The following is a 55,883-nucleotide window of genomic DNA, read 5'->3' on the forward strand; positions in this document are numbered from 1 at the left end:
CTCTTCCGGCCTGTAGCTGCGCAGCCACTCTTCCAGGAGCTTGAGGTGCTCCGGGTTCTTGGCCAGATCCGCCAGCGGTACCTGGTGGGAGCGCCAGAAATCCTCTACTTTTTTGCCGTCCACCTCTTTGGGGCCTGTCCAACCTTTGGGGGTGCGCAGGATGATCATCGGCCACTGCGGACGGGTAGGATCCCCTTTGCTGCGGGCGTGGTGCTGGATTTCCTGGATCTCGTGGATGACGGTGTCCAAAGTGGCGGCCATCAACTGGTGCATCTGGGCTGGCTCAGAGCCCTCGACAAAGTAGGGTTTGTAGCCGTAGCCCACAAACAGGCTTTGCAGCTCTTCACGGCTAAGGCGGCCCAGAATGGTGGGGTTGGCAATCTTGTAGCCGTTGAGGTGGAGAATGGGCAGCACCGCCCCATCGTGGATGGGGTTGAGAAACTTGTTGGAGTGCCAGGAAGCAGCTAGGGGGCCAGTTTCTGCTTCTCCATCCCCCACTACGCAGGCCACCAGCAAGTCGGGATTGTCGAAGGCTGCCCCAAAGGCATGGGCCAGGGCATAGCCCAGCTCCCCTCCCTCGTGAATGGAGCCAGGGGTTTCCGGAGCTGCATGGCTGGGTACGCCGCCGGGGAAGGAGAACTGCTTGAAGAGCTTGCGCAGGCCTTCAGCGTCCTGGGTGATGTTGGGGTAGAGCTCGCTATAGGTGCCTTCCAAGTAGGTGTTGGCCACCAGGGCAGGGCCGCCGTGGCCGGGGCCAGTGATGTAGAGGATGTTGAGGTTTTCCCGCTTGATGATGCGGTTGAGGTGGACGTAGATAAAGTTCAGCCCTGGCGTAGTCCCCCAGTGCCCCAAGAGGCGCGGCTTTATGTGTTCTGGCTTCAAGGGCTCCCGCAGCAGCGGATTGTCCATCAAGTAGATCTGCCCCACTGACAAGTAGTTGGCAGCCCGCCAGTAGGCGTCGATTTTGCGCAGTTCGTCGTCAGTGAGCGGTTTTGTCGAGAGCTGTTCTGCCAAAACCATAGGTGCACCCCGTAGGTATCTCTACTCCCATGGTGAGCCAGGTTGGGGCGTAGGCTTGGGGATCTTGGGATTCCTTTGGATTTGGGAGATGGGGTGAGGGTTGACAAGGGCGGGCCTAGGTAGAGCTGCAGCATTTTGCCCATGACCATTAGATACTCTCCCTGAGGGGCACCCCTCACCCCCAACCCCTCTCCCTGAGGGAGAGGGGAGTTAGGGATCGATGTGACAAACCTATTGTTGAATAAGCCCAGGGAGATTACCCAGCAGCGAGGAAGCGTTGAGCAAAAGTTGGCATCATCCGGCGTTGGGTTAGTCTTGCTCAAGCGGCAGGTATCTTGTTACCACCACCAGGGCTTGAGGGGGGTGCCATCGGGGAAGATCAGGCCAGCAATGCGAGCCCCGCTGTGCTTGAGGCCCTCGATCTTAGCGCCTTCCAGGTTAGCTAGCTCCAAATTGGCACCGCTAAGGTTGGCGCGGCGCAAGTTTGCCCCCTGCAACTGGGCCCGCTGCAGCTCGGCGCCGCTGAGATCCGCCCCTTCCAGGTCGGCATTGTGCAGCTTGGCTCCCCGCAGATCCGCCCGCTGCAGGTTGGCTCCTCGCAAGTCCGCCTCCTCCAAGTTAGATCCGCGCAGGTCCACACGCTTGAGGTCGGCCCCCCGCAGCCGGATCTGGCGCAGCACCAGCCCCCTCAAGTCGGCTTTGCTGAGATCCTGGCCGCCGAGATCCTGTCCCTCTCCTCCCCAGTTTTGCAACTGCCAAATGTGGCGCAGCCGCGCCTCCATTCGGGTCTCTTCGGAAAGCTGGGATCCCCGTAGGCTGGTGCCGCTAACTTTTACCCCCCTCAGATCGGCTCCGCGCAGATCTGCCCCTTCAAGGACAGCGCCGCTTAGCTTGGCTCCCTGCAAATTGGCCTGGCGCAGATCCGCCTGGCCCAGGTGGGCGCCGTTGAAGTTGCAAAAGCGCAGGTTGGCCTTTCTCAAGTTAGCTTCGTAGAAGTTGGCACCTCCCAGCCGTGCCTCCTGCAGATCCACTCCTTCCAAGTCGGCGTAGGCAAAGTCCCGCTCCCCCCGCCGATAGGCCACGATGACTCCCTGAGCACCTCCCACCGGGCGAAAGGGGCTGTAGGCCCGACAGGCCTCCTCTGCCTCCGGCTGCTCCAGCTGGGAAAGAAGCCGCCACGCTGCCAGGCGCACCGCCCAGGAGCTGTTGCTGGCCAGGGCTGCTATTAGCTCCGCTAGACCTGCCGGCCCGTACTGGAGTAATTGGGGCAAGGTAGCTAGACGCACCGCCTCGTTGCCCTGGGTAAGCCGCCGCCGCGCCCCCTCAAGACCCCCCAAAACCAAGGCGTGAACTGGGGCACTGCTGGCTACGGCTCGTCCTCCCAACACCAGATCCCAAGGGCGAGGGCTAGATCCCACCGCTGGCTGAGGGTTGCCGCTCATGGGCGGAGAGGGGCTCAGTTACACCCAGCGCCCCACCACCACGCGGATAGTGCCATCCTCCAGGCGCTCCTCCGCCTCGATGGCATAGCCCTGTTGCTGCACAGAGCGCAGCAGGCTTTTGTAGGCGTAGCGCTGCAAGATTGGCCCCAGGAAGGTTTGGGGATCGATGCGCGCCCCCCAGAGATCAGCCACCAGCTCATAGTGATCCCCGTTGCGGCGAAAGCCAATGTCAAAGCCGTTCTTCTGCCGGATCACCAAGTCGGCGCGGGTGCGGTTCCAGAGGTAGCCCCGCAGGCTGGCGTTCCGCTCCACGCTGTAGCCCAATTCCTTGAGGGTCTCTTCCAGCAGCTCGGCATCTTTAATTTGCACTTGCAGGGTGGTGAAGTGGGACATGGCGCTTCCCATCCCAACACGGCGAGGGGGATCCCCACTATAGAAGCGCTTTTGCAGCTCTGGGACAAATGTTAAGGAGCTTGACGTTTGGCTTGTCTTTAAACCTCTCGGCGCGATGGGGGCAGCAGCCCGGGATCTGCCCTCTCGGGGTTGCCCTTGGAAGTTGGGATCCCATCGTTTCCCAGCTCGGACAGGAGTAAGGGGCGGGCCCGGGATCCCTGCCAGGGATCCAGCACATCCCGAATCAGCACCTCCTGGATCCACACCTGTAGGATGGCTGCCAAGGGCACGGCCAAGAACAGGCCCAGTACCCCAAAGAAAAAGGCTGAGGTAATTTGGGCTACCAAAGTTAGAGCGGGCAAAAGCGACACTTGTCGCGACATGACCAGAGGGGTGAAGACGCTGCTTTCAAGCTGCTGGATGAAAATGTACAGCCCCAGCACTGCCAGTGACTTCCAGGGGGCATCGGTAAGGGCCACTAGCATAGGGGCAACCACGCTTAGGGTGGGGCCGATGTTGGGAATGAAATTAAACAGACCCGCCAGCACGGCATTGGCCAGGATTAGGGGCACGCCCAAAATCCACAGGCCAATACCGCTCAGCACCATCACCAAAGTACTGGTAAACAAGACCCCCACCAGCCAGCCCCGCAGCACCAGCTCGCAGCGCTTGAGGATGTAGCGAACGCGAGGGCGGTAGAAGGCGGGGAAAACCGAGACAAAGGCCCGGCTGTAGGCCTGGGGATCCGCCACCAACAGGATGGTGAGGATGATGACAAACAGCAAGTTGAGCAGGGTGGCAAAGAAGGCAGTGAAGGACTGGGAGAAAAAGTCGCGTACCTGGCGCACCAACTCGGTGGCCTGGGGCACAAGACTATTGGCCAACTCCCGCAGCGTCGGCAGCTCAATATCGGTCGGCAAGGAGAGGATCAGGTTCTCGAAGAGCCGCTGGGCCTGCACGATCCCAGCGGGCACCACGTCAGTAAACAGCCGGCGCAACTGCTCTGCTAGGGGTGGCACCACAATGAGCCCCACCAAGACTGCGCCCACCACCACCGTCAAGCCAGTGAGGAGAAGGGAGGGGCCGCGGCGAAAGCCATAGCGCTGGGGGATCTGGGCTAGGGTATCCAAGGCTACTGCCAGGACAATAGCGGCAAACACCAGCAGCAGGATCTGTCGAATCTGCCAGAGCAGCACCAGCAGGCCTAGCAGCGCCCCCAGCCCCAACCAATGGGCAAAAGTCACCGCAGCCCACCTCCTCCCTTGCTTCGTCGTCGCCTATTCTAGATGGGATCCCAGGCGTTCCCAGCAGTCTTCGGGCGCTGCCTATGCCGAATCCAGATTCGGATAACCCCGCTGACCTGGAGGAGGCGATGGAGTCGCCGCTTGCCGAGGAAGTCCCCCTCCTCTCAGTGGGAGGAGTGTCCCGTTATCTAAAATTGCTGCTGAGCGGGGATCCTTACTTAAGCAGGCTGTGGGTGGTTGGAGAAGTCTCCAGTTGCCAGCGCAACCGCAACGGCCACCTGTTCCTGACCTTGGTGGATCCAGAAAGCGGCGATGTCCTCAAGGGAGTGATCTGGCAAAGCCAGACTGCTCGGCTCAGCGTCTGGCCAGAAGTGGGGCAACAGGTGCTTGCGCTGGGTCAAATTGGCATCTACAGCGGCGGCAGCTACTACCGCCTTGTTATTTGGCAGTTGCTGCCAGCAGGCAAAGGGCTACTGGCGTGGCGTTTGCAGCAGCTCAAGGCCCGCCTGGCTGCCGAGGGCTTGTTCGACAAGCAGCGGCCTTTACCTACCCACCCCCAGTGTATTGCCGTTGTCAGCTCTCCCGACGCCGCCGGCTGGGGCGATATCCGCCGCACCCTCAACCAGCGCTACCCGGGGCTGCGGGTGCTGTTTTCGCCGGCTCAGGTGCAGGGGGAGGCGGCCCCCGAGTCAATTGTACGGGCCATTCGCCGGGTGGAACGGGATGGGCGGGCGGAAGTGCTGCTAATTGCTCGGGGGGGCGGATCTGGCGAAGACTTGGCCTGCTTTAACGACGAACGGGTGGTGCGGGCCATTGCCGAATGCCGCATTCCGGTGGTGACTGGGATCGGCCACCAGCGGGATGAGACCCTAGCTGACTACGCGGCTGACTATGCGGCCCACACCCCCACAGCGGCCGCCGAACGGATCGTGCCCGATCTGCGGGAATTGCAGCAGCAGGGATCCCAACTACGGCAGCGGCTAGTTACCTGCACCCTGCAGGTTTTGGAGAAGGCTCAGCAGCGCCTGCACCACGCCCACTGCCGTCTGCTCCAAACTCATCCCGAGCAGCTGCTGCAACGGGCTCAGAAGCACCTAGCCCAACAGCAACAGCGCCTTGTCCAGGCCGTGCGCCATCGCCTTCAGCAGCAGCAACAGCGCCACCAAGCTCTCCAGCAACACCTCCAAGCCCTCGATCCCGCTGCCGTCCTCAAACGGGGCTATGCCCTGGTGCGCGACGAACGGGGAGCTCTGGTCCGCAACCCCTGCCTACCGCCCCAAACCCGCCTGCGGATAGAGCTGGCTGGGGGAAGCTTCTGGGTTCGAGTGGAGGAGAGCCATGAGGAGCCGCAAGCGTGAGGAGCCCTGGCGCTACGAAGCAGCCATTGCCGAAGTGGAAAGTTTGATTGCCCAGATTGAATCGGGGGAGCTGGATCTAGAGGAGGTGGTGGAGCGCTTCCAGCAGGCCGCCCAAACCCTGAAGCGCTGCGCCGAGTTTTTGGAGCAAAAGCGGCAGCAGGTGGAGATCATCATTGAGGAGCTGGGGTCTGAGGAAGAGGAGTTGCGCGAGTAGCCTGAGTGCCCCCGCTTCTCGACAGCGGCAAGGCTTGACGAAGGGAGCTGCACCCCTGAAGATAGTCAAGTTGTCAAGACCTCAGGGGGCACCCTCCATGGCCGCCAAGATCTTGGATGGCAAAGCCCTGGCTGCTCACCTGCAAGCGGAGATGGCCGCCCAAGTGCAAGCTTGGCTGCCGCGGGTGGGGCGCCCACCAGGGTTGGCGGTGCTGCGGGTTGGGGAGGATCCCGCCAGTGCGGCTTACGTGCGTGGCAAAGAGCGGGCCTGTGAGCGGGTGGGCATTGCCTCCTTTGGTCGCCATTTTTCCGCCCAGGACTCCCCCACCCATCTTCTTGAAGTCATCAGCCAGCTCAACCAGGACGAGCGGGTGGACGGGATCCTGGTACAGCTACCCTTGCCCCCTGGCTGGGATCCCATCCCGCTCCTTTTGGCCATCGACCCCGCCAAAGATGTGGACGGGCTACACCCCCTCAACCTGGGCCGGCTAGTGCGGGGCGAGCCGGGCCTACGCAGTTGTACCCCCCTGGGCGTGATGCGCCTGCTGGAGGCAGAAGGGATCCCGCTTGCTGGGCAAAAAGCCGCAGTGGTTGGCCGCAGCCTCCTGGTGGGCAAGCCCCTGAGCTTGATGTTGTTGGCTGCCGATGCCACGGTTACCGTGGCCCACTCCCGTACACCGGACTTGGCTGAAGTAACCCGCAGTGCCGACATTGTGGTCATGGCCGTGGGGTGTCCCCGCCTGCTCAAGGCAGAGATGGTGAAGCCGGGAGCTGTGGTTGTTGATGTAGGCATCAACCGTATCCAAGGCCCTGACGGCTCCGAGCAGTTGGTGGGAGATGTGGACTACGAAGCCGTCAAAGAGCGGGCTGCTGCTATCACCCCCGTGCCAGGGGGCGTAGGGCCGATGACAGTGACAATGCTGCTGGCCAACACCCTGGAAAGCTACAAACTACGCAGCTGCCTCTAGGCCAAAACGCGCTAGGCAAGCGCCTCTGCCCCCCTTGCGCCTCCAGCTCTGCGCTCTCACCGGCTAGGCCAAACAACCACTGCTGCCGGCCCCAGCAGCCAATGAGAAGCCCCTACCCCCGCCAGGCTAGCTTCTCACCTGCGCCAAGAGATTCCGCTAGCTAGACTACTCCGCGAATTTCTCGATATCTTCTGGCGCGTTCTTCGGCGGGATCAGGGGCTTGCGCCTTGGCAGCGGCCTCCTGCAGTTGTGCCATCACTGCTTCCGGGGGGTCGGCAGAGCGGACGACGTAAAACATCAAGTTAATGGCTTCGGCGGCCGTCAGCTTGAGGTTCTCTTTTCCTTTTGGCACCAGCGCGATTTTGCCGTCTGTTGTCGGAATCGCCGTATGGGATCCCTTGGCCAGAAGCTCCCCTGCTTTCTCCAGAGTGACCAGCATATCCGTACCTCCTGCCGCAGGATAGCTAGATCCTAGTGAACATCTTGCCGGAACGAGGCCAAAAGGGTCTAAGCCATTTGGCGGATTAGTTGGGTTCCAGGCAAGATCCGTGTTCTTCTAGCCAAGTGTACAGGTAGGGAAATAGCTTTTGGTTGGCTGCTGGAAAAGGAAATTGCGACAGCTCTGCTGGTTTGACCCAGCGCACTTCGCTGCATTGCAGGGCTTGGGCTTCTCCACCCAGATAGCGACAGATAAAAGCCATGAGAGTGATGGTGAAATGGGTATAGGCATGTTCAATGGTGGCTAGCGGCGCCACCACCTGAATATCGATGCCAATTTCTTCTTTCACCTCCCGCACCACACACTCCGCAGGGGTTTCTCCCGGCTCGATTTTGCCGCCAGGAAACTCCCACAGGCCGCTGAGCATCGAGCTTTCGGGGCGCCGGTCGATGAGGATCTCGTTCCCCCGCAAAACGATGGCCACCGCAATCTGTTTGTGAGGGCGCAAGGGACGGGGCTCAGACATAGGCAGGTGTTGCTGTTGACCTTGATTGTAGGCAGCGCAATCGGCCTGCCAGGGACATTGGCTACAGCGAGGTTGCCGCGGCCGGCAGACAGTAGCGCCCAAGTCCATCAGCGCCTGGTTAAAGGTGCGCGGCTGCTCGGGATCCAGCAATTGCTCTGAAAGCTGCCACAACAGGGGCAAACAGCGCTCCGGCGGCTGGGGCAAAGCCACTAGGCGGGCCAACACCCGTTTGACATTGCCCTCCAAAATCGGCAGGGGCAGGTCAAAGGCGGCGCTGAGAATGCCGCCAGCTGTGGTGCGCCCGATCCCCGGCAGGGCCAGCACCTGCTCCAGCTTCCTGGGAAACTGGCCTCCGTGTTCCTGCACCAAGATCTGGGCCGCCTTGTGCAGGTTCAGCGCCCGCCGGTAGTAGCCCAGGCCCTCCCACAATTTCAGCACTTGTTGCTGCGGGGCTGCCGCCAACTCTGGGATCCCCGGCAAAGCCTGCATCCAGCGCTGAAAGTAGGGGATCACGGTTGCCACCTGGGTCTGCTGCAGCATCACCTCCGCCACCCAAATGGCGTAGGGATCTCGCGTACGCCGCCAGGGGAGATCCCGCCCGTGCTTGCGGTACCAGCGCTGCAAGGACTGCCGCAGGCGCTGCCGGACTGCCTCTTCCCAAAGCAGCGGTTGCTGGCCTGCCACCCCTGCTGGCAAAAAAGACGGGGATCTCAAGCGGCGTAAGCAAAGTGGAGGGCCCACCAGATCAGGGCCGAGACGACCCCTGCCACAACGCTGGCTGAGATCAGCACCACAATGGGACTATCCGCCCCCTTGAACTGCATAATGCCGCGGTTGTAGTTAGCCATCGTCGCCTCCCCCAGCTCCAGCGTTGGGGTTCAAGGTAGCCCTTGGGGTTGGGGAACCGAGCGCAGGAGCTGGAAAATGCTTCACAAAAGCCTACCTTCAGGATAGCCAACCCGCTCCCGATCCGGCAGCAAAGGGATTTCCCCTCGGCAGGGTAGGTTGGCGTTCTCTTCCCGGCTAGAGCGCGGGTGCTTTGCCGGCAGCCAAATTGCTGTCATGATTGGTCAAAGGAGTTGCGTTGAGGTAGGCATGGCTAGGGCAAGGGAGGGAAGAGGCCGCAGCTCAGCTCAAGAAAGATCCCGGGAGGCGGCGCGCCATCCGTCCCGTTTTCCTCAGGCCGTCCCTGTTTCTGAGCGTCTGCTACCTATGGCTTCCCGCCCCCAGCCGCTGCGCCTTTCTCGCCAAAAGGCCATTGCCCGAATGCGCCAACGGGCAACTCGTCCCCCTCAGCGGCGGCGCTCTGCTGCTTTTAAGGAGGTGCTGCTCCGGGGCCTAGGCCTAAGCCTAACTTTGGGCCTGACGATGGCTGGCCTGTCGCACCTGTTACAGTCCACCACCCCTGCTCAGACAGAGCAGGCTGCACCAGGATCTGGGGATCTCCCCCCCACCTTGCCCACCGACTTGCTCAAAGGCCAGGAGATCCCCGCGTTGCGGGAGCGCTTGGCTGCCTTGGCCAACCAGCCGGGCCTAACGGTGGGAGCCTTGTTTTGGGAGGTGGAAAGCGGTGCCTTTGCTGGGGTGAGTCCGGATCAGGCTTTTCCTGCCGCTAGCGTCATCAAGATCCCAATTCTCCTCGCCTTTTTGCAAGCAGTGGAAACTGGGCAGCTGCGGCTAGATGAAAAGCTGACGCTACAAGAAGAGCTCAAAGGGGGGGGAGCCGGCCTTTTGCAAACCCGTCCCCTGGGCTCTCAGGTCTCTGCGCTGGAGGCAGCCACCCTCATGAGCACCCTCAGCGACAACTTTGCCACCAACTTGATCATCCATCGCCTCGGCGGTCGGGAAGCCCTCAACCAAAAGTTTCGCCAGTGGGGGCTGCAACACACGCAGATTTCCCAATGGCTGCCGGATCTGGAGGGTGCCAACACCAGTAGCCCGCGCGATATGGTCTGGCTGCTTAGCCAGGTGGAGCAGGGGCGCATGCTCAGCCGCCGCAGCCGCGACCGCTTTTTGGACATCCTCTGGCGCACCCAACGGCCCTCCTACTTCCGCCCTGGCCTGAACCCAGAAGTGCGCATTGCCCACAAAACGGGAACCCTCAGCTCGGTGGTGGGAGACGCCGGGATCCTCGATCTACCCAACGGGCGGCGTTACATAGCGGCGGTGTGGGTGAAGCGGGAAACGCCCAACGATCCCAAAGCGGAGGAGCTGATTGCCAAACTCTCCCAAGCTGCCTACGAGTTTTGGTCTGCCGAAGGCGAGCCGACTGCTGCGGCTGCTGCCGATGGCCCCCAGCTCTAGGGGATCCCTGGCCCCGCCCCCCATTCCAGCAAAGCAGCAGAGCAATGGAACCAGCCGACACCCCAGCCAAAGCGGTGAGATCATGGCCAAGACCCTCCCCCCTTCTCAAGCTCCTCCGCCAAGGGATCCCTACATCAAGCTGGATCAATTTCTCAAGCTGACGGGCGTTGTGGCCACCGGTGGGCAGGCCAAGCAGCTTATCCAGGCGGGGCAGGTGCGCGTCAACGGCGAGGTGGAAACCCGGCGGGGACGCAAGCTGCGCCCAGGGGATGCAGTGGCGGTGGCAGGGCAAGTTTGGCAGGTGCGCTGGGAGGGGGCCAGAGCTTGCGCCTGGAACAAGGCCGCAACCGCTCAAGATTCCCCTCAGCCCACTTAGCAAGTGCTGGCCTAAGCTGGGAACAGTGGTCTTTTCCGTGCTGGGCCGCCTGTGCAGGATGATTTCCCCCCCCTACCCCCCTCTCCACCCCCTTCTCCTGCCTTAAGGGTGGTGGAAACGGCTTTTTTAGCCAGCACTGCCGCTTTGATCTGGATCTTGAGCTACACACCGCTGGCCCCGTTTATGCGCTTGTTTTTCCCTATCCCCGTGGCGCTGGCCGTGATGCGCTGGGATCCCCGCACTGGAGCGATGGCGCTGGTGGTTTCCGCCCTGTTGCTGACAGTATTGATGGGGCCTACCCGCAGCATCCTCTATGTCATTCCCTATGGTCTTCTGGGTTATTGCTGTGCCTGCCTGTGGCGGCAACGCCTCTCCTGGTACCTCTCGCTGGTCAGCGGTGCTGCCCTCAGCACCTTTGGTCTAGTTTTCCAACTGCTGCTCTCCTCGCTGCTGCTGGGAGAAAACCTCTGGACCTACCTCACCATCCAACTTACTGGCCTGACCAACTGGCTGTTGGACATGTCTCTGGGCAGATTTGGCCTGTATTGGGTGGCAGAACCCTGGATGGTTCAGGGGGTAGTGCTAGGGTTTATTGCCTTTAACTCCCTGGTCTATGCCTTTACCGTGCATTTGGTGGCAGCTCTGGTCATGGAGCATTTCCGCTGTCCGCTGCCGCCGCCGCCAAAGTGGGTGCAGTTTTTGCTGGATTAGGGGGTCCTCGCCATAAGATAAACTTTAGAGGCCCTGCCTTTGGTGCTACCAGTTTTGTCCCTAAGCCCCATGAACCCTATTCCGCCGCCTGCCCACCCCTACCAGTTTCGCGCTCTGGGCCTGATTAAGGGATCCCTGAAGCCGATCCCGAAGACCTATGCCCAGGCAACCTTGGTTGCCACCGATGGTGTAGAATACCCAGCCACCCCTGGCCGTGCCGGGCTACTGCGCTCTTTCACCCACTGCATTGAGAGCGGCCACACCTACTGGTACTACGTGCAGCCGCAGCCACGGTCGGGAGGTACCTTGGGCCTGAGCGTTATCCGCATCCTGGCCCTGCCCGAGGAAGAGCAGGACCCAGGGGCAGAGGAGGAGCCCTTTTTGCCCGCCCCTGAAGATGCCGAGGAGGGCTTTAACATTCGCGGCATCGTCGAGCCTCACGAGGGCTACATCTGGACAACAGTGCGGCGCAAGCCCCAGGGCAACAAACAATTTCCACCTCTGCGGCTACGCCTGGAAGGGTTTTTGCCAGGGGCTACTGCCGGGGAGTTTTGGGATCTGCTGGCGGAGCGGGAAGGTCACCAGCTGCTGCTCGTGGATGGCAGCCGCCTCTTGCCAGCCGTAGCCTAGGTGCTGAGAACTCGCCTAACCGTACAATCCCCAACTGATGGTGTCTGCTGCTGGCTTGTCTCAACGGGTTGCCCGCCTTTCTCCTTCGGCAACGCTGTCGATCTCGGCGCTGGCCAAAGCCATGCAGGCAGAGGGTCTGGATGTCTGTATCCTAAGCGCCGGTGAGCCGGACTTTGACACCCCTGAACATATTCGGGCAGCTGCCATTCGTGCCTTGCAGGAAGGGAAAACCCGCTACGGACCCACTGCTGGGATCCCCGCCCTGCGCCAGGCGGTGGCAGACAAGCTGCGCCGAGAAAACGGCCTGGACTATAGCCCCGAGCAGATCTTGATTAGCAACGGTGGCAAGCAGACCCTCTTTAACCTGGCCATGGTGCTGCTGGATCCAGGAGATGAGGTGATCCTGCCCGTCCCCTACTGGGTCAGTTATCCCGAAATGGTGGCCCTGGCCGGAGCGCAGGTGGTGCGGGTTCAAACCCAAGAGGCGCAGGGGTTCAAACTCACCGCCGCTCAACTGCGCCAGGCCCTCACCCCCCGCAGCAAGCTGCTCATTCTCAACTCGCCCGCCAACCCCACCGGTGCGGTCTATCACCAGGACGAGCTGGAGGCGCTGGCGGAGGTGATCCTCTCGGCTCCCCATCTCTACGTGGTCTGCGACGAGATCTACGAGAAGCTGGTCTACGGCCAAGCCCGCCACCTCAGCTTGGGAGCCCTTTGCCCTGATTTAATGCCGCGCCTGATCCTCAGCAACGGCTTTGCCAAAGCCTACGCCATGACCGGCTGGCGCATCGGCTACCTGGCCGGACCCCAGCCCATTATCGATGCAGCCATCAACCTGCAAAGCCACAGCACCTCGAACGTCTGCACCTTTGCGCAGTACGGCGCTTTGGAAGCCCTGACCAGTCCCCTTTCGGCGCCAGCAATAGAAAAGATGCGCCAAGAGTTCTGGCGGCGGCGGGATCTGATGCTGGAGGGGATCCGCACCCTGCCAGGGGTGAGCTGCCCAGAGCCCGAGGGGGCCTTTTACGTCTTCCTCAACATCAGCCAAGCAGGGCTAAGTTCGGTGGAGTTTTGCCAACGGCTGCTCAAAGAGCACCATGTGGCCGCCGTACCAGGTGTGGCCTTTGGAGCCGATCACTGTATTCGCCTCTCCTATGCCGCTGACCGCGCCACCCTGGAAAAAGGTCTGGAACGGCTGCACCGCTTTCTCTCCTCCCTCTGAACGAGAGGGACTCAATGCCGCCAGCGCCCAGTGAGACCAGCGGGATTGGAGTAGAGGAGCCTCTTGACGATGAAAGAAGTAGACTTAGCCAAAGCCATCCAGCAGCGGCGCACTTTTGCCATCATTTCCCACCCCGATGCCGGGAAGACCACCCTTACGGAAAAGCTTTTGCTCTACGGGGGAGCCATTCAGGAGGCTGGGGCCGTGAAGGCCCGCCGCGCTCAAAAGCGGGTTACCTCCGACTGGATGGAACTGGAAAGACAGCGGGGCATTTCCATTACCTCCACCGTTTTGCAGTTTGATTACCGCAATATTCGCCTCAACCTCCTCGATACTCCCGGCCACCAAGACTTCAGCGAAGACACCTACCGCACCCTGGCAGCAGTTGACAACGCCGTGATGCTGGAGGATGCCGGCAAAGGGCTAGAACCCCAAACTCGCAAGCTGTTTGAAGTTTGTCAACTGCGGAAATTGCCAATTTTTACCTTTATCAACAAGATGGATCGCCCCAGCCGGGATCCCCTTGAGCTTATGGACGAAATTGAGACCGAGCTGGGTCTTAAGCCCTATCCTGTGACCTGGCCTATTGGCTCGGGGGAGCGCTTTACAGCTTTGTTTGACCGCCGCACGCAGGAGTTTCACTTCTTTGAGCGCGTCTCTGGGGGAAGACTGCGGGTCAAGGATACAGTTATGAAACTTGGGGATCCGCAAGTTGAAGAGCTGATTGAAAAAGATCTGTACTACCGATTTAAGGAAGAATTGGAGATCTTGGACGGCCTCATGCCCAGTTTGGATCTCAAGCAGGTTCATGCTGGCAAGCAAACCCCCGTCTTCTTCGGCAGCGCCATGACCAATTTTGGGGTAGAGCTGTTTCTCAATGCGTTTTTGGAGTACTCTCTGCCGCCAATGCCTCACGAAAGTACGGCAGGGCTGATCCCCCCGGACTACCCTGAGTTTACCGGCTTTGTCTTTAAGCTGCAGGCCAATATGGATCCCCGCCACCGGGATCGCATTGCTTTTGTACGCATCTGCTCCGGCAAGTTCGAGAAAGACATGGTGGTCAACCATGCCCGCCTCAACCGCCCCATCCGCCTCTCTTACCCCCAGAAACTGTTTGCTCAAGAGCGCATCTCTATTGACGAAGCTTACCCCGGGGATGTCATTGGCTTGAACAATCCTGGCATCTTTACAATTGGAGATACCCTTTACACTGGCCCAAAGCTGCGCTATGCCGGGATCCCTAGCTTTTCTCCGGAGCTTTTTGCCTATCTCAAAAATCCCAACCCCTCCAAGTTTAAGCAGTTCCAGAAGGGCGTTGCAGAGCTGCGGGAAGAGGGGGCCGTGCAGATTATGTATTCTCTTGATGAATCCAAACGGGATCCCATTGTGGCAGCAGTGGGCCAGTTGCAGTTTGAGGTGCTGCAGTACCGCCTGGAGCATGAGTACAATGTTGAAACCCGCTTGGAGATGCTGCCCTACACTCTAGCCCGCTGGGTAGAAAATGGCTGGGAGGCCCTTCGGGATATCCCCAGTCTGTTCAATACTCTAATTGTCAAAGATATTCAAGGTAGGCCGGTTCTGCTCTTTAAAAACGAATGGACTCTGCAGCAATTTGTAAGCAGTAATCCCAAGGTTAAGCTAAGCAAAATTGCGCCTGTGGCTGAGCTTAGCCCAGAATCCAATGGCCGTTTGTAAAGCCCCTTAGGGCAATCTTCTCGGGGAGCCTGCCAGCTTTGCTATCTGGCTAAGGAAGCTGGGCCTAGTCGCCCCCGCTTTCGGTACAGGGTAGGGGTGGCCAGAAAAGCTGCACCCGGTTACGCCCTGCCTGTTTGGCTTGGTAGAGGGCCTTATCCGCTTGTTGCAGGGCAACCTCCGGCGCCAGGGGATAATCTTCGCTAATCACGATCCCACCGATGCTTAGGGTTACGGGCAGGCTGCGCTTAGGCGAAACCTCCACTGGACGGCTGGCAACAGCCTGGCGCAGTGACTCAGCATACTGTTGACAGCGGGAGGGGCTCAGCCCAGGGGTAACGCAGACAAATTCCTCCCCGCCGTAGCGGTAGAGCAGGCTGGAGGGGCGGAGGCGATTGTGCAGCCGTCCCACAATGGCCTGCAGAACGCAGTCGCCCACGAAGTGGCCGTAGGTGTCGTTGATTTGCTTAAAGTGATCCACGTCCAGCATTAACAAGCAGAGGTAGCGGTAGCGGGCTTTCCCCCGCGGCCCCACCTGCTGCAGCAAATGGGGCAGTCCCTGGTCAAGGGCGCGGCGATTCAAGGCACCAGTCAAGGGATCCGTCAAGGACAAAGACTCCAACAGCTCGTTGCGGGCTCGCAGCTGTCGGTTGGCCTGAGCCAAGGCTTGGGCAAGCTGCTGGAGGCGCAGCCCTGCCCGCACGCGTGCCCGCAGCTCTTCAGGAGCCACCGGCTTAGCGATAAACTCATCTGCTCCCCCCTCCAACCCCTGGATGCAATCCTCAAGTTGAGAGCGGGCCGTGAGAAAGATGAAGTAGACAAACTGGCCGGCAGCAGATCCCTTGAGACGGCAGCAGAACTCCGGACCCGAGAGCTTGGGCATCACCCAATCGCAGATCACCACCTGCGGCCACTGGCTCTCGTCGAGCGCCTGGAGCCGCTCCCAGGCTACCTGGCCATCTTCCCAGGTTTCCACCTGGTAGTTACAGGCTTTGAGAACCTCGCCAATGAAGAGACGGATCGTCGGATCGTCATCGATGACCCAAATCCGGGGAACCTGATCTACAACTTGGCTCCCTACCCTCTCCTCTAGGAACTCAGCGGCTAGACCAGTATTGGGATCCCCGCTCTTGCAGCTGGCTGACCACATCAGGAGCCCCCCAAGTCTAACTACAGCCAGAAGTGGGAGTGGCGAGGTAGGTAGGGCTAGCGGAACCCCCTCCTATCCCCTGCTGCAGCGCCTCCACAAATTCCCGCACCCGAATCGGGTCAATGAGGGGGAAGAGCTCTGCATAACCTGCACGAGCCGGCCGCTTTAGGGAACTGGCTACGATTACTCCATCAGCGTGCTGGATGAGAGTGCCGATGTTCTCAGCGGTGGCCCCTGAGCCAATGAGAAGGGGTACCTGAGGAGCCACTTGGCGGGCTAGCTTCAGATCCTCCAACCGAGGCGGCTTGCCAGTCGCCTCACCAGAGAGAATGATGGCATCGGCCAGACCTCGCTCTAGGGTATCCAGGATAGCTGTCTCGAGGCTAATGGGGCTAAGGGGCTGCGCATGCTTCACCAGCACATCGGCAAAGATTTTAATATTTTCAGCCCCTAGCTCGCGGCGGTAGCGCAGTAGGCGGTGGGCATTCCCTTCTATGATGCCCTGATCAGTTACCATTGCTCCGCAGAGGACATTGACCCGAATAAACTGCGCCCCCACACAGGCGGCAATGGCTAGAGCGCTATAGCCATCGTTGCGCAGGACGTTGATCCCAATGGGCAGGGAGACCAGCATCTTAATCCGCTGGACAACTGCCGTCATGGCACTCACCACCGCCGCGTCCACCTGATCCTTGGCAAAGGGGGCATCGTAGAAGTTCTCGACCAGGATCCCGTTGACGCCCCCTGCAGCCAAGGCTGTAGCGGCCTGTTCCGCCTGGGCAATCACCTGCTCTAAGTCGCCGCCCCAACGGGGGGAGGTGGGTAGCGGCAACAGATGCACCACTCCAATAACCGGATGGGAGGTGTTGAAAAGGCACTGCAGCAGGCTCACCGGCAGCCTCCCTCAAGGATCCCTAACAATCTTACGTCTGGATGGAATCCCTGGGGGTATTCTCCTGGAACGGGGAGGGGGCGGAACCCTGCCAGCTGGCAGCAAGGCCGCGCAGTAAGCGAGGAACTAGGCCTGGCCCTTCATAGACCCAACCGGTATAGACCTGGAGCAAGCTGGCGCCGGCAGCGAGTTTCTCCAGGGCATCGTCTAGGGTAAAAATGCCCCCCACGCCGATAATTGGCAGCTGTCCCTGGGTAGCCCGGTGGATGTAGCGGATGATCTGGGTGGAGCGCTCTCGCAGCGGGGCGCCGCTGATGCCACCGGCTGCTGTAGCCAGAGGCCCTAGGCCAGGGAGGGAACGGGTTTTCAGATGGTCACGGCGCAGAGTGGTGTTGGTGGCTATGATCCCGGCCAGGCCATAGGCCTGGGCCAGCTCCAGAATGGCGTCAATCTCTGGCCAGTCCAGGTCGGGGGCAATCTTGACCAAAAGAGGTTTCTTGCCTTGATTTTCCGCCTGCAGAGCAGCCAGGATGGGTGCGAGGTGCTCAGCAGCCTGCAGGGATCGCAAGCCTGGCGTGTTGGGGGAGCTGACGTTAACCACAAAATAGTCCCCTAGCTCCCGCAGCAGCCGAAAGCTGGCCAGGTAGTCCGTGGCGGCAGCTTCCAGCGGCGTAGCTTTGCCTTTGCCCAGGTTGACGCCAATGGGGATGGGACGTTGGGGGAGGCGGCGGAGCCGCTCGGCCAAAGCGGCTGCCCCCTGGTTATTAAAGCCCATGCAATTGAGGGCAGCCCGATCCTGGGGCAGCCGAAATAGGCGCGGCTTGGGGTTGCCCGGCTGAGGCTGGGGGGTGACGGTGCCCACCTCCACAAAGCCAAAGCCCAAGCGGGGCCAGACCCCCAAAGCTATGCCGTCCTTATCAAAACCTGCAGCTAGACCCAGGGGATTGGGAAAGGTCAGCCCCCATAGCCGCACCTCCAGCCGGGGATCCCGATAGCAGAAGAGGCGCTCCAAAAGACTCAAGATCCCAGTGGCCTGGGTAACGTCTAGCCACTCCAAGGTACGTAGGAAGGCCACCTTGAGCGTCTCCGGGTCAGCCCCTAGCCCGGAAAACAGTAGCGGCTGCAGCAGATCCCGATACAGATTCACTAGCAAGGACTTCGCTGGAAGCCATGCTACCACTCCCCACCCCTCGCTGGAGTGGCCGAGAGGGGGTGTTAGTTTTAGCTTGGGGTGCTCTGCCCTGCTGATTACCGCAAGCCTTTTGTTGGGAGTGGCGCGATTTTCTTTCCAAAATGTTTGTGTGTACCGCTTGCTCTTCAAGGAGTGAAAACTTTGTCTATATCACTTGAAACGGTTACCGAGAGTAACACGCCCTATAAATGGATATGTTTTTTTGTTATCGCCAAAGCGCCCTATCAAGACAATAGATTGAGACCAGGAGATGAAGGAGAACTGCTGCGTTGAGCTAAGTACATTACGCCTTCCAATCCCGACACCCTAGTAATTGGCTTTCAGAGAGCTCTTATTTTCCATTGACGGGTCTCTAGTTAACTGCACCACCAGTTGCGAGGTATCAAAAAGAGTGAAAATCACCGAGCTTCTCACGAGCTTACCCAAGCAACTGTTTCCCTGCCTCATGTTTCAAGAACAGCACCCAACACCTGCTTCCTTCCTAGGCAGCTTTGTTGTTCTCTCTGGTGCGGGATCATTGCTAGATTGAGATTACAGTGACGAACCCTGACTCCCCTCCCCCTGTAGGAAGAAGGGTTGGGAGGAGGGCGATGTTAGGAACCAGGATCCCTGACGCTAGCTATAGCCCTATGACTGTCCCTCTCATTCAAAACCCAGAGCTGCTGGAGAGTCGACTCAAGGAGATCCCTGCTGAGCCTGGTGTCTACCTAATGCGGGATGCCAGGGATCAAATCCTCTATGTAGGCAAATCTAAGAAGCTACGTTCCAGGGTGCGATCCTATTTTCGCTGCCTCGAGGATCTCTCCCCTCGCATTCAGCGTATGGTGGTCCAGGTATGTGAGATCGAGTTTATCGTAACCGATAACGAAAGCGAAGCCCTAGCCCTGGAAGACAATCTCATTAAAACCTATCAGCCGCCCTACAATGTTCTCCTCAAAGAAGACAAAAAATATCCCTACTTGTGCATTACCTGGTCAGAGCCTTACCCTCAGATTTACATTACCCGCCACCGCCGTCTCAACCAAAATCAAGATAAGTACTACGGGCCCTATACCGATGTGGGTCTGCTGCGTTACACCCTCGGCCTGGTGAAGCGCATTTTTCCCTTGCGCCAGCGCCCCAAGCCCCTTTACAAAGATCGCCCCTGTTTGAACTATGACATCGGGCGTTGCCCTGGTGTCTGCCAGGGCTTGATCAGCCCGGAGGAGTATCGCAAGACCGTTGCTCAAGTGGCGATGATCTTCCAGGGGCAGACAGACGAGCTCATCCGGGAGTTGAAGGAGAAAATGGCCCAGGCAGCCGAGCAAGAAAATTACGAGGCGGCAGCGCGGTACCGGGATCAAATTCGCGGCCTAGAACAACTGGGCGAATCCCAGAAGGTGTCTTTGCCCAACTCTACCGTCAGCCGCGATGCCCTGGCCTTGGCTATGGATGACTTGCGAGCTTGCATCCAGTTGTTTCAGGTGCGGGCGGGCAAGTTGGTGGGGCGGCTGGGGTTTATTGCTGAAAACCGTGGCGACGACCCAGCCCTGATTTTGCAGCGAGTTTTGCAAGAGCATTACCAGTACTGCGACCCGGTGGAAATTCCCTCGGAAATCTTGACCCAGTACGAGCTGCCGGATCGCGATTTTCTTGAGTCTTGGCTAAGCCAAAAAAAGGGGCGCAAGGTCAGCCTCCTTGCCCCCCAGCGGCAGAGCAAAGCGGAGCTAATTGAACTGGTGGAGCGAAACGCCCGGCTGGAGCTAGCCCGCAGCCAGCGCTTAGCAAGCCGGGAGGCAGAAGCGCTGGAACGCTTGGCAGAAGTTTTGGATTTGCCGGCAGCCCCCCGCCGCTTGGAAGCCTACGACATTTCCCACCTCCAGGGATCCGATGCCGTGGGCAGCCAGGTGGTGTTTATTGATGGCTTGCCAGCCAAGCAGCACTACCGCCGCTACCGGATCCGCAACCCCGAGGTGCGGCCCGGCCACTCCGACGATTTTGCCAGCCATGCCGAAGTGGCGCGGCGTCGCTTCAGCAAAATGACCCCTGAGGATCAGCCGGACTTGGTGCTCATTGATGGCGGCAAGGGGCAATTGGCGGCAGTCATGGCGGTCTTGGCAGAGCTGGGCCTGGATCACCTGCCGGTGATTGCCCTGGCCAAGCGGGAGGAAGAGATCTTTCGGCCCGGGGATCCCCTGCCGCTGCGGCTGCCGCCCCAGGATCCGGCCCGCCTGCTGTTGCAGCGCCTCCGCGATGAGGCCCACCGCTTTGCCCTGGCCTACCATCGCCAGCAGCGGCAGCTACGCCAACAGGCTTCTGTGCTGGAGGAGATCCCTGGCCTGGGCAAGCAGCGCCAAAAGCTGCTAATGGAGGCGTTTCGCTCCCTTGCCCGCATTCAAATGGCCACAGAAGAGCAGTTGGCCCAGGTGCCAGGTATTGGCCCCAAGCTGGCCCGCCAGATTTACCGCTACTTCCATCCAGAAGCCGAAACAGAGTCGCCAGCAACAGCAGAAGGGGGGTAAAGGGCCAAACTTAAAATTTGCTCCAGCAAGGGCAGAGGTACCTCCTGCAAGAGCAAATCGCCCAAATGAACCAGCACAAACTCTTGCCTGAGGCTTAGCCTGCACCCTTGCTGGGAAACAATCATCTCGGCGCAGACTCTCTGAGCCTCGCCTTGGATCTATGGAAGTGCTAGTTTTGGGTTGGCGCTCTTCTGGTAAATTTCAGGACTTGACAAAAGTCTCCGTTAAGCTTCCAGAAAAGAAGCTGGCAATTGTAACCAGAATAGTGTTGGTAATCACGGCTGCCAGGCCCAAGGGGGCAATGAGCAGAATGACTAGTGTAATCAAGCCATTAATTGTAGCTGTAACAAGGTTTCTGAGAACTTTGGCTTTGGTCTTCTTTCTAGGAATGGTTTTCCCGAAAACTCTCCAAGATTTTTCCTATCTCAAGGGCCAGATTACTCCAAAGCTATCGGCACTTCTCTTGAGCTCGTCAAGATACCTTTTCCTAGGATCCGCCGTTGCTCCAAAAACGGTAACCACTTGGTAATCACCCAAATCGGCAATCCAAACTGGAGAGGGCAGAGCACCTCCCTGTACACCCCCACACAAGAATTTGTCGTACCGGCCTTCGCCCTGCCGGCCAAGACGATGCAAAGTGGCCAGGGCATAGGGTTTGTTAAAGTCTTCCTCGCCGCTGCAGACGACAATCTGGCAGTTGGCATCCACCGCTTGCAGCCATTTATCCCTGTCAACTCGGCCAACACTTCTTGGGCTATTGGGGTTAATAGCCTGCTTGGTCAGAGTCTTGAGAGCAGCAAAAAAGTTTTCCAGACGCTTTTGGAAAAGCTTCTGAAACTCAGCCACCGATTCCGGCAGCTCCCAAAAGGCATCCTTTGACGTGGGAATTAGGGTGGAGCCGCGCCACCAGGGAGCCCGCTCGCGGTTTTGGCGGGAGTAGCAGGGTCTTCTGGCCCCTTGGCCCACCCCTCCCAGATGGAACATCATCCAGGTGAGGTTGGCAAAGAGCTTTTTCACGGCCTCCTGCTCTGCTTGGGAGGCGTAATTTTGGCACTCCCCCGAAAGACTCAAGACGAGGATCCCTTCTTGTCGTCCGGCAGGTTTATTTCTTCCTTGCTGATTGGGCTCTGGCTCCGGCTGAGAGACTTTGCCATCTAGGAGATCTACATGGATCCAGCCGTGTTTTTGCTTAGGGGTGATGGCGCCAAAAAGTTGCCCTTCCCACTCCTGCACCTGATCGACCGGCAAAACTCCCAGGGCAAGGGTGCGGAACCAATAGCGCAGCATATTCTTAAAGGCCACGGGCCGCACTTCGGCGATGGATCGGTTGTCGTAGCGATTCCTATCAGGCCTCCAGTTGACTACCTGGCGCCCGTGAATGAGTTGGCCTTCTAGCTCAAAGGGCAGCCGCAAGAATTCTCCCTGGTACTTGTCGGGGGATCTTCCTGAGGAAACCAGCCGGCCGTAGCCAGTATTTACTTGGGATCCCACCCCTTGCTCCAAACCCCGGAGGAGCCATTGCTTAACTTGATCCAGCATCTCATCGGTGCAGCCGCTGCCTTTGCGCAGGCCAATCAAAAAAGTGGCTTGCTTGAGAGAGAAGAACAAGTTGGGGTTGGGCGAGTATTCAAGATTTTTTCCATTCCATTTCCAGACGTTATTAGCAATATCTACAGCCAGCCCCCCCGTTTTGGAATTATCGGGATCCTCCCGCCTTTGGGGCCGAGTGGGTACCGGATAGGCATCCAAAAAGATCACCTTGCCGGCGCTATCTTTTTCCTCAGCTTGTAGGTGGCCAAACCAAGGAGCTACAGCTTGGTCTGCTTGATCCCAAGATAGGTTACGCTCCTGCATTAGCTCCCGAATGGCCTGGGAGCGGGCCACACCGCGCAGGGTGGAGCCAGGAATGTAAGGGATCCCTAAGTGATCGAAAGCGGGGAGCAACATGCTCTCTGGACCCTTGGCCCCACCGACTCGAATTCGCCAGGGACAGGTAACCTGAAAGGTGTCGCTGGCAAGGCGTTGGGTGCGCTCATTCAAAACTTTCAAGCGGGCTCCAAGGTTAATCGTTGTTTCCACTTGGTGCACCAGCTCCGCTTTGGTGCCGTCTTTAAAAGCATCGAGCGGCGCTCGCATCCAACGCAGATATTCAATAAAACCGGCGGTGGGATCCGGCCTGGGCGTGGGATCCAAGGGGTGACCCAGCCAAGGCGAGGGCTGAGGATTGTTGCCTCCTCCATTGCCTCCTCTAGGAGAATTGGGGCCTCGATTTTCCTGAGGCGGCCGGCGGCTGGGATCCCCTGGCCTGGGGGGACGAGCAAGCGGCTGAGGCGTGTTGCCAGGACGAGCAGGGCGATGACCGGTCATGGGATCTTCTCCAAAAGCGGGAAACAGGGTTAGGAATTGCCAAGGGTTTGGCGAAATTCACGCAACAGGGTGCTGGTACCAATTTCTAGGGCGCGTCGAATGAGTTGAGGTACAAGATTGGGGATGTCGAAGTCTGGAAAAAGCCGGCTGCGGCTTGATTCTACGTAGTCTTCTCCCTGCAGAATAAAGATCCGCAAACTTCGCTCACCCAAGATCCAAACTTCCGGCACGCTGATGGCTCTATAGGCCTCGATAAAAGTTTGGGAAGTAACGTCGGACTCGATGGCCAAATCAGGTGGGGGCAACTGATCGACATCGATCCTGCCCTCGCAACCTCGCACCAACTCCAGGTGATTGACATAGAAGCAGGTGTCGGGCTCCACTCCAGCCCTGCCTGACTTTTTAAGGGTTGTTGAGCCAAAGTCTTCCCAATCTCTCCCCTGAGCATCTAAGAGAGCCTTTACAATGTCACTGGCAATGCGATGAAGGCGCTCGTGTTTGGATAAGGGAGACATGATCTCAAAAGTGCCATCGTAGTAGGCAATGCGAGTGTGGCGATCTTCGCCCAGCTCCTCCAGAATGCTCTCGCAGTCTTGCCAGGTAAGAGAATGAATAACCACTCGGCTGCCTTCTTGCAGGGAAATCGCTTGCAGGGGGATCGCGACGCCCATCACTCTCCTCCTTTGATGTCGTGGTAGATGGCCGTAGCCCAAAAGCCAAACTCCTGAGCCAAAGCCAGCCCTAGCCCTGTTAAACCTAGATACTCTTCAGCGCTCAATCCCATAAGACGATCCAGACCATTGGAGTTGGCAATTCCCTTTTGGCCAGAAATCTCTTCCAGACAACTAAAGAACTCCTTGACCACTTGCTTTTTGCCGTCTTGGCTGAGGGCATCTTCTTCTGCCTTAAGGCGCAGCAGGCCCCAGGTGGAAAGGTAGGTGTAGAGTTCCACAGCCTGGTTTTTCTGCTCTTTAAGCTTTTCTTGGTCTCTGGTTTGAGCCCTTAACTGGCGAAGGGATTCGTAAACAGGCTTGGCCAACGTGCGGGGATCAAAAGTTTCCATAAAACCTCCTCAACTAGTTCCAAGACAACTCGACAAAGCCCCGGCCTAGGCTCTCCTGACCGCCAATTTGCAGGAGCTGGTTATCCTGTAGGAGCTTCCGAAATTGCTCCACTGCTTTTTGGGAACTGCCGTTGGCTTGGGCTGTTACCCCCCAGGTGAAGTACATCAGGCTATCGGGGGGGATGGCCTCTTCGTAGCGAAAGCCGCCTTCTACAACTTTGTGCTCGCTGAGCTTAACTTTCACCTGCCGCCACAGGCTCATTTGAATAAGGGTGGCACAGTGCTGATCCGGCAAAACGATGACGCGGGTGATGCTGGAAGACTTGACAAAGTCTTGCCAGTTGGCCCACTTTTTCAGGCCATTTTTCAGGATGGCATCCTTGAGGTAGAGGGGCCGGTTTGTCTCCAAGTTGGTGCTATAGGGATCCGGCACCTGCAACTGCTGGCCACTTAGCCGCAGCCAGCGCTTGAGCAAGAGGGGGCAGCTCATCCAGACTACGCCGTGGCTGAGGGAAGCCACCGGCACCCACAACAGGGATCCATCCCCAATCCAAATGGAGCCTTGGGTAAGCTGATCCCCCTCCCCAATTTCGTTGCCAAAGAGCTCAAACTTTAACTCTTTCTCAGCCACACTGGCCCGCAATTTGCCGCGGATGGTACTGGAAGGAATGTAGGGCAAGTTGGTGTGGGCTTCGCGGGCAATGCCCAAGAGGTTGCCTTCTTGGGTGGTGCCGCCGGTGTGCAGGGGGGTTAACAGGGTGAGATAGACCAGGTGAAAAGTCATCGAAAAAACACTCCTTATCGACAAAGAACAGGGCTGCAAAAGCATCAGTTGGTCCAGGGCAGCCAGAGCAACTCGCTGTAGCCCAACAGCCGCCAGCGGTGGAAGACGTTGAGCCGGCCATCTTCCAGCTCCGGCTCGTCCTGCCCAAGGGGAGCCGGCTGCTCCAGGTAGTAGACGCTGCCGGGCGGGGCGGCAAACACTTGCGGAGCCGGTAAGCTGGTCTTGCGCGGCTCTGTTAGGGAATCCACCTGCAGGCGGCCGCTGATGGGAACTGGCTTGCCGGTGGCCACGCTTACCAGAGGGCCGGTGAGGGAGTGGGCAGGGTGGGGGGTGGCCAAGCGCCATTCCCAGGGCCAGGCGCGGCAGAGGGAGCGCCCATCCACCTTCTTGATAAACACTCCAGGCGTAACCAGGTAGGCCAAGGCCCGCCGGGTTTGCCGGAAGGTCTCTTGGGAGAGCTCCTGCAGCGCTTGCCACTGCTTGCCCAGCTTTGGGCAAGGGCCCAGGAGAGCGCCGTGGCCTTCTCCCCCCAGCCGCACCACAACTTCTTGCTCCAGAGGCAAGGGATCCCAGGTTTCGCGCTCGGGATCCCAGCACTCGATGGAAAGAGCCAGGCTCCAGCCGGCCTGCAGGCGGATGCAGGTTTCCACAAAGTAGCCATCGGTTTCTCGCACCTGACGTTTGCCTGCCTGCAGGGTGTTGTGGGGCCGCACCTCCGCCACCCAGGGGGGCGGAACGGCTTGAGCCAGATCCCAGCCCTTGCCCTGCAGCGCTTTTTGCACCGCCTGAAAGGGCAGGTAGCCGGCGGCCTTTTGCTTGGGGCTTGGCCGTTCCTCCTCCGGAGCTGCTGCTACCAAAGGGGCGGGCCGAGTGGGATCCCAACGGTAGCCGCTGTAGGAATGCTCCTCTTCCAGCCAGGGGATGGGCACCAGCGGCGATCCCTGGTCAAGGTGCAGAGGGCTGGGGAAGTAAAGCTGCTCATCCCAGCAGAGGAAGGGGCCGCGCAGGCGCAGGGTTGCCGGCTGGCCCAGGTGGGCCAGGATGGCTCCGGCCAGGGTGTGGCCGCTGGGCGGAAAGCCGCTGGTGGCCCAGGCCCGCTCCCCCGGCGCAAAGGGCCTGGCATCGCGAAACATCCACACATCCAAAGGCGAGAGCACAAACCAACTCATCGACCGTTCCTCCCCAATTTCACGGTGCGGTTGCGCAGCACAAAGGCCGCTAGCTTAAACCAGTTTTTGATGGCCAGATCCCAGGCTGCCGGCTGGGCGGGCAGGCTGTGCTGCCAAAAGTGCTGGATAAACTCGATTAGCTTGGCCTGGAAGCGATCCCTCTGCTCGCTTTCGCCGCCAAAGAGATCCCGGCGGCTACAGAACAAGCGGGCCCAATCGGGCACAGCTTCCACGCGGGGGGCGGGGTGCTGCTCCCAGAGCTGGGCGGCCTGCTCAAACAGCGAGCTTTGATCCTGCTGTTGGCCCAGCAACTTCCAGTCAAAATCCAGCAGGTCTTTCCACTTGTCGAAGGTGTCGAACTTGCTGGTGCCCACCAGTTGGTTGCCGTTGGCAAACAGCACCCGCACCTGGACGCTGTCCTTGGGGCTGCCATGGGCATAAGCCTGCCCTTTGGCGCCTTTTTCTGCCTCCCAGAGATTTTCCAGGGCAATGGCCAAGGGCACCGAGTGGTGGGCAATCACCACACCAAAGCTAATACTGGCCAGGGATCCCAGGGTAAAAAGAGGGCGGCGGCTGAGGCCAGGCGGCAACTGCGCCTTTTGCCACTGCCAGTAGTCCCCTTCGTTGGCGAACTCCCGCCAGTCGTCTTCGCCGCCGCGGAAACACTGGCGGATGTCCCAGAGCCAGCCATCCCACTCCCAGAGGTTGGTGTAGGCCAAAACGTCGTCTCCCCCGGCGTAGATAAGCCTGCCGGCGTAGCGCTGCTCGGTGAGGTAGGGCACCAACTGGCCGGAAAAATCCAACAGGGCGCGGCTGAGGGCACTGTGGGTGGCCGGGCCCATGCGCTTGCGGCTGGTTTTAACAAACTCGCTGAAGGCGTCCTTGACCTGCTTGAGCTCCTCGGAGTTGATGACCTGGCCAATGGTGTCTTTGCAGCCATCGGCTAGGCGCTGCAGCGGCTGGGGTAGGTAGTCGTAGTAGGGTCGCATCTTCTCCCCCCTCAGCCACTGGCCCATGTCGTCGCCGTCGCCGGCGGCCAGCACGTACCAACTGGCGGGGTTGATGCTGGGGTAGTGGCGGGTGAGGGTGGCGTCTATCTCCTGGCGGCAGCGCTTCTGGGTTGCTGCGTCTACTTCCAGGTCTTCCACCAGCCAGCCGGCGTTGAGCAGCCGCGGGTGGTAGCGTAGGTTCTGCTGGTCGGCCCACGGGATCCCCCACTTGCCGCGCATCTCCCGCAGCACTTCCCGAATGCCGGGGTGGATGGCCTCAACGGCCCGGCAGGCTTGCTCCAAGTGCTCCTGCTCCCGTCGCCCGTGGGTTTTCAGGTAGCCGGCCACACCCGCGGTGAGATCGGGGTAGGAAGCGGCAATCTTGTCTTCATCGAGGTTGGGAAAGAGCTCCGGCAACACCTTGTCCAGGGCCCGCTTGACCGTTTCGGTGGCGTTGAGCTGCTCGCGGCCATCGAAAAGCCCCGCCTGCCGCTGCCAAAGCCGCCGGCTCTCCCCTTCGCCAATCCAGCGATCCCTGGGGGAAGGGTGAACCACCGGCCCCACGCCAGAGACAGTGCTGCGCGGTCCAAAGGCCACCGGCAGTTGCCAATCGCGGGCCTGTTTGCAGGCAGCCTGCAGCCGGCGCGTCGCCTCTACGGCTGCTGCCCACCAGGAGCCGACATTTAGCCCCGGCTTGCCCTGGCGGTGCTGCTGCTTTTGGGGATCCCAGAAGCTGATCCGCAGGAACTTCAGCTCCGCGTCGGCAAAAAGCTGCCGCTCTCCTGTTAGGTGGTAGGTGCGGTTTTGGGCGCTGACCCAGGGATCCCGTTCGACCGGCTCCTGGGACTTGAGGATGGCGGTGTCTTTGAGCCTTTGCTGGGGGGATCCCAGGGGTGCTGCTGCCCAGTAGAGCTGCCACTGGTGTTCCAGCCATCCCTCCCAGGTGGGATCCTCCGGGCGCAACTGCACCAGCCAGCGGCGCTCCAGTTGCAGGTGCTCCAGCGCTCTTTCGGCCAGGTGGCGCCATTCTTCTTTGAGGGTCTGCTGGGCCAACTGCATGGCCGCCTCCACCCGCTCTTCCGGCAACAGCAAGAGGATCACGTTGGGGAAGCCGGCGGTGAGCAGGGCGTGGGCAGAAGGCTGCGGGATCCACTCGGCAAATGCGGGATATCGCTCCAGCAGCCAGGCATCGATCAACGGCTGGCCGTAGAGGCTGGGGTAGAGCAGGCAGTCGGGGCCGTATTTCTCCGCTAGGCGCCAGCAAAGCCGTGCCGAGAGGTAGTGCAACAGCCAGGATCCGGCCCAGAAATCCCGCATCTTGCGGCTGGCTTTAATCAGCTCCTGGATGGGGTTGAAGGTGAAGCTGGCCAAAAAGGGCCGCGTGAACTTGGGCTCGTCGTAGCCGGCCAAACAGCCCGCCAGGGCCGCCACGACACTGGTGTGGCTCCACAGGGATCCATCCGGCAGCCGCGTTTCCGCCGGCAAAAGCAGGAGGTTCTCATCGCCCAACTCCCGAACCAGCGCCTGGGGAAAACAGCGCCAGAACCACCAGAACACCTTCTGGATATCTTCCTCTTCTTGCCGGATCCAATCGGGAATCACCTTTTTCTCTAGCTGCATCAGGTGCTCGGCGCGGGAGCCGGCTTGCTGCAGGGCCCGGTGTTCCTCTTCGGGCAGTTGCCAAAAGCGCTTGCGCCCCGAAAGCAGATGGCTCATCTCCAGGCCCGGCCCCAGGCTGTGGCCGCGATCGGCTACCTGGTAGTCGATGGCAACCGGCAGGTGGCCAATGGCAGCCCGATCGCTGGCGGCGGCAACCAGATCCGCATCGCCAACGCTTGCTAGGAGGGATCCCTCTGCCTTGGGCGAGATCCACCCTTGCATCGCCGCTAGGTTTGGCCACAGCCCTTCCTTAGCGCGGCCAGAGGCGTCGTGGAGGGCCTTGAGGGCAGGGTCGTGCAGCAAACCCCAGAGCTTCGCTTGCCAGTAGTGATGAGACATGGTGTTTTCGCAGGAGAGTTAAAAACTGAACGCGCAAGAAACAAAAAAGTAAACAAAACCCCAACAGCCACCCGATACCTGGCTGCAGAAGCTACAAAACAAAATCCACCAATCCCGACCAGCCCTCAGGTTTCTTTAGTATTTCTCCAGCTCAGTAGGACTTGTACAAGCTAAGCCCCTGCCAACTGTTTGACCGAGCTTGAAAACCCAAAACCTGAGGGTGGGCCGATGTCTGTAGCCTACTGAGAAATGGAAGGATCCCCTTCCAATTCCCCTTCTGTCCGGGTCAATTCCGGAAACAGCGCCTCCAGCCTGGGCAGCAGATCCCGCAGCACAAAGCTCTCCAGAGCTTCGCTGGGAAGAGGTTCGGGATTCATCTGCACATGGGCCACGTCGTTGCGGTACTGGCTAAGGCGAGACCAAAGATCAGCAAGCTGCTGGACATCGGGGACGTGGGCGGCAATGGGAGGAAGGAACTGAGCCGGCTCCGCTTGCTGGATGAGGGATCCCAACTGCTGTTCAATTCCCTGCCGCGCTTCTCGTTTGCGGTAGTCTTGGATCCCCTCACAGAGGCAAAGGGCAGAAACCACCCACTCGCGGGCCAAGAGAAGGGCTTGGGTGGTGAAGCGCTTTTCCACATACCAGCGCAGCAGTTGAAAGTGCTTTTGAACTTGAGCTCGGCGATCCTCCTTCTGGTCTGCCGGCAGCGCCAGTTGGCTGTAGCTATCTTGAATGCTTTGCAGCAGCAGGCCAAAGGGCTTGGCAAATTGGCCCACCTCCTCTGCCAACTCCTGGGTGGAGTGCTTCTGCAACCTGGGCAGGTCGTCCTCCAAAAGGCTAACCGGCCTCACCAGCTCCAGGGAACGGGAGATGTCGCGGATGGCTTGCCCAAAGCTCTGCAGCCGGATAGGCCTGGGATCCCCTTTGCCGGGCTTTTGCTGCCGGTAAAAGTCCCGTTGAACCCTGTCCAAAAGCTGTCCCAGCTCCAGGGCTGAGCCGGTGCTGATGAACTTGTCGGTGGCCGTCAGCCAGTCCAAAAGCCGAAGGGCGGGGGTGAGATCGATAATGGGGGTTTCTGCCTGACCAGGGCGGTAGAGGCCGTAGTAGAGCCCCTGGATCTCGACATTTTTGGCCTTGCGCAAAAGGGCAGCTCCCAAGAGCACCAGCAGGGGGATGGAGCGAAAGGCGTGGGTGATATCAAAAAACAGCCGGGTGTTGGGCTCGATGCTGTCAACCAGCACGTCGAAGATGGCCCAGGTCTCCGCCTCGGTTTTGCCCTCAGGAATGCCTTTGGCCACCTTCTCCACATGGGGAGGTAGATCTTCCTGCAGGCGGCTCCAGTGCTTGGCGCGGGCCTCTTCCGTCAGCAGGAGGATAATTCTGTCAATCTCAAAGAGCTGGCAGAGGGCTTTGGCAACGTAGCAGGTTTTCTCTGCCCGCCGCTCCCCAAAACAATACACCGTCTCGGTGTAATCGCCGGTGCCCAGGGTGGTCAAAAGGGTTTTAGCCATGGGGATCCTCGCGGTTGGGTCTGCAAAGCATCAAAGCACAACCGCCTGCAAGCTACCGCGACCTGGAAGCCCCCCCTTCACGAAAACAAGACGCCTTTTCCCAAGCAGTGAAGGTGGAAAGAGGCCAGAGTTAGCCTAGGAAGCAGTTGACCTCTAGAACGATGGGGATCCTGGCATGCTCTCGACCGAAAAGCTATCGATGACTCCTGAACAGTTTCTCGCCTTGCCAGAGGAAGATATTACCTACGAGCTGGTCGATGGGCAAGCTGTTCCCAAACATGAACCCATGTCGCCAAAGCGCTTCCATGCTCGTCTCCAGCCCATCCTTTGGCGAATCCTTGAGGACTGGTGCTCCGCTGCTGAGTGCCCCAAGCCGGGATCCGCTCATACTGAATGGGCAATTCTCCTTACCCGACAAGCACAGCCCTGGATCCCGATCCCAGACATCACCTACATCTCCCATGAGCGATTGCCAATTGAAGCCATGGCCGATGAGCCCTGTTCGGCCATTCCCGAACTGGTAGTGGAGATTCTTTCTCCCAGTCAGAGTTTTGGGGCTGTGGCTCAAAAAGCAGCGGACTATCTAGAGGCCGGGATCCCTCGCGTTTGGATTGTGGATCCGCAGGCCAAGAGCATCACCGTCTTCTACCCCGATGCCCCACCAAAGACTTTTACGGGATCCCAAGCCATCCAAGATGATTTCTTGCCGGGCTTGAAGGTTGTTCCCCAGGATGTGTTTGCCCAGGCTGGAATCCCTTAGCCGGCTCAGACAAGTTTGAGCTGGAGTCAAGAAGAGAGTTAGCGATGAGGAACTCGTGATGCTATCAACTGCAGAGGTATCAGCTTCCCATCAAAAACTCACTCCAGAACAGTTTCTTGCCTTGCCAGAGGAAGATGTGACCTATGAGCTGGTTGATGGGCAAGCTGTTCCCAAAGATGTGCCGATGTCCCCTAAAAGATTTCATGCCTCTCTGCAGAAGCGATTGCTTTTCATTTTGGATGCGTGGTGTCAAGGCAAGGGAGATGTATATACAGAGCTGGCAATTGTTTTGCAAAAGCAGGGTCAGAAGTGGCTTCCCGTTCCTGATTTGCTCTATGTTTCGTTTGAACGCTGGCCGGAGCAGCAGGTGGAAGACGGCCCTTGTCCAACAGCTCCCGAACTGGTAGTGGAGATTTCCGGCCAGAGTTTTGGGGCTGTGGTTCAAAAGGCAGCGGACTATCTGGAAGCTGGGATCCCCCGCGTTTGGATTGTAGATCCGCAGGCCAAGAGCATCACCATCTTCTACCCCGATGCCCCACCAAAGACCTTTACAGGATCCCAAGTTGTCCAAGATAACTTCTTGCCGGGCTTGAAGGTTGTCCCACAGGATGTGTTTGCTCAGGCTGGGATCCCTTAGTTGTTTTAGCTATCTGAGAGGGCTACCATGATTGAAGCTCTGGAAAGGCTAGCAAAGGAACCTACCGAAAGCTCTGCAACAGCTTCTGGGAAGACTTGGACTGATGAAGAGTTTATGGCTCTGCCCGATGATGGCAATCGCTACGAAGTTGTAAATGGAAAATTAATTGCGATGGGCTCAGCGGGTGCAAGACATGGCTACTACGTTAGTTTAATCAGTTTTTTCCTGACTGCCTATGTTAGAGCCCAAAAAATGGGTGTTGTCTTCGATTCCGACACTTCGTTTAAAATGAAATCCGGCAATCGACGCTCCCCAGATTGTTCTTTCTTCTCCAAAGAGCGGCTGCGATCCCTTGGCGGGATCCCCAAGGGTTATATCGAGGGATCCCCAGATTTGGTTGTGGAAGTTCTCTCTGATGACAACACTGTAGGAGAGATCCACAACAAGATCGTCGAGTATTTTGAGAACGGATCCCGCCTTGTTTGGCTTATTCATCCCGAAGAAAAGTATGTTTTGGTTTACCGTCAGCCTGAGCCCACAGCACTGAAGCGGCCAGGCGACATCCTAGAAGGCGAAGAGGTGATCCCTGGGTTTGCCTTGGATTTGTCGGAGTTTTTTGCCGAACCTGAGTTTTAGTTTTTTGCGAACCTAGCAACAAAACCCTCCAGGGTTCTAAACTGGCCCCAAAAACGGGATCCCCTTCCATGGCGCTGGTTCACCTGCAAGTTCTGGAGCGCAACCCCAGACGGCTGCGGATTGCCCTGCAAAGGTTTACCCCTGAGCAACTGGCCTGGCGGGTGGGGGCGGGGCTGGGGTTGTTGGCACTGGGATCCCAGCTCTGGCAGCCTTCCCCCCTGCTGGGGCTGCTGGCTGTAGCAGCGGGCCTGGGGATTGGGATCCCTTGGGGGCTGGGGCAGATTTTGAGTGTGGATCGGGAGCGGCAGCGGGTGACCCTGACCCGGCTGGGTGGCCCTTGGGGGATTTGGCGGCAGCAGGTCTTCTCTTATCCTCTCGCTCAATTGCAAGGGGTGCGGCTGCAGCGGCTGGGACAAGAGATCCTGGATAAAGAGGCCCAGGAAAGCTTTCAGATACAAGCTCAGGTACGCTTGCAGTTTCGCCGCGGTGCTTTTGAACAAGAGCTTGAAGAAGTAATCGCGTGTTTCAGTAGCCAATCGGCGATCAAAAAAGGCGAGCCGGAAGCCCTTGCCTTGGCGCAGCGGCTGGCAGGCTGGATTCAGGCCTATATGAACCTGTGAGGTTTCCTCTTGTGTTGCTCCCGAAGCCACGTGAGCTGTTGATTGTAATACTTGGCAATCCTTGGAAAGCTGTCGAGAATGGGTGTGGATTTGGATAGGTGCTCTTGCGTATTAGTAATGCTAAGCCGTCATGACTATTCCTGGGGGGCTTCTAGAAACCGTTAGCCTAGTCGTCAGGGATACTTTGCGCAACTGGCCGTGGCTGCTTTTGTGGGCAGCCTCGCTTCTGGCGCTTGTCTTCTGGCAAAGGCGACGGCTGCATCAGGCCCAGGTTGGTTTTCCCGATATCGTCACCCTGGCGCGGCCCGACACGACATTGGTGGAGTGCAACGAAGTCTGCCAGAGGGTTTTGGGCGATTGGCGGGGCCGGCGCTGGGTCGAGGCCTTGTTGCCAGAGGAGCAAGAGCAGGTGCGGCAGCAAATAGCCCAGCTCACCCCTCAGCAGCCCACCTTCACGAGGGTTGATAGGATGGTGGACGCGGCGGGACAGGTGCGGTGGCTTGAGTGGATCAACCAGGGCATCTTCGACCGGCGGGGCCGGCTGCAGTTTATTCGCGGGGTCGGCCGAGACATTACCAAGCAAAAGCAACTGGAAGACAATCTGCGGCTGCGGGAAGCCCAATTGCAAGCCCTCTTGGACGCCCTGCCGGCAGCCATATGGGCCAGGGATCCCCAGGGGGTGCTGATTTTGCAAAATGCCACCGACCGTGCCTGGTTTGGCGACCTGCTGGGCACTTCCCTGCAAGAGGGGGCTCGGCAGTACCCCCAGTGGCTGGAGTTCACTTGCCAAGCTCTAGCCGACCTAGAGCGGCAAGGGATTTTCCAGATGGAGGGCAAGGAAATCATTCAAGGCCAAGAGCGCTATGTCTATCGCCTGGCCGTGAAGCTGCAGGATGAGTCCAAAGGTTTGGGGTACCTCGGCATTACCTTGGACATTACCGAGCAAAAGCGGCTGGAACAACGGGTGCAAGAACAACAGGAGCGCTTTTGCGCCTTTCTCAACAACAGCCACGACATTTTGTGCTGGATCGATGCCCAAGGCTTGGTCTATCCTCTCAATCGCCCAGTTGCTGAGAAAATTTTAGGTCGTTGTCCTAAGGAGCGAGAACTTATACCTTTGGATTGGGTTCACCCAGAAGATCAGGAGATTATTGCCAGTGCTCTTGAACAACTCAAGGCTCGACCTGGCGAAACGCTCAGCTTTATCTATCGGGCACAGCATGCGGATGGCCATTGGGTATGGCTAGAGAGCCGCTGTACTAATCTTTTGCAGGATCCTGCGGTGGCAGGAATCGTCTGCAGCACCCGCGACATTACCCAGCAAAAAGAGACAGAACTGGCGCTGCGGGAAAGCGAAGCCCGCCTCAAGGCCATCCTCGACGGGATCCCTTTTCCCATCTTTGTTAAAGATTTGCAGGGCCGCTACTTACAGGTCAATCAAGCTTACCTGCAAAAAAACGGTAAACTCCCAGAAGAAGTTCTCGGCAAGGCCGATACGGAGTTCTTCTCGCCAGAGGAAGCTCTGGAGTTCCGCAAGGGAGATCAAAGGGCCATCCAGTCTCCCGCTCCCATCAGCTATGAGTGCACCATTTGTCGAGACGGCAAAAAGCAAGAAACGTGGATCACCAAGTTTGCCCTGCGGGATTGGCAAGGGGATCCCTATGCCATTTGCGGCATTGCTGTGGATATAACCCCTCTCAAAGAAGCCCAGGATTTGCTGCGGCAAGAGGCAGAGCGAGAAAGACTTCTGGGATCCCTGCTGCGCCGGATCCGCGAGAAGCTGGACTTGCAGCCCCTCCTGCAAACCACGGCGGCGGAAGTGCGAGAGTTTCTCCAGGTGGATCGGGTGATGATCTACCAGTTGCAGGAGGGCATGGGGGGGTTTGTAGCCGCCGAGTCCGTCCTGGATCCCTGGCCCAGCCACTTGGGCCGCTCCGTGTGGGATGCTTGCTTTCGCCAGGATCCCTGCTATCGCAAGTACCAGCAGGGCTTTGTGCAGGCTATCGACAATGTGGCCACGGCCCCTTTGGATCCCTGCTACCGGGAGCTCTTGGACTCTTTCCAGGCTCAGGCCAACTTGGTGATCCCCATTCGGCGGGGGGAGGAGCTCTGGGGCCTCTTGGTGGCGCAGCACTGCCGCGCCAGCCGTTCTTGGCAGGAGAGGGAGATCAGGCTTTTGCAAGAGCTAGCGGAGCAATTGGCCATTGCCTTGCAGCAGGCCCAGCTTTACGAGCAGGTAAAAGCCCTAAACCAAACGCTAGAGGAGAAGGTGCAACAGCGCACCGCCGAGCTGGAGCGGGCTTTGCAATTTGAGGCCATCCTAAAACGCATCACCGACCGCGTGCGCGATTCTCTCGACGAAGCCGAGATCCTCAGCGACGCCGTGCGCGAGCTGGGAGAGAGTCTAGATGCCGATGGCTGCGATATCGGTCTTTACAACGCCGACCTTACCCTTTCCACCATCAGCTACGAGTATTGCCCCCGCTCCGCTTCCCACCTGAACGTTTCTCTACCCCTAGTGGGAGGGCCCTACGACGACATTCACCGGCAACTGCTCAGAGGACAGCTTTGTCTATTTTGCTTCTCAGGGACGGCTCCAGAAAACCGCCAGGTGGTGATGGCTTGTCCCTTGCTAGACAAAGGCCAGGTGCTAGGGGATCTGTGGATTTCTCGCTCGGCTGCACGTCCTTTTGACAACCAGGAGATCCAACTGATCCAGCAAGTGGCCAACCAATGCGCCATTGGGCTGCGCCAGGCGCGCCTGTTCCAAGCTGCCCAAGAGCAGGTGCAAGCCCTGGAGCGGCTTAACCGTCTCAAAGATGACTTTATCAGCACCGTCAGCCACGAGCTGCGCACCCCCCTGGCCAGCCTAAAGATGGCTCTGAAGATGCTGCAGATGGCTCCCTCCCCCGAAAAGCGAGCTCAATATCTAAGCATTGCCGAGCGAGAATGCCAGCGGGAAATCGAGCTCATCAACGACCTGCTGGATCTGCAGCGCCTGCAGGCGGGGGCCTACGCTCTGGAGGTGCAAGCCCTCACCTGGCAGGAGCTGCTGGGGGATCTACTGACCGTTACCGAGGAGCGGGCCCACGCCAAGGGGCAGAGCTTTCACGCCAGTGTCCCCCTCGAAAGCAGCCTCACGACGGATCCCTTGCTGTTGAGCAGGATCCTGCGCGAGCTTTTGCACAATGCCGTCAAATACACCCCAGCCCAGGGATCCATCCACTTGCAAATTGAAACGGAAAATCGTCAAAGCCGCATCCAGGTCAGCAACAGCCAAGAGATCCCTGCCGAGGAGCTGACGCGCATCTTTGAGCGCTTTTACCGCATTCCCAGTAAGGATCCCTGGAAGGAAGGGGGCACGGGTTTGGGCTTGGCCTTGGTGAAGCAGATGGTGGATCAGTTGCGGGGATCCATCGAGGTGAGCAGCGCCGCCGGCTGGACAACCTTTACGCTCCACCTGCCCCATCTGCCGCAGCTATAACTCCCCCACCCGGCGAGGGAGTTCGTAAGCTGGCCTCTAGGGGGGCTTTAAGCCTAGATGAGAATAGCTTCCAAGAGCTTGACTCAGTACTTGAGATCCCTTATCATTGCCCTAGCCTGAGGCTCCTGATAGAGACTCTCAATAAGCTTGGACTAGCAAAGCTCTGGGAAGCCGAGGCTTACCAGGGGCGTCCGGCTTCTAGGGAATAGGCTTTTCAAGCCCTTTCGTGGCCGCCAGCACTGCCGCTGGAGCCAGTTTAGCAGTCTTTGTTGAGATTTTTTTGAGTTTAGGGGTTAGGTATGCGCCTATCACGACGGCAATTGGTTAACGGAGCCGTACTGGGCTCTGTAGCTTTGGCAGTAGGCTCTCTGGGACGTTCAGCTCGCGGTGCCAACCGGGAGGTAAACCTCTACACCTCCCGGCACTACAGTACTGATGAGAAATTGTACGAACTTTTCAAACAGAAAACAGGCATTAGGGTGAACTGGGTGCAGGGCAACGCCGATGAGATTGCTCAGCGCCTCCGCAGCGAGGGATCCAACAGTCCCGCTGATATCTTCATGACGGTGGATGTAGCCCGGCTGTGGCGAGCTCAAAACGAAGGCTTGTTTCAACCTATCCAGTCGGAGACGCTCTCTAGGAACATCCCAGAATCCCTGCGGGATCCGGAAGGCTACTGGTTTGGCTTGACCAAGCGGGCGCGGGTAATTATGTACAACAAAGACAAGGTGGATCCCAAGGAGCTCTCCACTTACGAAGATCTGGCCAACCCCAAGTGGCGGGGCAAGGTGCTCACCCGCTCCTCCAGCAATGTGTACAGCCAATCTCTGACGGCTTCCCTCATCTTGGCGCACGGGATCCCGGAGACGGAAAAGTGGGCACGGGGCTTGGTGGCTAACTTTGCCCGCCCGCCCGAGGGGGGAGACATTGATCAAATCAAAGCGGTGGCTGCTGGCGTGGGAGACGTGGCCCTGGCCAACACCTACTACCTGGCGCGTTTGATTAAATCCGACAATCCTGAAGATCGCGCCGTAGCGGAGAAAATCGGCGTCTTCTTTCCCAACCAACAGGATCGCGGCACTCACGTCAACATCAGCGGCGCTGGGATTTTGAAAACGGCTCCCAACAAAGAGGCAGCCATCCAGTTTCTGGAGTTCCTCTCCGGCCCAGAAGCGCAGGCCATCTTTGCCCAAAGCAACAACGAATACCCGGTGCTGCCGGGTGCGGAGATCGACTCGGTGGTGGCCAGCTTTGGCACCTTCAAGGAGGACACAATCAACGCCGCCAGCATTGGCCGCGTTACTCCTGAGGCCTTGAGAGTGATGGATCGGGCTGGTTGGAAGTAGATCCCAAGTGCAGCCTCCCATTGCTTGAGCCACAAACGTGAATCAGCTTGACAGTTTTTGGCCAAGCATTTATGCTCTAGGGCGGCTCAAGGACCCTTAGGTCTTTCTAGAGGTTTCTCTATCCTCTAGAGAGAACAGGCCTGGCTGCAAGTAAAAATGCGACCTTCCTAGTCCTCAAGCAGGATGGTAAAACCTCGGGAGCTGGCCATCTACATTAACATTTCTGGTGCTGCCGATGTTTTTGACCTCGGCCTAAACAACCGCCTGGTCAAGGGCACGATAAGCTAGAGGAATTGGTTGTTCTTTAGAAGAGAGAAAACGATGCCCTACCTAGAAAACCAGCAAGACCAGAACATTGCCTATTTGGTTAAACTGCCGAAGAGCTTGTTCTGAAAGAGAACCTGGCTGCTAAAGGGCGGAGTTCCCTAGAGGATCCCTTCGTTAGAGCTTGCTGAGGTTTTTATTGAGATGCACACACGAACTAGGCTAAAGCTGTTGAGCAAATTTCTACAAAACATCCGCTTCCCACCTCTGAGCGGATGGACGCTTCTGACCCTAACTCTCAGCGGTCTCATCCTCGTTCCCATCCTCACGGTTCTCCTCAGCCTCTTTGCGGATGAACGGCAGGTTTGGGAGCACCTGGCCGACACGGTCTTGGGGCTGTACCTGCGCAACAGTCTGCTGATGATGGTAGGGGTGGGAGTGGGAGTCATCCTGGTGGGCAGCGGCACCGCCTGGCTGGTGACGATGTGCGAATTCTGGGGGCGGGCCTGGCTGGAGTGGATGCTGGTGCTGCCCCTAGCGGCGCCCACCTATGTGTTGGCTTATGCCTACACCGACTTCTTGCAGGTAACCGGCGGCTTCCAGATCTGGCTGCGGCGCGTTACCGGCTGGGGGATCGGCGACTACTGGTTCCCCAACATTCGCTCCCTGTGGGGAGCGATCCTGCTGCTCGTCCTCACCCTCTACCCCTACGTGTATCTCTCGGCACGGCTGGCCTTCCAGGAACAGTCGGTGGCCTGTTTGGAGGTGAGCCGCTCCTTGGGCTACGGACCCTGGGCCAGCTTTTTCCGGGTGGCCTTGCCCTTGGCCCGACCGGGGATCGTGGCCGGCTGTCTGCTGGCCTTGATGGAGACCCTGAATGACTTCGGCACAGTTAGCTATTTTGGCGTCGATACCTTGACCACCGGCATCTACCGTACCTGGACGGCGCTGGGCAATCCGGTGGCAGCAGCTCAGCTCTCGGCGCTGCTGTTGCTGTGGGTATTGCTGCTGAGGGGCCTGGAGCAGTTCTCCCGCCGGCGGGCGCGTTACTATCGCCAAGGCTTCAGGCCCACGCCAACCCGTTACCGCCTCCAAGGAATCCGCGCTCTAGGAGCATGGCTAGCCTGTGGGCTCCCCATTGGGCTGGGCTTTGTCGTCCCTGCCCTCATCCTCCTCCAGATGACTCTGCGCCAGGGGGAGTTGCACCACCGCTTTTGGAGCTACGCCCAGAACAGCTTCCTTCTGGCCACGATTACAGCGGTGATTGCCGTTTCGGTGTCAGTAGTGGTGCTGTACGGCTTGCGACTACAGCGGGGATCGGCCTGGGGCCTGGGGCTAGCGGTGCGGCTGGCTTCCTTGGGGTATGCTTTGCCTGGAGTAGTAATTGCCGTAGGGGTTTTAATTCCCCTGGGGCAACTGGATCACCTACTGAGCTACTTGCGGCAGGTGCTGCTGCAGCAGTCACCCGGGCCGGTGTTCAGCGGTACCATTGCTGCCCTCGTGTTTGGCTATCTGGTGCGCTTTTTGGCAGTGGCCTTGGCCACCGTTGAGGTGACCCTGCTGCGCATTCCCCCCAGTCTAGACGAGGCAGCCCGCAGTTTAGGGGAGGGATCCCTAGGTACCCTGTGGCGGGTGCACCTCCCCCTAATGGGAGGCGGGATCCTAGGAGCAATGCTGCTGGTGTTTGTAGATGTGATGAAGGAGCTGCCGGCGACGCTAGTGCTGCGCCCCTTTAATTTCGACACCCTAGCCGTCCACACCTACCGCCTAGCGGCCGACGAGCGCCTTGCCGAGGCCGGTGCCCCTGCTTTGGCAATTGTTTTCGTAGGGATTCTGCCCGTCATCCTGCTCAGCTCGCAAATGGCTCAGCGGCGTAATCTGGGCTTCTCGGCGTAGGCTCCTACAGGGCTTCAGCACCTGCTACCACTTCGAGGATCTCTTGGGTAATCGCTGCTTGCCGGGCTTTGTTGTAGGCAAGGCTGAGGGTACGGATGAGCTCAGTGGCGTTATCGCTGGCATTGCTCATGGCTGTCATCCGCGCCGCCAACTCGCTGGCTGCTGCCTCCTGCAAAGCCCGCAGGAGTTGATTGTTCATGTACAAGGGCAGGAGCGCATCCAAGATTTGCACGGGATCCTGCTCGAAGATCATGTCCGGTGGCGGGGCAGAGACAGGAGCGACGATCTTGCTGCGCTCGACCACAAACTCTCCCCCCCGCACCAACAGGTTAAAAATCTCATCGTCGCGAGCAGCCAGGCGCGTGGGATCCAGAGGAAGCAGCGACTGCACCACTGGCCGGGAGCTAATCAGCGAGACAAAGCGAGTGTAGATGAGCTCCACCTTATCCACCTTCTCGGAGAGGAAAGCGGAGAGCAGCTCATCCCCAATTTGAGCAGCTTCAGCGGCAGTGGGGATCTGGGACAGATTCACGTAGGTCTTGGCGATAGGGGCAGAGCGCCGCTGAAAATACTGCACCACCTTGCGGCCCACTAGGTAGAACTGCACCCGCTGCCCCGTTTCCTGCAGCTCGCGCACTCGCTCCTCAGTGCGCTTAATAACATTGGCGTTGTAAGGACCGCATAGGCCTCGATCCCCAGCCACCACCAGCAAGCCCACCGTTTCAACAGGGCGCTGCTTTAGCAAGGGTAGCTCGACATTTTCCAACCGCAGCCGTGTCTGCAGCCGATAGAAAACCTGGGCCAAGCGATTGGCAAAAGGACGGCTGGCCATCACCTGCTCCTGGGCCCGCCGCACCCGCGCTGCCGCCACCAGGCGCATGGCTTCCGTAATTTTGCGGGTGTTTTTCACTGCCTTGATGCGGTCGCGAATCCGCTTTAGCTTTGCCATAACCAGTCCCTCTTGCTGGGGTAACTTCCGTTAGGCCGCCTTCGCCACAAAGCTTTGCTTGAACTCCGCGATGGCGGTTTTGAGGATCTCCTCCGCTTCCTCAGTAAGCTGCTTGGTGGAGAGGACAATCTCGCCATATTTGGGATGGGCGGTGCTCAAGTAGGACAGCAAGCCCTGCTTGAAGCTGGAGACTTTCTCCAGCGGGATGTCGTCCAGGTAGCCCTGCGTCCCCGCGTAGATAATGGCCACTTGCTGATCCAGAGACAGCGGCGAGTACTGCGGCTGCTTGAGGATCTCCTGCAGCCTTTGACCGCGGGCCAGTTGCTTTTGGGTGGCCTCATCCAAGTCGGAGGCAAACTGGGCAAAGGCTTCTAGATCGCGATATTGCGCCAGTTCCACCTTCAGCGAGCCAGCCACTTTCTTCATAGCCTTGGTTTGGGCCGCCGAGCCAACGCGGCTGACGGAGATCCCGATGTTGATGGCAGGGCGAATGCCGGCATTGAACAGATCTGACTCCAGGAAGATCTGGCCGTCAGTAATGGAAATAACGTTGGTGGGAATGTAGGCCGATACGTCATTGGCCTGGGTTTCCACAATTGGCAGGGCTGTCATGGAGCCCTCACCCAACTGGCTGTTGAGCTTAGCCGCCCGCTCCAATAGCCGCGAGTGCAAGTAAAACACATCTCCCGGATAGGCTTCCCGGCCAGGTGGACGGCGCAACAGCAGCGACATTTGGCGGTAGGCCACTGCCTGCTTGGACAGGTCGTCGTAGACCACCAGGGTGTGCTTACCCTGGTACATGAAGTATTCAGCAATGGTGGCCCCACAGTAGGGAGCTAGCCACTGCAGTGGGGCCGGGCTGTCGGCGCCGGCAGCCACCACAATGCTATAGTCCATTGCCCCCCGCTCGGTGAGGATGTTCACCACCTGGGCGATGTTGCTCTGCTTCTGGCCGATGGCCACGTAGATGCAAATGACATCCTGGCCTTTTTGGTTGAGGATGGTGTCGACAGCAAGGGTGGTCTTACCAGTTTGGCGGTCGCCGATGATGAGCTCCCGTTGTCCCCGCCCAATAGGAATCAGGGCATCGATGGCAGTGATGCCGGTTTGGAGCGGCTCATACACGGAGCGGCGATCAATAATGCTGGGAGCGGGGGACTCAATGAGGCGAGTTTCGGTGCAGTGAATCGGTCCTTTGCCGTCGAGGGGATTGCACAGGGGATCGACCACGCGGCCCAGCAGGGCTTCCCCCACCGGAATGCTGGCAATTCTACCCGTGGCTTTGACGGTGGATCCTTCTTGGATCCTGCGGCCGTCGCCAATCAGCACGGCGCCGACGTTGTCCTCCTCTAGGTTGAGAGCAATGCCCAGAGTGCCATCCTCAAACTCCAGCAGCTCACTGGCCATCACCTTCTCCAAGCCATAGATTCGGGCAATGCCGTCTCCTACTTGTAGGACTGTGCCGACATTGGAGACCTGCATCTCCCGGTTGTACTGTTCGATCTGTTGCTTGATGATGGTGCTAATCTCATCTGGGCGAATGGTAGGCATGGCAGTCCTCTCAGGGAAGTGGAAGGGGATCTAAAAAGAAAACTTAAACCAACCGCAGGGCCAGCGAGCGCAACTGGCCGCGCAAACTGAGGTCAATGACCTGGGATCCAATCTTGAGGATTACTCCGCCTAGCACTGTGGGATCTTGGCTAATCTGGAGCTCTACGCCGCTAGCTTGCGTGAAGTCCTTCACCCGCTCACGGAGGAGTTGCTGCTGGGCCTCCGTCAAGGGCACGGCGGTGGTTACCTCAGCTAGGACAATGTTTTGCAGTTTCCGCTGCAGCTCTAGGAAACGCCGGCAGAGAGCCTCAAGGAACATGATACGGCGGCGGTCGGTCAGCAACTGAAGAGCATTGAGCAGCAGCGGGTGGATCTGAGCGGCAAACACCTGCTGCAGGAGTTTTTTCTTGGCTTCCGCCTTAACCAGAGGGCTAGCGAGAAACTCGCCCAGCTCCGGCGTGGCCTGCAAAACGGCAGCAAGGAAACGAATATCGGCGGTAAAGGTGTCCAGCAGCCCTTGCCCAGAAGCCAGAGCCAGTAGGGCTTCGGCGTAGGGATCCACCAGCCTGAGGGTCATTTTTCTAGTCATCATAGGTCTCTATTTCTCCTTTTCGGCTAGCGGGCGATCATTTGGATCCCTTGCTCAATTAGGCGATGGTGAATCTCCTCATTGAGGTGCTGCGGCAGCTCCTGCTCCACCTTGCTCAGAGCTTGGCGCACAATTTGGCGGCGCAGCTCTTGGAGAATTTGCTCCTGCTCAGCAGCGAGATCCCTTGCCGCTCTGGCGCGCAGCCGCTCGATCTCTTGCTCCACCTGCTGCAACAGCTCCTGGCGGCGAGCTTCCGCGTTAACCTCCGCCTCGCGGCGAATGCGCTCTGCTTCCTGCTGGGCCTGCGCCAGCTTTTGCTGCTCCTCCGCCAACCTCGTGATGGCTTCCTGCTTGCGTTGCTCCGCCTGGTGCAGTTCCTCGAGGATGCCTTCCCGCCGCTTTGCCAGCGCTTCCCCCACCACTCGGCGGCCCAAAACGTACAGCAAAGCCAAGATGATGGCAATGTTGACCAGATTGCTTTCCAGAATTGCCTCCAGGATCGACACCCCGGCGGCTTCCACTACCGGCTCAGCAACGGCTAGGAGCCAAGCGGACATCCAGCTGCACACCAGCATCACAAACTACTCCCTAGGAAATTGACTACCTAACGGACGCTGCCTAGCAACTTCTCGGTGATCTGGGCAGCAATAGCATCCACTTGCTGCTGCAGTTGTTCAAGGGCCGCCTGCTTTTCCTGCTCAATCTGCCGCCGCGCCGCTTCCAGTTTGGCTTGGATCTCCGCCTGAGCCGCTGCCAACTTCTCCGCACGAATGCGCGCCGCAGCTGCTTCCGCCTCGGCCATCACTTCCTGTGCCTGGAGGCGGGCTCGACTAATCTCAGCCTCGTACTCCTGGGCTAGAGCCGTGGCCTTCTCCAACCGCTCCTGGGCTTCCGCCTGAGTGGTGCGGATGTAGTCGTTGCGGCTGTCGATAACCCGAGTAACCGGCTCATAGAAGAGAGAGTTGAGCACGGCTACCAACAACAAGAATTGAACGGCAATGATGGGCAAGGTGGCATCCAGATCGAAGAGGCCATTTTTCTCGGCGGCCTCGACAGCTAAAAGGGTTGAGGAGATCATGGGGCCCCACCGACAAAAACGGAATTCTGAGACAAAGCAAGATCTGGGGGCAAGCCGGCATCCGGACTGCCCCCCAAAACAACGGCACTAAGAGGCAAAGGGGTTGGCAAACAGAAGCACCAGGGCCACCACCAAGCCGTAGATCGTCAGAGCTTCCATGAAGGCCAAGCTGACCAACAGGTTGCCGCGGATCTTATCTTCCGCCTCTGGCTGGCGGGCCAGCCCCTCCATAGCAGCAGCAGCGGCATTCCCTTGGCCCAGCCCCGGCCCCAGGGATCCCAGACCAATGGCCAGAGCAGCAGACAAAACAGAAGCAGCAGAGGTTAACGGATCCATAGCCATAGCAAGATGCTCCTTGTCGTTACAACAGGGTTTTGAGCTTCGAGGTGCTCTAGCTTGAGTATCCAAGCCGGTCGCCCCCCTTGTCGGTGGCCTCCAGGCTTACGCCCTCGGCCCCAACAAACCTTACCAGAGAAGGGATCCCTTGCGACAACCCATTGGAGAGATCGGAAGAGCTGGGCCTGGAACTGGGTAGGGGCCGTAACGATCCCCAGCAGTCAGTCGTGGTGATCGCCACCCCCATGCCCTTCCAGCGCCTCTCCAATGTAAGCCGCTGAGAGGGTTGCGAAGATCAAAGCCTGAATGGCTCCTGTAAACAAGAACAGAACCATCACTGGCACCGGGATCAACAGCGGCACCAGCAACACCAACACTGCAATCACCAGCTCCTCTGCCAAGATGTTGCCAAACAGACGAAAACTTAGGGAGAGGGGCTTGGTGAAATCTTCCAGGACGTTGATGGGCAGTAGAATTGGCGTGGGCTCGATGTACTTTTTAAAGTAGGACAGCCCCCGCTTGCTGATGCCAGCCGCAAAGTACATGATACTGGTCAGCAGCGCCAAGCCGGCAGTGGTGTTAATGTCGTTGGTGGGAGAAGCCAGCTCCCCTTCCGGCAGGGGAATCAACTTCCAGGGGAAGAGATTGCCCATCCAGTTGGAGACAAAAATAAACAGGAACAAGGTGCCAACATAGGGTACCCAAGGCCGGAAGTTTTTCTCGCCAATCTGGGCGCGAGCAATGCTCTGGACAAATTCCAGGGTGTACTCGATAAAGTTTTGCAAGCCAGCGGGCTCCCGCTGCAGTTGACGAGTGCCCAACAGCACCACCGTCAAGATCAGGGCAATGGCAATCCAACTGGCAATCAAAACCTGGCCATGAACCGTAAATTTGCCCAGGTGCCAGTAGAGGTGATGGCCAACTTCCAGTTCTGCTAGGAGAAGAGGAGGGGAGAAGGACGGGTTCATAAGCATCATGAGGAGGAAGACAAACGGCTCAACGTCTGGACAAGGTGAATGAGCAGGGTGATCTTATAGGTCATAAACCCAAAGAAGATTGGCAAAATCTGTAAGGACTTCACCTCAGCAGCTAAAACCATCAGCCCAACAAACAGAGCCAAGCGCATCACTCCTAGGCGGTTGCGACTTTTGCCCAGCTCTGCCACGCCGCGGCCCAGCATGCGCAGATAGACCACACCGGCAAGTGCTCCCAGCAGGTAGTTGCCTGCCACCCCTGGCGAGTAAACCAACGCCACCCCTAGGGCAATGGCTAGGCTGACACCCAGAGTAACCAGTACTAGCCATAGCTGCAGGTCGGCATAGCTTTTCCCCTCGCCAGCCCTCTTGCCAGAGGCTGTCTTTGGTGGCAACGACCCTTGGCAGCCCTCCTCTGCCTCGCCCTTCTGGGAAAGAGGCACGCCCTCCAAGGGAGGCAAAGGCCTGGGCTTCCACTGGGTTGCCTTCCAGCGCCTGGGACTGTGGGAGAGAAGTCCGGAAGAACGTGGCATGGAAGCAAGATTCCTACCGCTTAGGAGCTGGCCTTAACCCAAAATAACACGGCCAAGTAACAATACTTAACAAGCTAGGCCAAGCTAAGGTCCTAGGAAACCCCTGTCTGCCCTCCAGAAAGACAGCTTGCTTTCCGGCTGGTCTGCGGATGTTCCTCTAAGAATCTACCACCTTCCTGGAGAGGCAACGGCAAGAGTTGAAAAACTTTCCCAACGACGCAAGGTTTCGTGGGGAGTGGCCAGGGATCTGTAATATCCTGTAACCCTGTGGGATCCCGCTGGGGATCCCGCCATACTAGGGTCAGGGAGGAGAAAGGGTGAGGATGGTCCCACTGAGTTGGCTGCTGAAGGCCATTTGGGCAGACTACAGCCTGGCGGTGGCGCTGACGGTGGTGGTGCCGTTAGCGCTCTTAGGTTGGGCTTTTGCGGTAGGGCTGGGTCCCTTGATCCAAATCTTGATTGCCTACTGGCGGGTGTCTAGCCTGTTAGCGGTAACCGTGTACCTAATGATTGGTGGCCTGCCAGTCAGTTTCCTAAGCGGGGCGATGGCACGGCTTTTAATCCCGCTTAGCCTTTGGTTCTGGCGGGATTGGAGTGCTGCCCTTGAGCAGTCAAGAAGCTGGGCGGCGCGGGCCTTTTTGCTCTGGCGCTGGGTTGTAACTGGCTACATGGGGGTTGGGTTCCTCTTTTCGGGAGCCTTTGTGCCCTGCGCCTTCCAAGCTTCTTTGCCACCGGAGTGTCGAGCTTGGTTTGAGCCGCCGCTGGGCTTTCGGGAGATCTTCCACGCCAATCTATCGCCAGAGCTGCTCGGGAGCGCAGGGGCCTGGGGCTTGGTGGTTTACCTGCTCTACAGCGTCTACTTCGTCTGGCGGCTGCGGCCCCGTGGGGAGAAAGGGGAGGTGGCAGCATGAGCCCCCTCCCTTGGCCGCTGGCTCTGGAGCGCTACAGCCAGAGCCACCCCCAGGAGGTGCTGCGGGTGGAGGTGGAAAGCGAGGGAGAAACTGATTTGGTGCTCATCTACCGCGGCTACAGCAGCTCCCTGCGCCGGCCCACTCCCCCCGATCCTGAAGTAGCGGTAATCCCTCCCCAGGCTCGCTTCTTACAGTTAGAGCGCCTGAGTGCTCCCTATCACCCTGAACGCTCTCAGGTGCTGGCCCTCTACCAAACCTGGGAGGAGTTGAAAGCTTGGCTAGCCCAAGAAGGGATCCCAATAGCCGAGTGAGGAAGGGCTTTAGCGCCCCACAGGCACTGGCGGCCGCTGCAGAAGGGTGTATTCTGCTGGCTCCAGTAGGGACTGCCCGGTCATTTCGGGGGGCTGCGGCAAGCCCAAGATCTCCAGCAGGGTGGGGCCGACATCGGCCAAGGTACCGCCAGCGCGCAGCTTGACGTTGCCGCCGCGACCAGGGATCTTGCGCTTTTCCCCCTCCACCAGAATGCAGGGAACGGGGTTGGTGGTGTGGGCTGTCCAGGGGTTGCCCTGCTCGTCCCACATCAGCTCGGCGTTGCCGTGATCTGCAACGATGAGAGTGGTGCCTCCCACGTCCACCACCGCTGCCAGTAGGCGACCTAGGCACTGGTCTACCGTCTCCAGCGCTCGCACCGTGGCCTCAAAGTTGCCAGTGTGGCCCACCATGTCGGGGTTGGCGTAGTTAAGCACCACCAGGCTGTACTCACGGCGGACAATGGCTCCAATGGCCTTGTCGGTTACCTCCTTTGCTGACATCTCCGGCACTTGGTCATAGGTAGCCACCAGTGGGCTTTGGACCAGGATGCGATCCTCTCCTGGGAAGGGCTGCTCAATGCCGCCATTGAAAAAGTAGGTGACGTGGGCGTACTTTTCCGTTTCGGCAATGCGCAATTGCTTAAGGCCGGCCTCGCTCACCACCTGGCCCAGCAGGTGATCCAGGTTCTGGGGCTTAAAGAGCACCTGCACCGGCAGGGTTGGATCGTATTGGGTCATGGTGATGAAGGTGAGGTCCGGAATCAGACGCCGCTGAAAGCCAGAAAAGTCAGGGCAGACGAAAGCCTGGGTGAGCTGGCGGGCCCGGTCCGGGCGGAAATTAAAGAAGAGGACCGCATCCCCCGGCTTTACCGCTCCCGGAGCCAAACGCGTGGGGGGAATGAACTCGTCGGTGATATCCTGGGCGTAAAAGTCTTCCATTACCTCGGCAGCGCTGCGGCCACACCCGGGGCCATCTTCCGTCATGATCTCGTAGGCCTTCTGGGTGCGCTCCCAACGGCGATCCCGATCCATGGCGTAGTAGCGGCCGCTCAGGGTAGCAATGACGCCATTGCCCAGCCATTCCAGCTCTTTTTGGAGGGTAGCCAGAACTTTTGCCCCTTCACAAGGGGGGGTATCGCGGCCATCCGTGATGGCATGCACGTAAGCAGGGATCCCTGCCTGGGCTGCCAGGCGCAGCAGGCCGTAGAGGTGGTCAATGTGGGAGTGAACTCCTCCTTCCGAGCAGAGACCGATGAAATGAAACCGGCCCCCCCGCTCCTTGAGTTGACGACAAACTTCCAGCAACAGAGGCTCCTGGAAGAGGGATCCCGTTTCAATGGCGTCGCTAATGCGCACCAACTCCTGCGGCACTACCCGCCCTGCTCCTAGAGTTAGGTGGCCCACCTCGGAGTTGCCCATCTGTCCTTCGGGTAGGCCCACGGCTCGCCCCGAAGCTTGCAGCAGGGTATGAGGATAGGTAGCCCACAGACTATCCATGACAGGGGTTCGGGCGGCTAGCACGGCATTGCCTTCTAGGGCTTCGCGATAACCCCAGCCATCTAGAATGACCAGAACTACTGGTGCCACCAATTGTGCATCCATGAGATGGACTCTCGTGTTTTTCAAAACATGATACCAGCCCCGGTAACACGATACTGAATCCCTCCCTTCTGCTCAAGATTGGCCTCCCTCTTTCAAGGAGAAGAAAAACTCTCACCCCCTCTCCTTCGACTTGCCGCTCTAGGTCTTAATACGTATCTACCGCATCAACTGCGGGGGCTGGGCTGCAGACGTTTGCGCAGCAACTCGGCGCGGCGCTTGGCAATGGCATTTTGCGGGTCCAGCTTCAACGCGGTCTCGTAAGCTTCCAGGCCGGGGCCGTAGAGATTTTTCTTCTCATAGGCATGGCCCAGGTTATTCCAGGCAGTTACATAGGCAGGATCTGCCGCAACAGCATCTTTGTAGTAGCGAATGGCCAGATCGTATTGCCCCTGGCTAAAGTAGGCAAAGCCCAGAGCATTGCAGACGGGCGGAATGTTCTCCCCAGCCACCTCTAGGGCTTTTTTCAGCTGCACGATGGCCTGCTCGTAGAGACCCTTTTGCAGGTAGACGCTGCCCAACTCGTAGTGCTCCTGTGGGGATCCCTTGCCTTTGCTTAGGCGAGGTTGCAGCTCCCGGATGACCTTTTCCTGGGCCCGTAGGCGCAGCACCCCACGCAGGACAAAGAACCCCACCACCCCCAGAATGCCTGCCAAAGCTGCCAAGTAAAGGAGGGAAGCATTGGCAACCATTTTGTTACCCCACTTTTCTAGTTGGCTTTGCTGGCTTTAGGCCTGCAGGTGGGCCTCAATAAACCAGAGATCTTTATCGATTTGGCGCGAGATCTCCGTAAACAGGTCGGCAGTGTCGGCATCCCCCAGCTCAGTGGCGCGGCTGATGTTGCGGCGCACCGCCGCGGCATACTGGCCGTAGCGGACCGCTAGAGCCTGCAGGTGAGTCCGACCGTCTTCAGCCGTTAGGTCGTATTCGGGCAAGCTCGAGGTTTGGGCAACAATGCGGGCAGTGCCACGGGCGATGCCGCCTAGGGCCGTAACCCGCTCTGCCAGCATGTCCACGTAGTTCTCTAGCGTGCTGGCAAAGGTGTCAAACATCTCGTGCAGGGCAATGAAGTTCATGCCTTTGACGTTCCAATGGGCCTGCTTCACCTGAGTTTTGAGATCCAGCGTGTCGGCCAAGGACTGGTTGAGCAACTCCACCAGTTGCGCCCGGGCCTCAGCCGGCAAGTCAATCTGGGTGGGGTAGAGGCGGGTCTTTTCAGCGGTCACCATAGCCAATCTCCTAACCGTCTTTACCATTGTCTGGGGTGCGGGATCCCCTCCTAGGCCATCCTAACACAAACTCAGAATGAGTATGAGTTAGCTTACTTGCCAATGCAGAAGCGGCTGAAGATCTGATCCAGCACTGCTTCAGAGATCTCCTCGCCGGTAATTTGACCAAGGGCGTGCAGCGCTCCCCGCAGGTCGATGGTCCAGAAATCGAAGGGGAGCTGCTCCTGCATGGCCTGGGCCACTTGTTCCAGGCTAGCCTGGGCCTGGCGGAGGGCGGCAGCCTGGCGCTGGTTAAGGCTTACCTCCAGGTTGGGCTGGGGCCGCCCCTGGGTAACAAGCCGCTCCAGCGCCTCTTCCAGCTCCGCGATCCCCTTGCCTTGGGCAGCGACTGTGGGGACGCGGTAGGCAATCTCGGGCGGGAGAGGGATCTTGTCGGCGGGGGCAAGATCAGTTTTGTTAATCACCAGGATCAGGGGGCGGTGGCGGATGGACTCGTAGATGGCCGCATCCGCTTCTGTCCAGCCGGCCTGGGCATCGATCACCAGCACCAGGACATCAGCAGCTTGGGCCAAGCGCTGGGAGCGTTCCACCCCCAGCCGTTCCACGGGATCGTCGGTTTCGCGAATACCGGCAGTGTCCAGGAGCTGAACGGGGATCCCTCTCACCACCAACTGGGATTCCACCACATCCCGAGTAGTGCCGGGTAGGTCAGTGACGATGGCTCGATCCTGCCCTGACCAAGCGTTGAGCAGGCTAGATTTACCCACATTGGGCCGTCCAACAATGGCCACCTTCACCCCGCTGCGCAGCAGTTGTCCCCGTTCGGCGGTATCTAGCAGGGTTTGTATCTGGGCTTGGACCTCCTGGAGGCGCGCCTGCCAAGCGGGGACATCCAGGGGGGGCAGATCCTCCTCAAAGTCAATCCGTGCCTCAATCTCGGCCAATAAGCCCAGCAGCTCCTGGCGCAGGGCGCGGATGGACTGGCCCAATTTGCCCTGCAGACCCGCCAGCGCCATCTGCGCTGCCTGGGGGGAGCGGGCCGCCACCAGATCGGCCACACTTTCAGCCTGGGTTAGATCGATGCGACCGTTCAAGAAAGCGCGCAGGCTGAACTCCCCCGGCTGGGCCAGCCGCGCTCCCTGGCGCAGGCACTGCTGCAGGGTAGCCTGCACCACCATAATGCCACCGTGGCAGTGGAACTCCACCACATCCTCACGGGTGTAGGAGCGGGGGGCCTGCATCCACACAGCCAAGGCTTCATCCAGTTGGCGGCCCTTCTCGTCGTGGATCCAGCCATAGAGAAGGCGATGGCTCTCCCAGGTGGCGGTGCGGCGGGCGGGGGTAAAGATGGCCTGGGCAATGGCCAAAGCCCGCGAGCCAGAAAGGCGTACAATGCCAATGCTGCCCTGCTCGGGCACCACGGCGGTGGCAATGGCAGCAATGGTGTCGGCCAGTGGTGCAGTTCGATCCATACCCGACCTCCTCCTGGGCGCTGTAGCTTGCTTCCTGCAGGGTGGCTAGGCAGACAGGGCGGGGTTCCTCCTTCCTCCAGGCAACTGACCTGCTTGCGTCAGCAGAACCGAGTCCTCACCCATCGCTAGCTGCAGGTAGCGTGTCCAGAGGCGTTACTCCCGGTATGCCCTACCTTAACCCCTCCTCGAGCATGTTCCACGACGTGAGCGCCCAGAGCCGCAGGGTGGGCTAGGGGGGGTGCGGAGCGCCTTCCCCCCGTCTACAAGGGCAAGCGGAGCGCGAGCCTTCCCTCCCGGACGCGACAGCTGCTGCCTAGGCAGGGGCTAGGCCTTCAGCTCGAAAGATTCTAAAAAAGCTGGGCTCCTCAGCCGCGCTTGGGCTAGCTTAGCAGGCAGTGGCAACCTGCACTCGTCCTGCCTATGAAGCCGCTACGCACGTTTAGGGTAACCCCCTACCTGCCGCCTGCCTTGGAAAGCCTGCGCCTTTTGGCCTACAACTTTCATTTTAGTTGGAATGTAGAAACCCGCAGCCTCTTCCGGCGCATGGATCCGGATCTGTGGGATGCCTGCGGGCACAACCCCGTGGCTCTTTTGGGCCAGATCCGGCAGGAACGGCTGGATGAATTGGCAGAGGATCCTGGGTTTCTAGCCCAACTGGAGCGAGCTAGCCAGCAACTGCACAGCTATCTCCAACAAGACACGTGGTACCGCCGATATCGCTTGGCCCAGGCGGTGGAGGGAGAGTGCTATGCCTATTTTTCAGCTGAGTTTGGCTTAGCCGACTGTCTGCCCATTTACTCAGGGGGCTTGGGAGTGTTGGCCGGGGATCACCTCAAGGCAGCCAGCGACCTAGGCCTGCCGCTAGTGGGCGTGGGCCTGCTCTACCAAAAGGGGTATTTCCGCCAGTACCTCAACCCCGATGGCTGGCAGCAGGAGCGCTACCCCATCAACGATTTCTTTAACATGCCGCTGGAGCTGCAAAGGGACGCGGAGGGCCGCGAGATTCGCATTGAGGTGGACTACCCCAACCGCAAGGTGTTTGCCCGCATCTGGAAGGCGATGGTGGGGCGGGTGCCCTTATACCTCCTTGACACCAACATCGAGCCCAACAGCCAGTACGACCAAGACATCACTGATGAGCTCTACGGCGGCGACCAGGACGTGCGCATCCACCAGGAGATCATGCTGGGGATTGGCGGGGTGCGGGCTCTGCGCGCTCTAGGGATCCACCCCACTGTCTACCACATGAACGAGGGGCACTCGGCTTTTTTGGCGGTAGAGCGGATCCGCCTGTTGATGGTGGAGCAAGGGCTAAGCTTTGAGGAGGCCTGGCAGGTGGCTAAGTCCAGCCAGATGTTTACTACCCACACGCCAGTGCCTGCCGGGATCGACCTGTTCCCGCCGGACAAAATTGACTACTACCTGAGCTTCTACTACAACCAGATGGGCCTGAGTCGGGAGCGCTTTCTGGCCCTAGGTCGAGAAAATCCCGGGGACTTCCAGTCCCCCTTCAGCATGGCGGTGCTAGCCATCAACATGGCCTCGTTTGTTAACGGGGTCAGCAAGCTACACGGGGCGGTCTCGCGCAAGATGTTTAGCCAGCTGTGGCCTGGGATCCCGCAAGAGGAGGTGCCGATTACCTCCATCACCAATGGCGTGCATTCCCGCACCTGGGTGGGGGAGGAAAACCAAGCCCTCTACGACCGCTACCTAGGGCCAGATTGGGCGGAGGCCCCTGCCTCGGATCCGGTTTGGCAGAAGGTGGAGCGGATCCCGGATGCGGAATTGTGGCGGGCGCACGAGCGCAGCCGCTCCCGCCTCATCGACTTCACCCGCCAGCGCCTGGTGGAACAGCTGCAGAAGCAGGCGGCCTCGGCAGGGGAGATCCAACAAGCAGCAGAGGCCCTCAACCCAGAAGTCCTCACGATTGGCTTTGCCCGCCGCTTTGCCACCTACAAGCGGGCCACTCTCTTGCTCCACAACCTAGAGCGGCTCAAAGCTCTGATTAACCATCCCCAGTACCCGATGCAGTTTATCTTTGCGGGCAAGGCCCACCCTCGCGATACAGCCGGCAAAGAGTTGATCCGCCAGGTGGTGCAGGTGTCGCGCCAGCCAGAGTTCCGCCAGCGGCTGGTGTTTATCGAAGACTACGACATGTACATCACCAGCTTAATGGTGGCAGGGGTGGACGTGTGGCTGAACACCCCCCTCCGCCCCCGCGAGGCCAGCGGTACCAGCGGTATGAAGGCAGCAGCTAACGGGGGACTGCACCTCAGCACCCTGGACGGCTGGTGGGATGAGGCAGATTACTACCAGACGGGCTGGCCCATTGGCCGCGGCGAGGAGTATGCAGATCGCGCCTACCAGGACGAAGTGGAGGCCAACGCCCTCTACGATCTCCTGGAAAAGGAAGTAGCTCCCCTTTTCTACCAACGCGGCAGCGATGGTCTACCCCACGCCTGGATTCAGCGGATGAAGCAGGCAATCCGCCTCAACTGTCCTCGCTTTAGCACACAGCGCATGGTGCGGGAGTATGCTGAGCGGGCTTACATTCCGTTGAGTAACTACTTTAACCGCATGCGGCGCAACGATTTCCAGGCAGCCCGCCAGTTGACCCGTTGGCAAAACCATGTGCAGGAGAACTGGTACAACATTCGGGTTTTCGACGTCCGGGTTGAGAATCCAAGGCAGCCCGCCGGCAACCGTTCCTCTGGCCAGGGTAGCCAGCTCCAGGAGGTGGTGATGGCCCGGGAACCCCTCACCGTAACGGTGGAGGTGCAGCTGGGATCCCTGCAGCCCCAGGATGTGATTGTCCAAGCCTACCACGGCCCAGTGGACGACAACGGCCAGATCCAAAACGGCCGCGCAACCCCCCTGCGCTATGTGGAGACAGTGGAGGACTGCGCTATCTTCTCTGGTCAGATCCGCTATGAGGCCAGTGGCCTGCAGGGGCTGGCCATCCGCTTACTGCCGTTTCATCCCGATATGTACGATCCCTATGAGCTGCGGCTAATACTCTGGGCTTCACCTGCCTAGCCCGAAAAATGAAACCCTCCCCACCCTCTGAGGCTTCTCCAGGCTGGAAACGCTCAGGGATCCGCCGCCTCCAGCTTGACCGCCTAGAAGCTGGCTCCCAGGAGGCGCTCTGCCGCCAACAAAGGCAGCGCGGCGCGGGTCGAGTGGTGGGCAGCCTTGCTGCGGCTGTAGTCGGCGAAGGTGTAGCTAGCAGGATGGGTATTGACCCTGCCCAACAACTGTTGGGCTTGCTGCTGCAGCTTGGCCACAGGGCCAGAGGTGATGTTGGCAAAGGTCGTCTCCGCCTGCAGCCGGCTGAGGGACGCTTGGGCGCGCAAGGGGGCCTCGAAGAAGGAACGGCCAGGACGGCTCCCAAAGCCCAACTCCGCTTCGTAGAGCCTCTTGGCGGCTTTGGCCAGGTTTTCCGCCGCTTTGGCCTGCTCGCGGGCGGCGAAAGCTCTGGCGGCTCAGCTCCAGGAGACGGGCGGCTTCCGGAGAGGATCCCCGCTGGGCGAAGAAGCTGGCTTCCGCCAGGTGCCGCTGCGCTTTGGCCAGGTCGTGGTTGACTCGCTCCAGCTCCCGCGGGCTCTGCCAACTCGGCTGCATCGGTACAGAGGCGGCGGCTCCGATGGGCTTGCGCCGGGGATCCGAGCACCAGGGGAGTGAGGAGCAGCGAAACCGGCAGGGAACAGCCGAGGGCACCGGTGAAGGAAGCACGGATCGGCAGGGTTACAAACTCCAATCGACAGGACAAGCCGGTTTGGGGGTGACCCTGTGGGCTTTCCCTTGCAGCCTATCTTGAGGCAAGAAGGGATCCCTAGGAAAACCGGGCCAGGTGAGCCTGTTGTTGGAGCTGTTGCAACTTTTCCCTCACCCGGCCAGAGCGGAGCAATTCCTCGGCTTGCTGGATCCCCTCGCTGAGGGAGTGAGCATAGCCCAGCAGCCAGAGGTAGCTGCCGCCATTCCAGAGTACTGCTGGAGTAAGAGGAGAGGGATCGCCGTTGAGGAGCTGGTGCATCTGCCGCAGCAACTCTTTCTCCTCCGCCAGCGGGATCTCGGGGCCGGCCAGGTGATGGTCGCGGGCTTTGAGCAGCAGCCGTTTCCCGCAGTGGTTGAGGATAGCCGTCCGCTCCCGCGGTAGGTCGCTGCTGCCCTCTAGTCCCTTGACCGTGGTAAAGCTTCGGATCCCTTGCAGGGCAAACAACTCCAGCATCGTAGCCTCGGTAGGGGGGTGCACGTAGCCAGCCACCAAATGAAAGGGGCCCTCGTAGGGTGACCAGACCAGCTCCAAGGTGGCCAGGGGAGGGCGCTTGCCAATTTGATCCCGGTACTCCATCAGGGCCTGGGCTTGGGGAAAACAATCTGGTAAATACAAAAATCCCAAGCCCGTTTGCTCCAGGGACTGGCCCACTTGCTCCAGCGACCATCCTCGCCAGTCCACCCCCAAGCCTCGCCAGACCACCTCCAGAGGCAGACCATACTTGGGAGGGCAAAAGCCGGAGCCATGCAGCAAAACGGCTGCCCCCGCCGCTGCCAATA

53 protein-coding genes (2 of these 53 running past the window's edge) are annotated in these 55,883 nt (G+C 59.1%); 21 read left to right on the forward strand and 32 right to left on the reverse strand.

Features of this window, described 5'->3' with window-relative positions; all coding sequences use genetic code 11:
* From NW822_RS02780 to NW822_RS02795, 4 genes are all read right to left on the reverse strand, one after another.
* Positions 1–1,020: the start of a phosphoketolase gene (locus NW822_RS02780; RefSeq protein WP_414362600.1), read on the reverse strand. It extends 1,356 nt beyond the left edge of the window; only the first 1,020 of its 2,376 coding nucleotides appear in the window; the start codon lies at positions 1,018–1,020; the stop codon falls past the left edge of the window.
* 338 nt (positions 1,021–1,358) lie between these two features.
* Positions 1,359–2,462 (reverse strand): pentapeptide repeat-containing protein, encoded by a 1,104-nt coding sequence (locus NW822_RS02785; RefSeq protein WP_414403450.1) that lies wholly within the window; start codon positions 2,460–2,462, stop codon positions 1,359–1,361.
* 18 nt (positions 2,463–2,480) lie between these two features.
* On the reverse strand, positions 2,481–2,855 hold the full coding sequence (locus tag NW822_RS02790; protein ID WP_414362602.1) for a DUF1257 domain-containing protein: 375 nt from the start codon (positions 2,853–2,855) through the stop codon (positions 2,481–2,483).
* Positions 2,856–2,953: 98 nt separating this feature from the next.
* Positions 2,954–4,099 carry an AI-2E family transporter gene (locus tag NW822_RS02795; protein ID WP_414362603.1) on the reverse strand — a complete coding sequence of 382 codons (1,146 nt, stop codon included), beginning with the start codon at positions 4,097–4,099 and terminating at the stop codon, positions 2,954–2,956.
* Positions 4,100–4,182: 83 nt separating this feature from the next.
* On the opposite strand from NW822_RS02795, the gene xseA reads away from it, so the two are divergent.
* The 3 genes from xseA to folD all read left to right on the forward strand — a co-directional run bounded on the left by xseA (position 4,183) and on the right by folD (position 6,638).
* Positions 4,183–5,457 (forward strand): exodeoxyribonuclease VII large subunit, encoded by a 1,275-nt coding sequence (gene xseA / locus NW822_RS02800; RefSeq protein WP_414403451.1) that lies wholly within the window; start codon positions 4,183–4,185, stop codon positions 5,455–5,457.
* Positions 5,438–5,671 (forward strand): exodeoxyribonuclease VII small subunit, encoded by a 234-nt coding sequence (gene xseB / locus NW822_RS02805; protein WP_414362605.1) that lies wholly within the window; start codon positions 5,438–5,440, stop codon positions 5,669–5,671. Before xseA ends, xseB begins: the two co-directional genes overlap by 20 nt.
* Before the next feature lie 97 nt (positions 5,672–5,768).
* Positions 5,769–6,638 (forward strand): bifunctional methylenetetrahydrofolate dehydrogenase/methenyltetrahydrofolate cyclohydrolase FolD, encoded by an 870-nt coding sequence (gene folD / locus NW822_RS02810; RefSeq protein ID WP_414403452.1) that lies wholly within the window; start codon positions 5,769–5,771, stop codon positions 6,636–6,638.
* Positions 6,639–6,798: 160 nt separating this feature from the next.
* On the opposite strand, the gene NW822_RS02815 is transcribed toward folD, so the two are convergent.
* The 3 genes from NW822_RS02815 to NW822_RS02825 all read right to left on the reverse strand — a co-directional run bounded on the left by NW822_RS02815 (position 6,799) and on the right by NW822_RS02825 (position 8,451).
* Positions 6,799–7,077: a hypothetical protein gene (locus tag NW822_RS02815; RefSeq protein WP_414403453.1), complete on the reverse strand. Its 279-nt coding sequence runs from the start codon at positions 7,075–7,077 to the stop codon at positions 6,799–6,801.
* An 85-nt stretch (positions 7,078–7,162) separates the two neighbouring features.
* Positions 7,163–8,287, reverse strand: a complete 1,125-nt coding sequence (mutY, locus tag NW822_RS02820) for an A/G-specific adenine glycosylase (protein ID WP_414403454.1) — start codon at positions 8,285–8,287, stop codon at positions 7,163–7,165.
* 26 nt (positions 8,288–8,313) lie between these two features.
* On the reverse strand, positions 8,314–8,451 hold the full coding sequence (locus NW822_RS02825) for a hypothetical protein (protein ID WP_414362608.1): 138 nt from the start codon (positions 8,449–8,451) through the stop codon (positions 8,314–8,316).
* A gap of 364 nt (positions 8,452–8,815) precedes the next feature.
* Between NW822_RS02825 and NW822_RS02830 the strand changes: the two genes are divergently transcribed.
* From NW822_RS02830 to NW822_RS02855, 6 genes are all read left to right on the forward strand, one after another.
* Positions 8,816–9,907 carry a serine hydrolase gene (locus tag NW822_RS02830; protein WP_414403455.1) on the forward strand — a complete coding sequence of 364 codons (1,092 nt, stop codon included), beginning with the start codon at positions 8,816–8,818 and terminating at the stop codon, positions 9,905–9,907.
* Positions 9,908–9,989: 82 nt separating this feature from the next.
* On the forward strand, positions 9,990–10,283 hold the full coding sequence (locus NW822_RS02835; RefSeq protein WP_414362610.1) for an RNA-binding S4 domain-containing protein: 294 nt from the start codon (positions 9,990–9,992) through the stop codon (positions 10,281–10,283).
* Positions 10,284–10,334: 51 nt separating this feature from the next.
* On the forward strand, positions 10,335–10,994 hold the full coding sequence (locus tag NW822_RS02840) for a DUF2232 domain-containing protein (RefSeq protein WP_414403456.1): 660 nt from the start codon (positions 10,335–10,337) through the stop codon (positions 10,992–10,994).
* Positions 10,995–11,036: 42 nt separating this feature from the next.
* On the forward strand, positions 11,037–11,624 hold the full coding sequence (locus NW822_RS02845) for a hypothetical protein (protein WP_414362612.1): 588 nt from the start codon (positions 11,037–11,039) through the stop codon (positions 11,622–11,624).
* Between the two features lie 37 nt (positions 11,625–11,661).
* Positions 11,662–12,846 (forward strand): pyridoxal phosphate-dependent aminotransferase, encoded by a 1,185-nt coding sequence (locus NW822_RS02850; RefSeq protein WP_414362613.1) that lies wholly within the window; start codon positions 11,662–11,664, stop codon positions 12,844–12,846.
* 69 nt (positions 12,847–12,915) lie between these two features.
* Positions 12,916–14,541 carry a peptide chain release factor 3 gene (locus tag NW822_RS02855; RefSeq protein ID WP_414403457.1) on the forward strand — a complete coding sequence of 542 codons (1,626 nt, stop codon included), beginning with the start codon at positions 12,916–12,918 and terminating at the stop codon, positions 14,539–14,541.
* Between the two features lie 64 nt (positions 14,542–14,605).
* On the opposite strand, the gene NW822_RS02860 is transcribed toward NW822_RS02855, so the two are convergent.
* The 3 genes from NW822_RS02860 to NW822_RS02870 are packed head-to-tail and all read right to left on the reverse strand — an operon-like array spanning position 14,606 to position 17,727.
* A complete protein-coding gene (locus NW822_RS02860; protein WP_414403458.1) occupies positions 14,606–15,688 on the reverse strand; it encodes a diguanylate cyclase in 1,083 nt (360 codons plus the stop codon).
* Positions 15,689–15,704: 16 nt separating this feature from the next.
* Positions 15,705–16,580 (reverse strand): photosystem I biogenesis protein BtpA, encoded by an 876-nt coding sequence (gene btpA, locus NW822_RS02865; RefSeq protein WP_414362616.1) that lies wholly within the window; start codon positions 16,578–16,580, stop codon positions 15,705–15,707.
* Between the two features lie 31 nt (positions 16,581–16,611).
* Complete coding sequence (locus NW822_RS02870) at positions 16,612–17,727, reverse strand: quinone-dependent dihydroorotate dehydrogenase (RefSeq protein ID WP_414403557.1); 1,116 nt, start codon at positions 17,725–17,727, stop codon at positions 16,612–16,614.
* A gap of 674 nt (positions 17,728–18,401) precedes the next feature.
* Here NW822_RS02870 and uvrC point away from each other — a divergent pair.
* Entirely contained in the window at positions 18,402–20,273 is a 1,872-nt protein-coding gene (uvrC, locus tag NW822_RS02875) for an excinuclease ABC subunit UvrC (RefSeq protein ID WP_414362617.1), read from the forward strand.
* Positions 20,274–20,474: 201 nt separating this feature from the next.
* Here uvrC and csx18 read toward each other — a convergent pair whose 3' ends face one another.
* The 8 genes from csx18 to csx2 form a co-directional block, all read right to left on the reverse strand.
* The gene (csx18, locus tag NW822_RS02880; RefSeq protein ID WP_414403558.1) at positions 20,475–20,663 is read right to left on the reverse strand and encodes a CRISPR-associated protein Csx18; all 189 of its coding nucleotides are present in this window, start codon (positions 20,661–20,663) and stop codon (positions 20,475–20,477) included.
* Between the two features lie 30 nt (positions 20,664–20,693).
* Positions 20,694–22,640: an RAMP superfamily CRISPR-associated protein gene (locus tag NW822_RS02885; protein ID WP_414403459.1), complete on the reverse strand. Its 1,947-nt coding sequence runs from the start codon at positions 22,638–22,640 to the stop codon at positions 20,694–20,696.
* 29 nt (positions 22,641–22,669) lie between these two features.
* The gene (locus NW822_RS02890) at positions 22,670–23,311 is read right to left on the reverse strand and encodes a Uma2 family endonuclease (protein WP_414403460.1); all 642 of its coding nucleotides are present in this window, start codon (positions 23,309–23,311) and stop codon (positions 22,670–22,672) included.
* Positions 23,311–23,703 (reverse strand): hypothetical protein, encoded by a 393-nt coding sequence (locus NW822_RS02895; RefSeq protein WP_414403461.1) that lies wholly within the window; start codon positions 23,701–23,703, stop codon positions 23,311–23,313. Before NW822_RS02895 ends, NW822_RS02890 begins: the two co-directional genes overlap by 1 nt.
* A gap of 13 nt (positions 23,704–23,716) precedes the next feature.
* A complete protein-coding gene (gene cmr4 / locus NW822_RS02900; RefSeq protein ID WP_414366230.1) occupies positions 23,717–24,487 on the reverse strand; it encodes a type III-B CRISPR module RAMP protein Cmr4 in 771 nt (256 codons plus the stop codon).
* A 44-nt stretch (positions 24,488–24,531) separates the two neighbouring features.
* Positions 24,532–25,656 (reverse strand): type III-B CRISPR module-associated protein Cmr3, encoded by a 1,125-nt coding sequence (locus NW822_RS02905; protein WP_414403462.1) that lies wholly within the window; start codon positions 25,654–25,656, stop codon positions 24,532–24,534.
* Positions 25,653–28,643: a type III-B CRISPR-associated protein Cas10/Cmr2 gene (gene cas10, locus NW822_RS02910; protein WP_414403463.1), complete on the reverse strand. Its 2,991-nt coding sequence runs from the start codon at positions 28,641–28,643 to the stop codon at positions 25,653–25,655. Before cas10 ends, NW822_RS02905 begins: the two co-directional genes overlap by 4 nt.
* Positions 28,644–28,882: 239 nt before the next feature.
* On the reverse strand, positions 28,883–30,154 hold the full coding sequence (gene csx2, locus NW822_RS02915; protein WP_414403464.1) for a TIGR02221 family CRISPR-associated protein: 1,272 nt from the start codon (positions 30,152–30,154) through the stop codon (positions 28,883–28,885).
* A gap of 175 nt (positions 30,155–30,329) precedes the next feature.
* Here csx2 and NW822_RS02920 point away from each other — a divergent pair, with 175 nt between their 5' ends.
* The 7 genes from NW822_RS02920 to NW822_RS02950 all read left to right on the forward strand — a co-directional run bounded on the left by NW822_RS02920 (position 30,330) and on the right by NW822_RS02950 (position 39,797).
* Entirely contained in the window at positions 30,330–30,914 is a 585-nt protein-coding gene (locus NW822_RS02920; protein ID WP_414403465.1) for a Uma2 family endonuclease, read from the forward strand.
* Positions 30,915–30,972: 58 nt separating this feature from the next.
* Positions 30,973–31,551 carry a Uma2 family endonuclease gene (locus NW822_RS02925; protein WP_414403466.1) on the forward strand — a complete coding sequence of 193 codons (579 nt, stop codon included), beginning with the start codon at positions 30,973–30,975 and terminating at the stop codon, positions 31,549–31,551.
* A gap of 27 nt (positions 31,552–31,578) precedes the next feature.
* Positions 31,579–32,187, forward strand: a complete 609-nt coding sequence (locus NW822_RS02930) for a Uma2 family endonuclease (protein WP_414403467.1) — start codon at positions 31,579–31,581, stop codon at positions 32,185–32,187.
* Positions 32,188–32,255: 68 nt separating this feature from the next.
* Positions 32,256–32,807, forward strand: coding sequence for a hypothetical protein (locus tag NW822_RS02935; protein ID WP_414403468.1), 552 nt, complete (start codon positions 32,256–32,258; stop codon positions 32,805–32,807).
* 130 nt (positions 32,808–32,937) lie between these two features.
* Positions 32,938–36,291, forward strand: coding sequence for a PAS domain S-box protein (locus NW822_RS02940; RefSeq protein ID WP_414403469.1), 3,354 nt, complete (start codon positions 32,938–32,940; stop codon positions 36,289–36,291).
* Positions 36,292–36,590: 299 nt separating this feature from the next.
* Entirely contained in the window at positions 36,591–37,637 is a 1,047-nt protein-coding gene (locus tag NW822_RS02945; RefSeq protein WP_414360854.1) for a Fe(3+) ABC transporter substrate-binding protein, read from the forward strand.
* A 468-nt stretch (positions 37,638–38,105) separates the two neighbouring features.
* Positions 38,106–39,797: an ABC transporter permease gene (locus NW822_RS02950; RefSeq protein ID WP_414403470.1), complete on the forward strand. Its 1,692-nt coding sequence runs from the start codon at positions 38,106–38,108 to the stop codon at positions 39,795–39,797.
* 4 nt (positions 39,798–39,801) lie between these two features.
* Here the strand turns inward: NW822_RS02950 and NW822_RS02955 are convergent, their stop codons facing one another.
* The 8 genes from NW822_RS02955 to NW822_RS02990 all read right to left on the reverse strand — a co-directional run bounded on the left by NW822_RS02955 (position 39,802) and on the right by NW822_RS02990 (position 45,669).
* Positions 39,802–40,746, reverse strand: a complete 945-nt coding sequence (locus NW822_RS02955) for a F0F1 ATP synthase subunit gamma (RefSeq protein ID WP_414360858.1) — start codon at positions 40,744–40,746, stop codon at positions 39,802–39,804.
* A gap of 30 nt (positions 40,747–40,776) precedes the next feature.
* Positions 40,777–42,297 carry a F0F1 ATP synthase subunit alpha gene (atpA, locus tag NW822_RS02960; RefSeq protein WP_414360860.1) on the reverse strand — a complete coding sequence of 507 codons (1,521 nt, stop codon included), beginning with the start codon at positions 42,295–42,297 and terminating at the stop codon, positions 40,777–40,779.
* A gap of 43 nt (positions 42,298–42,340) precedes the next feature.
* On the reverse strand, positions 42,341–42,889 hold the full coding sequence (atpH, locus tag NW822_RS02965; RefSeq protein WP_414403471.1) for an ATP synthase F1 subunit delta: 549 nt from the start codon (positions 42,887–42,889) through the stop codon (positions 42,341–42,343).
* Positions 42,890–42,912: 23 nt separating this feature from the next.
* Positions 42,913–43,443, reverse strand: coding sequence for a F0F1 ATP synthase subunit B (locus tag NW822_RS02970; RefSeq protein WP_414403472.1), 531 nt, complete (start codon positions 43,441–43,443; stop codon positions 42,913–42,915).
* Positions 43,444–43,490: 47 nt separating this feature from the next.
* Positions 43,491–43,964, reverse strand: a complete 474-nt coding sequence (locus tag NW822_RS02975; protein WP_414403473.1) for a F0F1 ATP synthase subunit B' — start codon at positions 43,962–43,964, stop codon at positions 43,491–43,493.
* A gap of 87 nt (positions 43,965–44,051) precedes the next feature.
* On the reverse strand, positions 44,052–44,300 hold the full coding sequence (atpE, locus tag NW822_RS02980; protein ID WP_414360871.1) for an ATP synthase F0 subunit C: 249 nt from the start codon (positions 44,298–44,300) through the stop codon (positions 44,052–44,054).
* Between the two features lie 221 nt (positions 44,301–44,521).
* A complete protein-coding gene (atpB, locus tag NW822_RS02985; protein ID WP_414361225.1) occupies positions 44,522–45,268 on the reverse strand; it encodes a F0F1 ATP synthase subunit A in 747 nt (248 codons plus the stop codon).
* Between the two features lie 5 nt (positions 45,269–45,273).
* Entirely contained in the window at positions 45,274–45,669 is a 396-nt protein-coding gene (locus tag NW822_RS02990; RefSeq protein ID WP_414360873.1) for a hypothetical protein, read from the reverse strand.
* Positions 45,670–46,130: 461 nt separating this feature from the next.
* Here NW822_RS02990 and NW822_RS02995 point away from each other — a divergent pair, with 461 nt between their 5' ends.
* Together NW822_RS02995 and NW822_RS03000 are read left to right on the forward strand one after the other, a co-directional pair.
* Complete coding sequence (locus NW822_RS02995; RefSeq protein ID WP_414403474.1) at positions 46,131–46,718, forward strand: DUF3177 family protein; 588 nt, start codon at positions 46,131–46,133, stop codon at positions 46,716–46,718.
* Positions 46,715–47,029 carry a hypothetical protein gene (locus NW822_RS03000; RefSeq protein WP_414360877.1) on the forward strand — a complete coding sequence of 105 codons (315 nt, stop codon included), beginning with the start codon at positions 46,715–46,717 and terminating at the stop codon, positions 47,027–47,029. Before NW822_RS02995 ends, NW822_RS03000 begins: the two co-directional genes overlap by 4 nt.
* Positions 47,030–47,038: 9 nt before the next feature.
* Here NW822_RS03000 and gpmI read toward each other — a convergent pair whose 3' ends face one another.
* The 4 genes from gpmI to mnmE all read right to left on the reverse strand — a co-directional run bounded on the left by gpmI (position 47,039) and on the right by mnmE (position 51,329).
* Positions 47,039–48,631: a 2,3-bisphosphoglycerate-independent phosphoglycerate mutase gene (gpmI, locus tag NW822_RS03005; protein ID WP_414403475.1), complete on the reverse strand. Its 1,593-nt coding sequence runs from the start codon at positions 48,629–48,631 to the stop codon at positions 47,039–47,041.
* Between the two features lie 164 nt (positions 48,632–48,795).
* Positions 48,796–49,320 (reverse strand): tetratricopeptide repeat protein, encoded by a 525-nt coding sequence (locus NW822_RS03010; RefSeq protein ID WP_414360879.1) that lies wholly within the window; start codon positions 49,318–49,320, stop codon positions 48,796–48,798.
* Between the two features lie 36 nt (positions 49,321–49,356).
* Complete coding sequence (gene dps, locus NW822_RS03015) at positions 49,357–49,857, reverse strand: DNA starvation/stationary phase protection protein Dps (protein WP_414360881.1); 501 nt, start codon at positions 49,855–49,857, stop codon at positions 49,357–49,359.
* Between the two features lie 92 nt (positions 49,858–49,949).
* The gene (mnmE, locus tag NW822_RS03020) at positions 49,950–51,329 is read right to left on the reverse strand and encodes a tRNA uridine-5-carboxymethylaminomethyl(34) synthesis GTPase MnmE (RefSeq protein WP_414403476.1); all 1,380 of its coding nucleotides are present in this window, start codon (positions 51,327–51,329) and stop codon (positions 49,950–49,952) included.
* Positions 51,330–51,749: 420 nt separating this feature from the next.
* Between mnmE and glgP the strand changes: the two genes are divergently transcribed.
* Complete coding sequence (gene glgP, locus NW822_RS03025; protein WP_414403477.1) at positions 51,750–54,365, forward strand: alpha-glucan family phosphorylase; 2,616 nt, start codon at positions 51,750–51,752, stop codon at positions 54,363–54,365.
* A gap of 83 nt (positions 54,366–54,448) precedes the next feature.
* On the opposite strand, the gene NW822_RS03030 is transcribed toward glgP, so the two are convergent.
* On the reverse strand, positions 54,449–54,682 hold the full coding sequence (locus NW822_RS03030; protein ID WP_414403478.1) for a hypothetical protein: 234 nt from the start codon (positions 54,680–54,682) through the stop codon (positions 54,449–54,451).
* A 73-nt stretch (positions 54,683–54,755) separates the two neighbouring features.
* On the opposite strand from NW822_RS03030, the gene NW822_RS03035 reads away from it, so the two are divergent.
* Complete coding sequence (locus tag NW822_RS03035; RefSeq protein ID WP_414403479.1) at positions 54,756–55,010, forward strand: hypothetical protein; 255 nt, start codon at positions 54,756–54,758, stop codon at positions 55,008–55,010.
* A 151-nt stretch (positions 55,011–55,161) separates the two neighbouring features.
* Here NW822_RS03035 and NW822_RS03040 read toward each other — a convergent pair whose 3' ends face one another.
* Positions 55,162–55,883 carry the 3' portion of an anthranilate phosphoribosyltransferase family protein gene (locus tag NW822_RS03040; RefSeq protein ID WP_414403480.1) on the reverse strand. Its footprint extends 319 nt past the window's final position, so 722 of the gene's 1,041 nt are visible here — the last part of the coding sequence; the start codon falls outside the window, past its right edge; its stop codon occupies positions 55,162–55,164.

This window comes from Synechococcus sp. H70.2 (assembly GCF_047462275.1).
GTDB lineage: Bacteria > Cyanobacteriota > Cyanobacteriia > Thermostichales > Thermostichaceae > Thermostichus.

What these genes read in the sequence shown, in the direction of transcription:
- NW822_RS02785 (WP_414403450.1), bottom strand. Translation starts at nt 2,462, where the DNA reads ATGAGCGGCAACCCTCAGCCAGCGGTGGGATCTAGCCCTCGCCCTTGG.
- NW822_RS02790 (WP_414362602.1), bottom strand. Translation starts at nt 2,855, where the DNA reads ATGTCCCACTTCACCACCCTGCAAGTGCAAATTAAAGATGCCGAGCTG.
- xseA (WP_414403451.1), top strand. Translation starts at nt 4,183, where the DNA reads ATGCCGAATCCAGATTCGGATAACCCCGCTGACCTGGAGGAGGCGATG.
- xseB (WP_414362605.1), top strand. Translation starts at nt 5,438, where the DNA reads ATGAGGAGCCGCAAGCGTGAGGAGCCCTGGCGCTACGAAGCAGCCATT.
- folD (WP_414403452.1), top strand. Translation starts at nt 5,769, where the DNA reads ATGGCCGCCAAGATCTTGGATGGCAAAGCCCTGGCTGCTCACCTGCAA.
- NW822_RS02815 (WP_414403453.1), bottom strand. Translation starts at nt 7,077, where the DNA reads ATGCTGGTCACTCTGGAGAAAGCAGGGGAGCTTCTGGCCAAGGGATCC.
- NW822_RS02825 (WP_414362608.1), bottom strand. Translation starts at nt 8,451, where the DNA reads ATGGCTAACTACAACCGCGGCATTATGCAGTTCAAGGGGGCGGATAGT.
- NW822_RS02830 (WP_414403455.1), top strand. Translation starts at nt 8,816, where the DNA reads ATGGCTTCCCGCCCCCAGCCGCTGCGCCTTTCTCGCCAAAAGGCCATT.
- NW822_RS02835 (WP_414362610.1), top strand. Translation starts at nt 9,990, where the DNA reads ATGGCCAAGACCCTCCCCCCTTCTCAAGCTCCTCCGCCAAGGGATCCC.
- NW822_RS02850 (WP_414362613.1), top strand. Translation starts at nt 11,662, where the DNA reads ATGGTGTCTGCTGCTGGCTTGTCTCAACGGGTTGCCCGCCTTTCTCCT.
- NW822_RS02855 (WP_414403457.1), top strand. Translation starts at nt 12,916, where the DNA reads ATGAAAGAAGTAGACTTAGCCAAAGCCATCCAGCAGCGGCGCACTTTT.
- NW822_RS02860 (WP_414403458.1), bottom strand. Translation starts at nt 15,688, where the DNA reads ATGTGGTCAGCCAGCTGCAAGAGCGGGGATCCCAATACTGGTCTAGCC.
- uvrC (WP_414362617.1), top strand. Translation starts at nt 18,402, where the DNA reads ATGACTGTCCCTCTCATTCAAAACCCAGAGCTGCTGGAGAGTCGACTC.
- NW822_RS02885 (WP_414403459.1), bottom strand. Translation starts at nt 22,640, where the DNA reads ATGACCGGTCATCGCCCTGCTCGTCCTGGCAACACGCCTCAGCCGCTT.
- NW822_RS02890 (WP_414403460.1), bottom strand. Translation starts at nt 23,311, where the DNA reads ATGGGCGTCGCGATCCCCCTGCAAGCGATTTCCCTGCAAGAAGGCAGC.
- NW822_RS02895 (WP_414403461.1), bottom strand. Translation starts at nt 23,703, where the DNA reads ATGGAAACTTTTGATCCCCGCACGTTGGCCAAGCCTGTTTACGAATCC.
- cmr4 (WP_414366230.1), bottom strand. Translation starts at nt 24,487, where the DNA reads ATGACTTTTCACCTGGTCTATCTCACCCTGTTAACCCCCCTGCACACC.
- NW822_RS02905 (WP_414403462.1), bottom strand. Translation starts at nt 25,656, where the DNA reads ATGAGTTGGTTTGTGCTCTCGCCTTTGGATGTGTGGATGTTTCGCGAT.
- cas10 (WP_414403463.1), bottom strand. Translation starts at nt 28,643, where the DNA reads ATGTCTCATCACTACTGGCAAGCGAAGCTCTGGGGTTTGCTGCACGAC.
- csx2 (WP_414403464.1), bottom strand. Translation starts at nt 30,154, where the DNA reads ATGGCTAAAACCCTTTTGACCACCCTGGGCACCGGCGATTACACCGAG.
- NW822_RS02920 (WP_414403465.1), top strand. Translation starts at nt 30,330, where the DNA reads ATGCTCTCGACCGAAAAGCTATCGATGACTCCTGAACAGTTTCTCGCC.
- NW822_RS02925 (WP_414403466.1), top strand. Translation starts at nt 30,973, where the DNA reads ATGCTATCAACTGCAGAGGTATCAGCTTCCCATCAAAAACTCACTCCA.
- NW822_RS02930 (WP_414403467.1), top strand. Translation starts at nt 31,579, where the DNA reads ATGATTGAAGCTCTGGAAAGGCTAGCAAAGGAACCTACCGAAAGCTCT.
- NW822_RS02935 (WP_414403468.1), top strand. Translation starts at nt 32,256, where the DNA reads ATGGCGCTGGTTCACCTGCAAGTTCTGGAGCGCAACCCCAGACGGCTG.
- NW822_RS02940 (WP_414403469.1), top strand. Translation starts at nt 32,938, where the DNA reads ATGACTATTCCTGGGGGGCTTCTAGAAACCGTTAGCCTAGTCGTCAGG.
- NW822_RS02945 (WP_414360854.1), top strand. Translation starts at nt 36,591, where the DNA reads ATGCGCCTATCACGACGGCAATTGGTTAACGGAGCCGTACTGGGCTCT.
- NW822_RS02950 (WP_414403470.1), top strand. Translation starts at nt 38,106, where the DNA reads ATGCACACACGAACTAGGCTAAAGCTGTTGAGCAAATTTCTACAAAAC.
- NW822_RS02955 (WP_414360858.1), bottom strand. Translation starts at nt 40,746, where the DNA reads ATGGCAAAGCTAAAGCGGATTCGCGACCGCATCAAGGCAGTGAAAAAC.
- atpA (WP_414360860.1), bottom strand. Translation starts at nt 42,297, where the DNA reads ATGCCTACCATTCGCCCAGATGAGATTAGCACCATCATCAAGCAACAG.
- atpH (WP_414403471.1), bottom strand. Translation starts at nt 42,889, where the DNA reads ATGATGACTAGAAAAATGACCCTCAGGCTGGTGGATCCCTACGCCGAA.
- NW822_RS02970 (WP_414403472.1), bottom strand. Translation starts at nt 43,443, where the DNA reads ATGTCCGCTTGGCTCCTAGCCGTTGCTGAGCCGGTAGTGGAAGCCGCC.
- NW822_RS02975 (WP_414403473.1), bottom strand. Translation starts at nt 43,964, where the DNA reads ATGATCTCCTCAACCCTTTTAGCTGTCGAGGCCGCCGAGAAAAATGGC.
- atpE (WP_414360871.1), bottom strand. Translation starts at nt 44,300, where the DNA reads ATGGATCCGTTAACCTCTGCTGCTTCTGTTTTGTCTGCTGCTCTGGCC.
- atpB (WP_414361225.1), bottom strand. Translation starts at nt 45,268, where the DNA reads ATGAACCCGTCCTTCTCCCCTCCTCTTCTCCTAGCAGAACTGGAAGTT.
- NW822_RS02995 (WP_414403474.1), top strand. Translation starts at nt 46,131, where the DNA reads ATGGTCCCACTGAGTTGGCTGCTGAAGGCCATTTGGGCAGACTACAGC.
- NW822_RS03000 (WP_414360877.1), top strand. Translation starts at nt 46,715, where the DNA reads ATGAGCCCCCTCCCTTGGCCGCTGGCTCTGGAGCGCTACAGCCAGAGC.
- gpmI (WP_414403475.1), bottom strand. Translation starts at nt 48,631, where the DNA reads ATGGATGCACAATTGGTGGCACCAGTAGTTCTGGTCATTCTAGATGGC.
- NW822_RS03010 (WP_414360879.1), bottom strand. Translation starts at nt 49,320, where the DNA reads ATGGTTGCCAATGCTTCCCTCCTTTACTTGGCAGCTTTGGCAGGCATT.
- dps (WP_414360881.1), bottom strand. Translation starts at nt 49,857, where the DNA reads ATGGTGACCGCTGAAAAGACCCGCCTCTACCCCACCCAGATTGACTTG.
- mnmE (WP_414403476.1), bottom strand. Translation starts at nt 51,329, where the DNA reads ATGGATCGAACTGCACCACTGGCCGACACCATTGCTGCCATTGCCACC.
- glgP (WP_414403477.1), top strand. Translation starts at nt 51,750, where the DNA reads ATGAAGCCGCTACGCACGTTTAGGGTAACCCCCTACCTGCCGCCTGCC.